42 protein-coding genes and 2 pseudogenes (1 of these 44 only partly in view) are annotated in these 42,254 nt (G+C 42.2%); 22 read left to right on the top strand and 22 right to left on the bottom strand.

The window, feature by feature from the left end; translation table 11 throughout:
- From D9A03_RS08430 to D9A03_RS08400, 7 genes are all read right to left on the bottom strand, one after another.
- A partial coding sequence (locus D9A03_RS08430) for a twin-arginine translocation signal domain-containing protein (protein ID WP_120496746.1) occupies positions 1–282 on the bottom strand: 282 nt, incomplete at its 3' end.
- 307 nt (positions 283–589) lie between these two features.
- Positions 590–1,315: an arginyltransferase gene (locus D9A03_RS08425; RefSeq protein ID WP_120496774.1), complete on the bottom strand. Its 726-nt coding sequence runs from the start codon at positions 1,313–1,315 to the stop codon at positions 590–592.
- Positions 1,316–1,425: 110 nt separating this feature from the next.
- Entirely contained in the window at positions 1,426–2,208 is a 783-nt protein-coding gene (locus D9A03_RS08420) for a phosphatase PAP2 family protein (protein ID WP_120496745.1), read from the bottom strand.
- A gap of 173 nt (positions 2,209–2,381) precedes the next feature.
- Positions 2,382–2,933, bottom strand: coding sequence for an RDD family protein (locus tag D9A03_RS08415; protein ID WP_120496744.1), 552 nt, complete (start codon positions 2,931–2,933; stop codon positions 2,382–2,384).
- A gap of 37 nt (positions 2,934–2,970) precedes the next feature.
- Positions 2,971–3,936, bottom strand: coding sequence for a flagellar motor protein MotB (gene motB / locus D9A03_RS08410; RefSeq protein ID WP_120496743.1), 966 nt, complete (start codon positions 3,934–3,936; stop codon positions 2,971–2,973).
- 77 nt (positions 3,937–4,013) lie between these two features.
- A complete protein-coding gene (gene motA, locus D9A03_RS08405) occupies positions 4,014–4,877 on the bottom strand; it encodes a flagellar motor stator protein MotA (RefSeq protein WP_120496742.1) in 864 nt (287 codons plus the stop codon).
- A 124-nt stretch (positions 4,878–5,001) separates the two neighbouring features.
- Entirely contained in the window at positions 5,002–5,949 is a 948-nt protein-coding gene (locus tag D9A03_RS08400; RefSeq protein ID WP_216825417.1) for a DMT family transporter, read from the bottom strand.
- Positions 5,950–6,197: 248 nt separating this feature from the next.
- On the opposite strand from D9A03_RS08400, the gene D9A03_RS08395 reads away from it, so the two are divergent.
- Positions 6,198–6,677: a flavin reductase family protein gene (locus D9A03_RS08395; protein ID WP_120496740.1), complete on the top strand. Its 480-nt coding sequence runs from the start codon at positions 6,198–6,200 to the stop codon at positions 6,675–6,677.
- Positions 6,678–6,713: 36 nt separating this feature from the next.
- On the opposite strand, the gene D9A03_RS08390 is transcribed toward D9A03_RS08395, so the two are convergent.
- The 4 genes from D9A03_RS08390 to D9A03_RS08375 form a co-directional block, all read right to left on the bottom strand.
- Positions 6,714–7,898 carry a PLP-dependent aspartate aminotransferase family protein gene (locus D9A03_RS08390; protein ID WP_120496739.1) on the bottom strand — a complete coding sequence of 395 codons (1,185 nt, stop codon included), beginning with the start codon at positions 7,896–7,898 and terminating at the stop codon, positions 6,714–6,716.
- 18 nt (positions 7,899–7,916) lie between these two features.
- Positions 7,917–8,216, bottom strand: a complete 300-nt coding sequence (locus D9A03_RS08385) for an HdeA/HdeB family chaperone (RefSeq protein WP_120496738.1) — start codon at positions 8,214–8,216, stop codon at positions 7,917–7,919.
- Positions 8,217–8,319: 103 nt separating this feature from the next.
- A complete protein-coding gene (locus D9A03_RS08380) occupies positions 8,320–9,540 on the bottom strand; it encodes a threonine ammonia-lyase (RefSeq protein ID WP_120496737.1) in 1,221 nt (406 codons plus the stop codon).
- 25 nt (positions 9,541–9,565) lie between these two features.
- A complete protein-coding gene (locus D9A03_RS08375) occupies positions 9,566–11,842 on the bottom strand; it encodes a penicillin acylase family protein (protein ID WP_216825416.1) in 2,277 nt (758 codons plus the stop codon).
- Between the two features lie 309 nt (positions 11,843–12,151).
- Here D9A03_RS08375 and D9A03_RS08370 point away from each other — a divergent pair.
- Together D9A03_RS08370 and D9A03_RS08365 are read left to right on the top strand one after the other, a co-directional pair.
- Positions 12,152–13,092 (top strand): annotated as a pseudogene (locus D9A03_RS08370) (cation diffusion facilitator family transporter).
- A gap of 197 nt (positions 13,093–13,289) precedes the next feature.
- Positions 13,290–14,756, top strand: a complete 1,467-nt coding sequence (locus tag D9A03_RS08365; protein WP_120496735.1) for a malonyl-CoA decarboxylase — start codon at positions 13,290–13,292, stop codon at positions 14,754–14,756.
- A 38-nt stretch (positions 14,757–14,794) separates the two neighbouring features.
- Here the strand turns inward: D9A03_RS08365 and D9A03_RS20265 are convergent.
- From D9A03_RS20265 to D9A03_RS08350, 3 genes and pseudogenes are all read right to left on the bottom strand, one after another.
- Positions 14,795–14,899 (bottom strand): annotated as a pseudogene (locus tag D9A03_RS20265) (hypothetical protein); the annotation flags it as partial.
- A 58-nt stretch (positions 14,900–14,957) separates the two neighbouring features.
- Positions 14,958–15,137 (bottom strand): hypothetical protein, encoded by a 180-nt coding sequence (locus D9A03_RS08355; RefSeq protein ID WP_120496734.1) that lies wholly within the window; start codon positions 15,135–15,137, stop codon positions 14,958–14,960.
- Positions 15,137–15,727 carry a TetR/AcrR family transcriptional regulator gene (locus D9A03_RS08350; protein WP_120496733.1) on the bottom strand — a complete coding sequence of 197 codons (591 nt, stop codon included), beginning with the start codon at positions 15,725–15,727 and terminating at the stop codon, positions 15,137–15,139. Before D9A03_RS08350 ends, D9A03_RS08355 begins: the two co-directional genes overlap by 1 nt.
- A gap of 237 nt (positions 15,728–15,964) precedes the next feature.
- On the opposite strand from D9A03_RS08350, the gene D9A03_RS08345 reads away from it, so the two are divergent.
- Entirely contained in the window at positions 15,965–16,480 is a 516-nt protein-coding gene (locus D9A03_RS08345) for a DUF805 domain-containing protein (protein WP_120496732.1), read from the top strand.
- A 52-nt stretch (positions 16,481–16,532) separates the two neighbouring features.
- Here the strand turns inward: D9A03_RS08345 and D9A03_RS08340 are convergent, their stop codons facing one another.
- On the bottom strand, positions 16,533–17,168 hold the full coding sequence (locus D9A03_RS08340; RefSeq protein ID WP_120496773.1) for a peroxiredoxin: 636 nt from the start codon (positions 17,166–17,168) through the stop codon (positions 16,533–16,535).
- Positions 17,169–17,416: 248 nt separating this feature from the next.
- The gene (gene hemB / locus D9A03_RS08335) at positions 17,417–18,409 is read right to left on the bottom strand and encodes a porphobilinogen synthase (RefSeq protein ID WP_120496731.1); all 993 of its coding nucleotides are present in this window, start codon (positions 18,407–18,409) and stop codon (positions 17,417–17,419) included.
- A gap of 585 nt (positions 18,410–18,994) precedes the next feature.
- On the opposite strand from hemB, the gene D9A03_RS08330 reads away from it, so the two are divergent.
- Positions 18,995–20,014, top strand: a complete 1,020-nt coding sequence (locus D9A03_RS08330; RefSeq protein ID WP_120496730.1) for an adenosine deaminase — start codon at positions 18,995–18,997, stop codon at positions 20,012–20,014.
- A gap of 42 nt (positions 20,015–20,056) precedes the next feature.
- Positions 20,057–20,866 carry an inositol monophosphatase gene (locus D9A03_RS08325; RefSeq protein WP_120496729.1) on the top strand — a complete coding sequence of 270 codons (810 nt, stop codon included), beginning with the start codon at positions 20,057–20,059 and terminating at the stop codon, positions 20,864–20,866.
- Positions 20,867–20,875: 9 nt separating this feature from the next.
- Here the strand turns inward: D9A03_RS08325 and D9A03_RS08320 are convergent, their stop codons facing one another.
- The gene (locus tag D9A03_RS08320; RefSeq protein ID WP_120496728.1) at positions 20,876–21,559 is read right to left on the bottom strand and encodes an HAD family hydrolase; all 684 of its coding nucleotides are present in this window, start codon (positions 21,557–21,559) and stop codon (positions 20,876–20,878) included.
- Positions 21,560–21,707: 148 nt separating this feature from the next.
- Here D9A03_RS08320 and D9A03_RS08315 point away from each other — a divergent pair, with 148 nt between their 5' ends.
- From D9A03_RS08315 to D9A03_RS08290, 6 genes are all read left to right on the top strand, one after another.
- Positions 21,708–22,037, top strand: a complete 330-nt coding sequence (locus D9A03_RS08315) for an NIPSNAP family protein (protein WP_120496727.1) — start codon at positions 21,708–21,710, stop codon at positions 22,035–22,037.
- Positions 22,034–22,378 carry an antibiotic biosynthesis monooxygenase gene (locus D9A03_RS08310; RefSeq protein ID WP_120496726.1) on the top strand — a complete coding sequence of 115 codons (345 nt, stop codon included), beginning with the start codon at positions 22,034–22,036 and terminating at the stop codon, positions 22,376–22,378. Before D9A03_RS08315 ends, D9A03_RS08310 begins: the two co-directional genes overlap by 4 nt.
- A 108-nt stretch (positions 22,379–22,486) precedes the next feature.
- Positions 22,487–23,368, top strand: coding sequence for an AEC family transporter (locus tag D9A03_RS08305; RefSeq protein ID WP_120496725.1), 882 nt, complete (start codon positions 22,487–22,489; stop codon positions 23,366–23,368).
- Positions 23,369–23,883: 515 nt separating this feature from the next.
- On the top strand, positions 23,884–24,378 hold the full coding sequence (locus tag D9A03_RS08300; protein WP_162938038.1) for a DUF4402 domain-containing protein: 495 nt from the start codon (positions 23,884–23,886) through the stop codon (positions 24,376–24,378).
- Positions 24,379–24,442: 64 nt separating this feature from the next.
- The gene (locus D9A03_RS08295; RefSeq protein ID WP_120496723.1) at positions 24,443–25,303 is read left to right on the top strand and encodes a molecular chaperone; all 861 of its coding nucleotides are present in this window, start codon (positions 24,443–24,445) and stop codon (positions 25,301–25,303) included.
- A gap of 79 nt (positions 25,304–25,382) precedes the next feature.
- Positions 25,383–28,067 (top strand): hypothetical protein, encoded by a 2,685-nt coding sequence (locus D9A03_RS08290; protein WP_162938037.1) that lies wholly within the window; start codon positions 25,383–25,385, stop codon positions 28,065–28,067.
- 23 nt (positions 28,068–28,090) lie between these two features.
- Here D9A03_RS08290 and mazG read toward each other — a convergent pair whose 3' ends face one another.
- Positions 28,091–28,918, bottom strand: coding sequence for a nucleoside triphosphate pyrophosphohydrolase (gene mazG / locus D9A03_RS08285; protein ID WP_174233641.1), 828 nt, complete (start codon positions 28,916–28,918; stop codon positions 28,091–28,093).
- A gap of 402 nt (positions 28,919–29,320) precedes the next feature.
- Between mazG and D9A03_RS08280 the strand changes: the two genes are divergently transcribed.
- The 7 genes from D9A03_RS08280 to D9A03_RS08250 all read left to right on the top strand — a co-directional run bounded on the left by D9A03_RS08280 (position 29,321) and on the right by D9A03_RS08250 (position 36,193).
- Positions 29,321–30,685, top strand: coding sequence for a substrate-binding protein (locus tag D9A03_RS08280; RefSeq protein ID WP_120496721.1), 1,365 nt, complete (start codon positions 29,321–29,323; stop codon positions 30,683–30,685).
- A 141-nt stretch (positions 30,686–30,826) separates the two neighbouring features.
- Positions 30,827–31,843 carry a branched-chain amino acid ABC transporter permease gene (locus tag D9A03_RS08275; RefSeq protein WP_120496720.1) on the top strand — a complete coding sequence of 339 codons (1,017 nt, stop codon included), beginning with the start codon at positions 30,827–30,829 and terminating at the stop codon, positions 31,841–31,843.
- A gap of 4 nt (positions 31,844–31,847) precedes the next feature.
- On the top strand, positions 31,848–33,002 hold the full coding sequence (locus D9A03_RS08270) for a branched-chain amino acid ABC transporter permease (protein ID WP_120496719.1): 1,155 nt from the start codon (positions 31,848–31,850) through the stop codon (positions 33,000–33,002).
- 12 nt (positions 33,003–33,014) lie between these two features.
- Positions 33,015–33,770, top strand: coding sequence for an ABC transporter ATP-binding protein (locus D9A03_RS08265; RefSeq protein WP_120496718.1), 756 nt, complete (start codon positions 33,015–33,017; stop codon positions 33,768–33,770).
- Positions 33,767–34,510, top strand: a complete 744-nt coding sequence (locus D9A03_RS08260; RefSeq protein WP_120496717.1) for an ABC transporter ATP-binding protein — start codon at positions 33,767–33,769, stop codon at positions 34,508–34,510. The genes D9A03_RS08265 and D9A03_RS08260 overlap by 4 nt, the downstream gene beginning before the upstream one ends.
- A gap of 189 nt (positions 34,511–34,699) precedes the next feature.
- Entirely contained in the window at positions 34,700–35,332 is a 633-nt protein-coding gene (locus tag D9A03_RS08255; RefSeq protein ID WP_120496771.1) for a LysE family translocator, read from the top strand.
- Positions 35,333–35,416: 84 nt separating this feature from the next.
- The gene (locus D9A03_RS08250) at positions 35,417–36,193 is read left to right on the top strand and encodes a TIGR02281 family clan AA aspartic protease (RefSeq protein WP_120496716.1); all 777 of its coding nucleotides are present in this window, start codon (positions 35,417–35,419) and stop codon (positions 36,191–36,193) included.
- Positions 36,194–36,219: 26 nt separating this feature from the next.
- Here D9A03_RS08250 and D9A03_RS08245 read toward each other — a convergent pair whose 3' ends face one another.
- Positions 36,220–36,795, bottom strand: coding sequence for a DUF2493 domain-containing protein (locus D9A03_RS08245; protein WP_120496715.1), 576 nt, complete (start codon positions 36,793–36,795; stop codon positions 36,220–36,222).
- A 292-nt stretch (positions 36,796–37,087) separates the two neighbouring features.
- Between D9A03_RS08245 and D9A03_RS08240 the strand changes: the two genes are divergently transcribed.
- A complete protein-coding gene (locus tag D9A03_RS08240; protein ID WP_162938036.1) occupies positions 37,088–37,861 on the top strand; it encodes an ABC transporter substrate-binding protein in 774 nt (257 codons plus the stop codon).
- A gap of 199 nt (positions 37,862–38,060) precedes the next feature.
- Complete coding sequence (locus tag D9A03_RS08235; RefSeq protein WP_120496713.1) at positions 38,061–38,465, top strand: GFA family protein; 405 nt, start codon at positions 38,061–38,063, stop codon at positions 38,463–38,465.
- 78 nt (positions 38,466–38,543) lie between these two features.
- Here D9A03_RS08235 and D9A03_RS08230 read toward each other — a convergent pair whose 3' ends face one another.
- Entirely contained in the window at positions 38,544–39,164 is a 621-nt protein-coding gene (locus tag D9A03_RS08230) for a TetR/AcrR family transcriptional regulator (protein ID WP_120496712.1), read from the bottom strand.
- 69 nt (positions 39,165–39,233) lie between these two features.
- Between D9A03_RS08230 and D9A03_RS08225 the strand changes: the two genes are divergently transcribed.
- Positions 39,234–39,656, top strand: coding sequence for a VOC family protein (locus D9A03_RS08225; protein WP_120496711.1), 423 nt, complete (start codon positions 39,234–39,236; stop codon positions 39,654–39,656).
- A 260-nt stretch (positions 39,657–39,916) separates the two neighbouring features.
- On the opposite strand, the gene D9A03_RS08220 is transcribed toward D9A03_RS08225, so the two are convergent.
- Positions 39,917–41,125, bottom strand: coding sequence for a PLP-dependent aminotransferase family protein (locus tag D9A03_RS08220; RefSeq protein WP_120496710.1), 1,209 nt, complete (start codon positions 41,123–41,125; stop codon positions 39,917–39,919).
- A gap of 300 nt (positions 41,126–41,425) precedes the next feature.
- Positions 41,426–42,254, bottom strand: partial view of an ABC transporter ATP-binding protein gene (locus D9A03_RS08215; RefSeq protein WP_120496709.1) — the 3' portion only. It continues 296 nt past the right edge of the window; the window shows 829 of its 1,125 coding nt (coding positions 297–1,125); its start codon lies beyond the right edge, outside the window; the stop codon is at positions 41,426–41,428.

Here is a 42,254-nt window from a genome sequence, read left to right as displayed (position 1 = left end):
CATATCCGCTGTACCGTTGGAAACGGCATCAAAGGATTCAAAAGGTGGCACCAGCTCACCCGCAGCATATAGTTTTACGTTCAACTTGCCGCCGGAAGCAGCCGTGATACGATCGGCAACACGCTGGGCACCGGTTCCCAGACCGGGGAAGTTCTTTGGCCAGGTGGTTACCATTTTCAGGTCGCGTTTGCCCTGTGCAATCGCTGGTGCGCTCAGTGTGGCCGCTGCAGCACCTGCTGCTACACCCGTAGCTGCACCCGTTAGAAACTTTCTACGATTCATTAAAATTGTCTCCCTGCTGAGATATTTCCAATTTAGGAATATTATGGATTAGTAACAAAGAAGTGAGGCACAGAATAAGCAAGTTAGTTCGCGAGTGCAATAAATCCCGACATTTTAACAGATAGTATTATTGCATAATGGTACTGAAATTTATGCATAACCTATATATAACAAACAGATACCTGGTATTTGTCATCATATTAACCCCAGAGGATCTATTCCTGCTCTCGTTTGGAATTAGTCTGAGATTAACTTTAGAGCTAATAAATGGTCAGAAATTGAAATATTTATCGAGCCCTGAACACGATTAAAAATCAGGAGAAAGTGATCCTTCTATCCAAACTCCACCTTGAAATGATTCGAGTGGGGTAAACTTGGATTTATATGACATTTTCTGCGATTCTTTAATCCAATACCCCAAATAGAGATAATGCAGTTTTCTTCGTTTAGCTTCATCCAAAAGCCATAGAATCATATAGCTACCAAGACCTTTATCTGATTGATGAATGTCAAAGAAACTATAAACCGCTGAAACACCGTCATTGACCCAGTCAACGAGACAAGCTGAAACAAGACTGTTATCTGTCGCTCTGAATTCTATGATCTCTGTATCAATAGGGCTGGTTTCAACCATGTCTTTATAATCATTCCAGGACATGTCGCTCATATCACCATCCCCGTGACGTTGCTGTACGTAAGAGCGGAAAAGACCAAACTGTTCTTCTGTTGCCACCGATTTATAGGCTTTGGCTTGTAATGCCTGATTTTTATTCCAAATTCGCCGTTGAGATTTTTTCATCCTGAAATCGTCAACGCGAACGCGTACAGACAGACAATAGTCAGGATTATTATAAAGGGGGCGGTAGAGATAGTTATGACTACGTCTGAAGCCAGCCTTTATAAGTAAGTTATACTGTTGAATGGCTTCATCAACTGAAAACTCGGTAACCAACTTGCGTTCTTCTTCGCCTTCTTTATAGGGACAAGGTGCTGGGGGAGTTGTGAAAAACAGTTGTGGTTTTGTGAACACCATATAGCAAATATTATAATTATTGACTGTGATTGACAAAGAATAAACAGGGCCGCTGCATATGGTCAACGGCCCTGTTATTTAACATTTCAAAAACCTGCGCCAGTTTTATCTTAAGTGAGTTTTTTAGCCAGCTTTACAAAGGGAAGAGTTAATGCATCTGGTAGATTCAAAACCAGAACATCTGCCAATGTATTCAAAAAACTTTCCGCCCAACGAATTGCCGGAATTGTGAAGGTCAAAGCCATAATGGGAAGAATATGTATCGCACCGCCGACAACCAGATCTGACAACCAGTGCGCCCCGGCAACAGCACGTGCTGTTCCCCCAAGAATAGCAATAGGCAAAGCAAGCCAGAAGTATTTACGGCCGATGGCAAAATAGAAAAAGAAACCATAAATTCCGGCGACAACAGCATGATTCCCGGGGAAACTGTCATCCGCACTAACTTTAGCTTTGAGCCAGGGAACCAGTTCATTCAGGTTATTGAATGTATCACTGTAAATCAGAGAAGGGCTGAGAGATTCGTAGGATCTAAAGGCATGTTTGGCAAAATAAACACCGACAATAATGCCAATGCCCATCACCAACATGTGGCTTAAGCGCAGGCTAAGCGGTCTGCTGCGATCACCAATAACATACCAAAGGCAGGGGATGGCCATAATAAGCCCGTTCAACTTGTCAAATACCGGGGTATTCGTCGCTGCCCAAAAGATCTGCCAGGGCTCTCCCCAGGTCAAGGTACTATTAACAGCCCAGAAAAAATCAACACTTACAGCATGCCAAAGCTCACTTGTTGATGTCCAGATATACGAAAGTCCGATGAGAACAGCTAGAGCAGTTAAAAACGTAAGTTTTTTTACCTGCCACTCTGTTCCAAGAAGTTCACGCTGCATTTTTGTTTTTCTCAATAGATAATCTAATACAAATTCTACACCTTTATTACCGAGAAAAACTCAATAAGACCAGATGAAAAAGTGACAGATTTATTAAGCACTAATAAGGCTAAATTATGGAGAAACAGGAACCAGATGGGCTTTGTCGATGATAGATGATAAACAAATCCAAATCATCTTAGTATCTCATCAATTGTTGCTTCTGGAATTTCGTCGTTCACAACAATTGTATTCGTCAAAAGATCGTGCAGCGTTCTTTTTTCATCGTTGAAAAATACAACAAGCAAAATAAGAAAGCTTGTTGCTGGCACTGTCAGATAAAAAATAACTGTGGTCAACAAAGCATGAACCAGCGTGACGGGCTTTCCATCCATGGTTACCATCTTGATTCCCATGGCATTCATGCCCGGTGTGGCCCCTTGCTGAGATAGGAAATAACTGTGATAGAGAAGGGGTAAAAATGATAGCAAAGCCAATAAAGGAGAAAGAATTCCAAACGAAAGAATTGTCAGGACAAATGCGATAAAACCTGCAATAAGGCCTAAAACAGCCAAGATAATAAAATCAATGATATAGGCCAAGCTTCTATCAAAAGGAACGCCTCTTGTATCAGAAGGGCGAATGCCAAATCTTAACTTTTGTGCTACTCTGTTAAAGCCAACAGCTTGTGTATCAGTCATATCATAAAGATAAGAAGGATAAAGGCATAATTCAAGATTTCTCAACAGGATTACCTTTGTAAAACCTTAGAAACACACCTTACTATGTAGGATCTGACGTGATGCTGTTAACATCAATAGACTTTCCCTGATCCATCTTTTCCTTCAAGACTTCATCATTATCCTTCAAAAGAATAATGGAAATTCGTCTGTTTATCTCTGCTGTAGGATTTTCTTTATCAAAAGGTTCGGTCGCAGCCAATCCTTCAACAGACGCAACTCGATCCGTTGCTAGTCCTGCGTTTATAAGGGCACGTCTGCTGGCATTTGCCCTTTCAGAAGAAAGTTCCCAGTTTGTATAACCATTTGCAGTTTTATAAGGCGTTGCATCCGTGTGCCCTTTAATTGCAATCTGTTGGTCAATATCCTTGATCGCATCTGCAACCAGTCCCAAAAGCTTTTCTGTATGATCAAGCATGTTTGAGGCGCCGCTTGGGAACATGGATGTACCATTCTGATCAACAAGTTGTATTCTGAGGCCGTCCGGAGTTCTGTCAATAAGCAAGTTTTCCTCTAATCCGGCAAGATCTGGATTATCGGCAATTGCTGTTTTTAAAGCGACAGCTGTTTCTTCAAACTGTTTTTGTTCTTGTTCGCGCCTGAATTCTTCCAGCTGTTCTTCGTCTGCTTTACCTTCACCCTTTAATGGATCTTTTTCAGCATTGGGGTCAACTTCGTCACTCTCTTCTTCTGGTGGCAACTGCATCTGTACACCAATACTCGAGAACTGAGAAACCAAAGCCCCATCAGCTGAAATTGATCGGCCGCCTAATAATCCATCAGAGCCACTTGTTGCTTTCGAAATGTTAGAGGAGGGGGCAAAATAATCAGCAATACCCAGTTTTTGCTCTTCAGTTGTTGCATTTAATAACCATAGAAGAAGAAAAAAGGCCATCATCGCAGTCACAAAGTCAGCATAGGCAACTTTCCAGGCACCACCGTGATGTCCGCCGTGGCCGCCTTTCTTGACCTTCTTTATTATGACTTCGCCTTGAGCTTCTTCAGCCATTCTTCTTTTCCAGGTTAACTAGATTTAAAACAGATACATGAATATTTAGGTGAAATTATGAACACGAAGCATAAAACTTAGCCCGGAGCAGGAAGTTCATTCGCAGCTTCTTCAACTTCGTAGAAGCTGGGCCTAACATGAGACATAAGTGTTTTTCGAGCATATTCCACAGAAACGGTTGGTGCGTTTCCTGCCATATGAGCAAGCAATCCAGCTTTTAGGCACTCATAGTATCTGGAATCTTCTTCCGCGACCTTATCAAAGGCAGAAGCCATAGGAGATACAAAACCATAAGCCGCGAGAATTCCCGAGAAAGTTCCGACAAGCGCAGCACCAATCAACTTACCCAAGACTTCTGGTGGTTCACTAATTGACCCCATTGTGTGAATAACCCCAAGAACAGCAGCCACAATACCCAGAGCCGGCAAACCATCCCCCAACCCGGCCAAAGCGCCACCAACGTTCGCGTCTTCCAGATGGTGAACTTCGAGTTCCTGATCCATCAAACCTTCAACTTCATGAGGGTTATCAGCACCCAAACTCATTAATCTGAGGTAGTCACAAACAAAAGAGACCGCATGATGGTCACCATGAAATTTAGGGAATTGAGAGAACAAAGCAGACTCATCAGGATTCTCTACATGCTGTTCCAGAGCCAACATTCCTTTGGTCTTTGCTAGTTTGAAAATTTGATACTGAAGGCATAAAAGTTCAAGAAAATCTTCTTTTTTGTATGCAGGCCCCTTGATCATACGGCCAAAAGCTGAACCTATTCCCTTAAGAGTAGCCTTGGAATTGGCACAGATTGTAGCACCAACACCCGCACCGAGAATGATAACAAATTCAAACGGCTGCCAGAGAACACCCATATGCCCCCCGGCGCCCATATAACCACCGACCACACAAGCTGCGACGATTATGAGACCAACAATAACTGTCATGACAGAAGTTCGATTCCTGTTTTAAATTCTATATTTCGCATCATCACGGAATAAGGTTAACAAGTCGTAATTATCTGTAAAAACTAGTTAAATAATCTTCAAATTTAATATGAATATTGTGGTTTTAACTAAACCGTCTGCGTTTTCGAATAAGAATTGGCAAAACTTCGACCATTAAAATAGCACTGAGGATAAGCGCACAGCCAATCATACTCGTCATTTCAAGTCTTTCACCAAGTATAACGGCCCCGGCAACGGCTGCAAAAACCGTCTCCATACTTAAAATCAAAGCTGCATCGGCTGGTTGTGTGTGTGCTTGGCCAACGACCTGAAGCGTAAAAGCTATTCCCACAGATAAAACACCTGCATAGGCAATAAACCAAAAAGCCGCCTTAAGTATCTCTAACGTTAATGTTTCCATTGCAACAGCAAAAGCGGCCGCAATGATGGCTGAAATGGCAAACTGGATTGCGGCAAGGGTTAACGGCATTGATGTACGCGCAGCAACCAAACCAACCAAGAGAACATGTAGTCCCCAAAAAATGGTTGAAGTAAGAATAAGCGCATCGCCATACCCCAGTTGCAAGCTTGAATCAACGCCGCTTATCAGTGTTGTACCCGAAAAAGAACAAGCTATTGCAATCCATGTAATCCAATGGGGTTTTTTACGAAAAATGATAAGCCCCAATAAAGGAACCATTGGGACATAAAGAGCCGTCAAGAAACCGGCGTTGGTAACACTTGTATGGATAATACCGTACTGTTGAATGATGGTTGCTGTGAAGAGAATCACACCGATAACAATCATCAAACCGAGGTCTTTTTTTGCAATAACCTCATGAGTTTTTTCTTTAAGTGTCATTTTCTTTTTTTGCCATTCTCGTATAGCAAGCGGTAAAACAACCAGAAATCCCAGAAAAAATCGTGTCGAGGTAAAGCTCATTGGCCCAATAATATCCATCGACACATGTTGGACAACAAATGTTGATCCCCAAATTGCCGCAGCGACTAGTAATACCAGATTGGCTTGAATACGAGACATGGCCTTTGAACTCACGATACTTCTAAACACCTAAGGCCGTTCCCTTATCGTCTTTTGTAATGAGTTACAAGCAGGATGCTAAAAGGAAAGAATTTTGGCGAAAATTGAAAAGTTGCCACAGAAAATGAGGTCGTTTCCAGAATACTTTAGCATTTTTGTGGGAAATATTTGGTACTGCACAAAAATTCAGTTGTTTTCAGTGTTATTTTGTTTGTAGGGTGCCGTTGCGCCTATTGAGGTAATGAATACAGACTAATTTATGAATTGAGTACTGGGTAATGGCTTTTAATTCTAATGAGTTTCGCAAAGTTTTGGGGAATTTTGCTACAGGTGTGACTGTTGTCACAACCAGAGATAAATCAGGTACGCCCCATGGATTGACAGCCAACTCATTTTCTTCTGTTTCTTTAGAGCCCCCTTTGGTTTTGTTTTGTATTGATAAGCGATCAAACTGCCTGCCAGCTTTTAATGAAGCCGAAGCATTTGCCGTTAATATCTTAACTGACAAACAAAAAGATCTCTCGGATCGCTTTGCTTTTTCGGAAGAACGTTGGGAAGGCGTAAAAACACGCTTTCTTCAAACTGGCGTACCAGTTTTGGAAGGTTGTCTGGCTAATCTGGATTGTACTATGCATGCACAATACGATGCCGGAGATCACATTATTATTGTTGGTAAAGTCGAAGAGACACTAATCCAAAACGAGGGCGATCCTTTATTGTATTTTCGTGGAAAATACCGCGGCGTCCATATTGAATAAAGGTATAAAAATCACTTCATAAGATTTTGATTTAAATCAGTTAAGTGCGTAACTTAAATCGTTTTTCAAATCATCAACATCCTCAACACCTACAGATAATCGGATCAAATTATCGGTGATGCCAATTGCCTGTCTGTGATCAGGGGAAACTGCCGCGTGGGTCATAGTGGCAGGGTGTTCAACCAAGCTTTCGACGCCACCTAAGCTAACGGCGAGCGCAAAGAGTTCAACGCGTTCCAGAAAACGTTTACTCGCTTCCAGTCCACCTTTGAGCGTGAAAGTTACAATGCCCCCACCAGATTTCATTTGCTGCTTGCAAAGTTTATGTTGGGGATGACTTGATAATCCCGGATACCACACCTTCTCGATTTGATCCTGTTTTTCCAGGAAACTCGCAATTTCTTGCGCATTACTACAATGACGTTCCATCCTTAGTGCCAAGGTCTTTAAACCTCTTAGCGCGAGGAAAGAATCAAAAGGCCCCTGAATAGCCCCCAAGGCGTTTTGCAAATACTTTATCTTTTCACAAAGTCCTGGATTTTCCCCCACAACAAGGATACCCCCAATCATATCAGAGTGACCGTTAAGGTATTTGGTTGCAGAATGCATGACCATATCGATACCCAACTCTAATGGTCGCTGTACCCAAGGGGAGCAAAAGGTATTATCGCAAACGGTTATAATTCCGTGTTGTCTTGCTATAGACGCAATATCTTGAAGATCAACAAGTTGAAGAAGAGGGTTGGTCGGCGTCTCAATCCAGATCATTTTTGTTTCTGGTTTCAAGGCCGCTTTTAAAGCATCAGTTGAGGTTAAATCAACAAAATCAATATCCAATCCCGCTGAACGAGGGCGCACATCGCGAAACAAGCGATGTGTTCCCCCGTAGAGATCATGCATGGCAATAACATGAGAGCCACTATCTAATAAATCCAGTGCTGTACTTATGGCAGCCAAGCCAGATGCAAAAGCAAGACCCAGTTGACCACTTTCCAGATCAGCAATACAGCGTTCATAGGCCTGACGTGTCGGATTTTCCGTACGGCTATACATGTAGCCCTTATTAGCACCCAAACCATCCTGCACATAAGTTGATGTAGCATAAATTGGTTGCATGATAGCCCCTGTACTCGGATCAGGCTCTTGGCCAGCATGAATTGTACGGGTTGCAAAAGACAGTCTATTGGGGCGTTTTACAGATCTCTTGAGGCTATCAGACATGAGAGGTGCTTCATTCACTTATGATGATTTTAAATCGCTAACGACTTGAAACACTGCCTTTTCCGGATTGCTTTGACAAGACGTTACGGTTGCTTCCAGGAGTGGCTCAATTGCTTTCTGGTTAAAAATTGATTTTTTCTGTGTTCCTGTAATATAGCCATCCAACCAAAAGGCAAAAGTCATCAGATCATCTTCATCATCAAACATTGAACAGGGGACTTCTTTGAAACCCGGTTCGGAAGCAATAACTGGCCAACTGAAAAGAGGTACAGTTAAAAATAATGAGAATATGATCGCTTTGCTGATGTGAGTTTTCATAACGAATACCTTTCAAAAAATGAAAGAATATCGTGTGGTAACTGACAAGAGGCTGATAAAAAAGGGGCAAGAAGCCCCTTTCTATTTAGATGAAAAACATCACTTAATCTGTTGATCTGGAAGATAATATTCTGGTTGAAATTCTCATTTCCTGCAAACGTTCAACAATCTCGTCAACATGTTCACTATCGCGGGTCTCGATGATAAAATCAATTTCGACCATTTTTGCCGGCACATCATAAAAATGCCTTTGATGCATTACGTCGATAATATTTCCGCGTGCTTTGCCGATTTCGCTTGAGATTTTGGCGAGGAGACCGGGTTGATCAACCATTTCGGTCCTGATACGAACCAGACGACCATCCCGCATAAGGCCACGCATCAACAAGCCAGACAACATACGGGCATCAATATTGCCACCACAGATAACAGTCGCAATTTTTTTGCCCCTAAACTTTTCAGGATTATTCAAGATTGCGGCAACACCTGTAGCGCCAGCTCCTTCAGAGACAACTTTCTGTTCTTCAACAAGCGTAAGAATAGCTGTTTCAATTTGGCTTTCATCTACAAGAAAGATTTCTTCAACAAGTTGATCAATGATTTCGCGGGTAATGATACCAGGTTCTTTTACTGCAATACCATCAGCCATTGTTGATCCACCAGATGTAGCAGGCTGGTGTTTTATAGCCTGAGACATAGAGGGGAAGAGGTTGGCTTCAACACCATAGAGCTTTATGTCTGGATTAATTGCATTTGCTGCCAGGGAAATACCTGACAAAATACCGCCTCCGCCAATAGGAACGATAATGGCGTCCAGATCAGGTTGCTCCTCCAGCATCTCAAGGCCAATTGTTCCCTGACCAGCAATAACATGCTCGTCATCATAAGGATGAACAAAGGTCAAACCGTCTTTTGCAACGATTTCATCAACCACTTTGCGAGAATCGTCCAAAGTTTCACCAGACAGGATAACCTTGGCACCTAAAGCACGAGTACGCTCTATTTTACTGAAAGGAGCTGTTTCCGGCATAACAATTGTAGCTGGTATTCCCATGCGATTGGCATGCAAAGCAACGCCTTGCGCATGATTTCCTGCCGACATGGCAATCACACCTTTTTCTTTTTGCGCATCCGTCAGGTTTTTAATTCGATACAGTGCGCCACGATCTTTAAACGATCCGCTAAATTGCTGACTTTCCAATTTAAGGTAAAGTTCGCAACCAAGTATCTTAGAAAGTCGCTTTGCGTGGACAAAAGGTGTTCTAACCACTTCATCACGTATTTCATCCGCCGCTTGGCGAATATCTTCAATTGTTACTGTCACCCTATCGATCCTAATGTTTTTATATTTAGTTTATACTTTTAGCATTCAGCGTTAATCGCTGAACTTTCTCTTCTGTGCTTGTTCCATCCAGTTTCACATAGTTTCCATCGCGCCAACGTAATAGAAAGTTACCGTAAAACTTTGATAGTGGGTTACCCGATTGCCCTGTTGCGATTAAGAACCTTGAATTATCAAGATTATCTAGATCGTAGACAGCCCGATAAGAAGGTCCGTGAACATTCGGAAAACGCCATAAATCACCACGTTTCATAGATGGGCTTGCACGGTTTATTGTGTCATGCCCGCCCGGTGTCGCGATCTTTAGTTTTAATAGCTCACCTAAAATTGGAATTCTATCAAAAATTTGATGTTGGAAACTTGTTGAATGTAACTCTCCCCAAGAAATATCCTGTTCCAGTTGTTGATGATTAGAAGCAACTCTTCTCAGGCTTTCTGTCATCTGGGCGACACAGTTCTCTTCATTGACGAGTTTTTCGCCATATAGGCACCAGGAATCTGGATCTTCAGACAAACGCCTTTGAAGTCTCAGGATGTTTGGTGTTTGGAAAGAATTTGCATCAGTGGGAAGATTTCCAAAGGCTGCCCGGTTTAACCAATAAATCCAGTGGTAAAAAATAGCGGGCTCCGTAGAGTTTACGTCAAGCCGTCCATCCCACCGAGAAAGCTTTTGTTTTATAGCTTCGCTCTTTGGGTCAGTTACAGGCGTATCGAGTAATATTTCTAGAATTTCCAAAGCAGCAATAGATAAGGTATCCATTTGAATTGTCAGGTTATCCTCTACAGATAACCTATCATTTTCATCAAGAAGTTGATGTATTCGACGGGCGCGATAAGAATTGGGCCAATCCTTGGCGATCAAATAGGGATAATCATCACTGACCAGTTTATTATTCGCAGTAACCAGTTTTTGATCAGCGGGATTTAGTTTTTTGGGTAAATCCTGATGTGGAACGATACCAATCCAATCGTTCGCACCCGTCCAACCAGCAACAAGATAACGGCCATCCCCTCGATTACGAATTGGAACGCGTCCCGGTGCCATTAACTGAATATTACCAAAGTGATCTGCCATCACTAATGTCTGTTGCGGTGAATGAAAGTTCTCTACGGCACGCGCAAAGTCATCTGACTGTTTTGCATAGTTAATATCGTATAGTGCCTGAGCCGTGAGATCGTCTTCTCGTAACGCAGTCCACGCGAGTGCTAAAAGATGCCCATCTTCTTTATTAGCCGTGCCGTTCAAAACAGGCGAAAGAATGGGGCCATGACGTGTTTTGCGAACCGTAAATTCTTGCGATGTTTGACCCTTGACGAAGATTTTCTCGGTAACTTCTTCAAAATCTTCATACCCTTCTGGCGTTAGGTATTGGTTGGGGTTATCCGGGTTCAGCTTTTCAATAAACAAATCCTGTGTGTCACTGTGCGTTGTTGTAAAGCCCCAGGCAATATGACTGTTGTGCCCCAGCACTAGAAAGGGCACTCCAGGGGATGTTGCACCAGCCCAAGTGTAATCCGGCGTTTCAATTCTCACCAAATACCAAGGACCCGGGGCATCCAAAGCAAGATGAGGATCATTAGCCAGAATTGGTTTTCCTGTACTTGTTTTATCGCCAGAAACTACCCACGCATTCGATGCATCTTTTGGGGCCAAGGGCCAAGGCAGGGGATGTGTGCCAGCAAAGATTTCTTTTTGAATATTATTTGATAAGTCAAATTGAGGGATAATAGCCGGGTCGTTGTTATCTCTGGGCCAAAAACCATCGACCTCTTTTGCAGAGAGATGCTTCAAAAGTCTTTGACGCAAGAGTTCGCGGTTAAAATTATCTGAAAGTTGCAAGGCCATAAGACGTCCCCATAACAGGGAGTCTGTTGGCTTCCATTCTTCCGGTTGATAATTTAACAGATGAAATTCGGGTGAAAGTGTTGACGAATGATTATTTATATACTCATTGACACCCGTGCTATAGGCAACGAAGGCATTTTGCACGTGGGAAGGTAGTTTTTCGTAGTTTGCTGCGACCAGATTGCGAAAGCCCAGAGTTCGCATGAAGCGGTCGATGCCGAGTGTCGCTTCCCCTACGACTTCAGACAATCGCCCAGAACCAGCTCTTCGCATAAAATCCATTTGCCAAAGTCTGTCTTGTGCATGAACAAAACCAAGTGCTTTATAAGCATCTGGCACATTTTGTGCCTTAATCGTCACCAGTCCGTTTTCATCGCGGATAACATCGACCTTTTCCTGTAAGCTTTCCATCTGGATGTTGCCTGCTAGTTGTGGCAAAGATCCACGTATCCAGAAAAACAATCCTGTTGCAGACAGAAATACACAAAGGGACACGCCAACAAGACAGAAAAAAAGAAGTTTAATTTTACGTTTAATGTGACCAGGCATCATAATTCGCATAAAAAAGAAATCGCAGAAACCAGATAGTAAAAGCCAGATAATAACAGAAGATGATTGAACCTTCTCATATGTTGCTTATTATGTCGCATCTTATTTGATTTCTATTTCAATAAACGATCCAAGTCAGATCACTGGGCAGGTTCTTACAACAGGCCATGAACTTGACCATTATTAAGGGGAACAGACATGGCCGGAAATTCTTCCAAAGTGGTCATTTTTGCTGCAATGGCCGGAAATGGTCTAATTGCAATAACCAAAGCGGTCGCTGCTGCTTATACTGGCAGTTCTGCCATGTTTAGTGAAGCAATTCATTCTGCAGTTGATACTGGCAATCAAGGCCTGTTACTTTACGGATTACATCGTGCGAAACGTTCCCCCGATGACCGACACCCCTATGGCTTGGCCGAGAGTTATATTTTTGGGCTTTTGTTGTGGCTTTACTGGTTTTTGCCATAGGTTCTGGCGTATCCATATACGAAGGTATTCATAAAATAATGGAGCCAGAGCCAATACAAAACCCAATGGTCAACTTCGTTGTTCTCGGTGCTGCCTTGATATTTGAAGGCGCGGCCTGGTATATCGCTTTCAAAGAATTCAAAACATCGGTGAAGGGGCGAAATTACTTTGCAGCTGTTGCCGCAAGCAAAGATCCTTCGATTTTTGCGGTCCTGCTTGAAGATTCAGCGGCTATGTTAGGACTTTTGATCGCCTTGATCGGATTAAGTCTCGGTCTGTGGCTAGATATTCCAGAACTTGATGGTGTTGCATCTGTTGTTATTGGTATTTTGCTCGCAGCAATCGCATGGGTTTTGGCTTATGAGACCAAAGGATTGCTAATCGGTGAGGGGGCTGATCCCGAGGTTGAGAAATCAATCCGTCGTATTATTGCCAAGCATTCCGAAGTTCTCAGAACCAATGAAATTCTGTCTCTTCAAAATGGCCCAATGGATATTCTGGTTACTCTATCTCTGGATTTTAAGGATAATATTTCATCACAGGATCTGGAAAGTGTTATTTCCAAAATGGAACGACAGATCAGAACGACCCACGCAGACGTCAGAAAAGTCTTTATAGAGGCACAGAGTTGGCGGGCCCACAACAGAGCTGCAAAAGAAATTAAACCTTAATATTGGTAATTAAATTACCGAAAAAAAATATGATCCAGATATTATTCAGGAAAATATGGTAAAGGGTGTCCTCCAAAAAGTTGCATCATAATTTCGTCACTGATTAGATAGTATCTTGTTAACAGCTGATCTTGAATTAATCAGGATCAGCATCACGTGTGATTAAGAGCATTCTGATCTTTAAAGGTACTTAATTAATGGCGAAAGAAAATCTGGAAACTGTAAGTACATTATCTCAGCTATCAGGTGCATGGCGGGATATAGCACAAACAGCAGCCCGAAGTGTTGGGCTTTCGAGGTCTGATACATCTGTCAGTACAAAAAACCTTAAAAAGATGATGGATGAATGTTTGAACGGGCCGGGTGGTGATGTATCAGCCAGAATGCGAACAGCGGACCTCGGTCGGACATACCTAGACCTTGATTCGGACGGAAAGCGTGTTTTTCTGAAAACTCTTGCCGAAGATTTTTGCGCTAATAATGACCTTATCAAAGAGTCCATTAATGAATACGAAGCGGCAAAAAATGAATCTGAACGTATTGTCGCAGCATATCATTTAAGACAGTCATCTTTACCAGATAGATTGAAATTACTAACCCAATTCAATGCTTTGCCAAATGGTGTTAAGTTTTTAGTAGATATTCGGGATGATCTTTTAAAGATAAAAGATAAAGACCCTTATCTGAACGCCCTTGATCGTGACCTGCAACAACTTCTCAATTCATGGTTTGATACCGGGTTTCTTGATCTAGTTGAAATGACCTGGAATACCTCTGCCGCGCTTTTGGAGAAGCTTATTGCTTATGAGGCCGTGCATGAAATCGATTCTTGGGACGATTTACGCAATCGGTTAGATTCTGACCGGCGTTGCTATGCGCTCTTTCACCCAAGAATGCCGGATGAACCCCTCGCTTTTGTCGAGGTTGCTTTGGTAAAAGGCGTGGCAAAGAATGTTCAAGCTCTACTTGATGTCGAAGCTCCCCTTGGAAACCCCAAAAATGCAGACACAGCAATTTTTTACTCTATAACCAACACGCAAACCGGATTACGTGGTATATCCTTTGGTGAGCACCTGATTAAACAGGTTGTCCAGCATCTATCCCATGAAATGCCCTGGATAAAGACCTATGCGACTTTGTCTCCTGTTCCCGGATTCAGATCATGGCTGGCAGATCTGGATGCAAGTTTTTATGAAGATGCAGTAACATCTGATGAAATGGAACGCTTAAAGACCAAAACGGGCGCAGATGTTGCCAAAACAGCAGTTTTCCTCTGTTTTCAAGACAAGGACTGGTTCGAAAATAAAGAATTAAGCGAGCTTCTGCGCGGCCCTCTTAGTCGCTTGTGTGTCGCTTATTTCCACGAAAAAGATCATAAAGGGCGCGCATTGGATCCCGTTGCACGGTTTCACCTTAAAAATGGCGCTCAGTTAAATCAAATTAACTGGTTGGGTGATACTTCTGAAAAGGGGATTTCACAGGCAAGTGGTATCATGGTCAATTATCGCTATGACCTTGCGGATATTGAAAAGAACCACGAAAGATTTATGAACGACGGATCTGTTGTTATGAGTTCACAGGTCCGGAGTTATTTAAAACAGCTAAGTGGTGAATTAGGTGCAGAGAGTACCTTTGCAAAGTTAAAACGTACAATTGCGGGATAAAGTAAGAGATAAAGCATTTTTCTGAAAGAGGAGACCGTTTATTTAAATACAGCTTCAATAGCACGTTTTGCCCAGCTATTTAATTCATCTATATCATCAAGAACCTCTGCAGGAACTTTGTAATATTTTTTGACCTGTACGCGTCCTTTTTTTGTTAAACAACTAAAAGACTCTGATTTCTAATCCAGATATTCAGAAAGACTATCGGTACTGACCCTGAAGTAGAGCCTGTTTTTCATCAACATGCAGAACTGTTTGTTCCTGTATTTTTATAGATTTTCCATCAAAGAAGCGCCCAATTTTCAGCTCTCCCAATGGTTCTCGTTGTTCAAATATATATCGAGCAAAGTCATTTTTGTATTTTTCAGGCTCTTCCAACATCAAAACTCTCTCCTTAGGATCAAATCAATTTCATCGTCGATGATTTGTTCAATTTCTTTACGCCGTAACCCAGCCCGAACAAGGACAAGAATTCCCTGATAAAAAACAAGTAGCCGAATAGCAGCTTGTTGCGCAGAAGAGTGCTTGGCAATTTGACCTTTTTCGGTGCAGCGAATGATCTGCCTTTTGAACGCGGCCTCTAAAAGAGAAAATCCGGTATCAAGTTCTTGCGTGGTATGTCGACGCCTGTTGTTAAACTCAACAGCGGTGTTCGTTAACAAACATCCATTTTCCTGACCATCAGGTTCATTGAGTAATGAACGGAAAAGGTCTTTCATTCCAGAAAGCGGATCCTCAACTTGATCCAAAAAAGTACTGATCCGATTTCGTACAACGTTATTGTTGTAAAAACTAATCGCGATATCAAAAAGAGCTTCTTTCCCGCCAAACGAATTATAAAGGCTTCCCGATGTTAAACCTGTCGCTTTTTCAAGGTCTTTAACCGTTGTTGCTTCATATCCTTTTTCGCGGAAAATATTTACGACTTTCGCAAGCGTCTCTTTTTCATCAAATGATAGATTTCGACCCATAAAATCCTCATAAAATTTTAGATTGTTTATTTTAAAATAAATATTATAAAATTATTCAAATTACAAGAAGACAATATTTATGTTGTTTATCAATAATTAAGGAAATTACATATTTGGGCATATGAAAAATTTCAACTTTAAACAAAGAAATAAAAAGTTACAATTTTAACTATAATTTATTTCTGATTCATCCCTGATTGGTAGAATTTTCCTGAAAAAAACAAATTGAGTCTTCCAATGATAGGGATTTTTGCGATCTGTTCTGTAATCTTTTTACTGCCGACAATTATTTACGTGAGCAGTGATGAGAAAGTTCTTGGCCGCCTAACTTATGTTTTCAGGATGTTGTTTTTATCTCTCTTTCTCTGGGCATTTTTAGTCATGAGCCTTACACATGTTATTCCTGCCGAAGAAATTTTGAAGGTTCTCAAAAATCCAACGGGTGAAATCCAAATCGAAGGTGGTTGGACTGTACTCTCTGTTGTACTGATCGCTCTCTGTACGCAAATATGTTGGATGGTACATAGGTTAAACCATATCGGATGGCCGAAGTGGCTAGCACTCTTAATTACAGTTCCAGCAGTAAACCTTATCTTCAGTTTCTTACTCACCGCAATGCCCGGGAAAAGAACAAGAAAACTCCCCTCTAATTTTTCAGAAAATTCCGAGGATACTGAACCTTGTTTCTCTTATGAGTACTCTTCCTCTGGTTTTTCTATGCAACGCGTTAGTGATAAAAATTTAGACGAATAAAAAAAGCCCGGAAAAATCCGGGCTTTCTCATCAAACATATAAAATTATTCATTTATTTGTTTGGCTGCGGTGTAACACGCAAATAAGGCTTGTGGGCAACCCAACCTTTCGGGAAACGGTCCTTGGCATCTTCATCGCTCAGGGCAGGAACGATAATTACATCATCACCATCTTTCCAGTTAACTGGCGTTGCTACTTTATAACCATCGGTTAATTGCAGTGAGTCGATAACGCGCAGGATTTCATCAAAGTTACGTCCAGTACTTGCTGGATAGGTAATGATCAGGCGTACTTTTTTAGCTGGATCGATGATGAAAACAGAACGAACAGTCAGTGTATCGTTCGCATTTGGGTGGATCATGTCGTAGAGATTAGAAACTTTACGATCAGCATCAGCAAGAAGCGGGAAGTTAAACTGATGCCCTTGAGTTTCCTCGATATCACCAACCCATTGTGTATGATCGGATAGAGGATCAACACTCAATCCCAGAACCTTTACGTTACGTTTTTCAAACTCTGGCTTGAGCTTCCCAACATAGCCTAGTTCTGTTGTGCAAACAGGGGTGAAATCTTTTGGGTGAGAGAAAAGAACAGCCCAGCTGTCACCAACAAAATCATAAAAATCGATTGTACCTTCGGTAGAATCCTGTGTGAAATTAGGTGCTGTGTCGCCGAGACGTAAAGTCATTGCAGCCTCCATTGAGGTGTCATAAGGAACGGAAGGAAATCCGCTAACGAAAAAAAGTCGAAAACTTGAAAAAGTTCTCTGAAAAGAAAGCGTGATGTTACTCTTAAAAGATAGGAATTGATAGTAAATATCCAAGCTATCACAATACAATAATTTTCTATTGTTAGCTTTTGGTTCTATTTGCGGGCAAAAATAGAAAAAGGCCTGAAAATTCATTCAGGCCTTTCATTAAATTATAACTTGATCAGCTATTTAAGTAATCGCGCAGCATCCAGTGCAAAATAAGAGAGGACCGCATCAGTTCCTGCCCGTTTAAAAGCCATAAGGCTCTCCATCATTACCGTATCATGATCCAACCAACCGTTGGCAGACGCTGCCTTGATCATCGAATACTCACCACTGACCTGATAGGCCATGGTCGGAACACCAAAGGTATCTTTAATACGTCGAATGATATCCAGATAGGCAATGCCGGGTTTTACCATAACCATGTCTGCCCCTTGCTGAAGATCATTTTCGACTAGGCGCAGAGCTTCTTCGCTGTTCGCCGGGTCCATTTGATAGGTTTTTTTGTCCCCTTTCAAAACACCTTTTGCACCCACAGCATCACGGAAAGGACCGTAAAAACCACTAGCATACTTTGCGCTGTAAGATATGATCTTTGTATAGGTATAGCCAGCTTCATCCAAGGTATCTCGAATTGCCCCAATTCGTCCATCCATCATGTCCGAAGGACCGACATAATCACATCCGGCTTCGGCCTGGACCAATGCTTGGCGACAAAGGATTTCGACGGACTCATCGTTTAGAATAATCCCGTTTTTGACAATGCCATCATGCCCTAATGAATTATAAGGATCCAAGGCAACATCACCAATCAGGGCAATTTCTTTGTAATGCTTTCGGATTGATCTTGTCGCCTGACAGATCAGGTTGTCAGGATTATAGGCCTCACGGCAATCTTCTGTTTTGGTTTCAGAATTATTATAGGGGAAGAGCGCAATAGCCGGAATACCGAGTTCGACAGCTTCAGCAATAGCGTCTATCAAACAATCGGGGCCGTATCTTTTGACGCCAGGCATTGAAGGAACATCACTGGTGCCGTTGTCTTCCTGTAGAAATACAGGCCAAATAAAGTCATCAACAGACAGGCGATTTTCAGCAACCATCCGGCGCGTCCAGTCATCCGTACGAATACGACGCGGCCTGACAACAAGATCCTGTCTAAAGGTTGTATTCAATTATTTTCTCCTGATGAGATTCGTTTTTTGCTACTTTCTACCCAAGCTCCTGAAATTGCAAGTGTTGGGCATTGAAAGTCTGTGGGGCAGATCGTCGCAAAATTTATGGTTTAATACAGCTGTTTTTAGAGAAAAAGGGCGATGTAAAAGAGAGCATATTTGAAAAAAGTTAACCCCATTATTATGCGGAATTATTTGTATCTCTTTATTTATCTCCGTAAATTTTGGGGGATTTATAGTCATAGAGTGATAATTTTTATATCCTGGAAATATCCTAGGGTTCTGGACTAATGGACATCATAATAATGCCGGGTTTTTGAATCCAAAGGAATCATATCTGCTTTATCAAATAGCAAAGCAACATTAAAAGTTGGGGTCCTTTGCTATCGCCTTTCAATTGGTTCTTTATTGGGTTGAGCATTTTTCTCGTCCGATACAGATTGTGGTTTGGTTGCTATCACTGATCTCGTCTTTAAGGAAGAAGGAGATGTTGACCTTGATCTGGAAAACTCACTCGTTCTATTTTCAAGAGGATGATAAGGCGCTAGAGTCTGAGCAATATTTCAAATTAACCGGAAGAGATGTATGAGCGATCTTAGCAGTTTTATCAACGCTTTACCAAAGGCAGAATTACACCTGCACCTTGAAGGGTCTTTAGAGCCAGAAATGATGATGCAGTTGGCAAAGAGGAATAATATTGAACTACCGTATCAATCTGTTGAGGAAATAAAGGACGCCTATAATTTTTCAAATCTTCAGGATTTTCTGGATATTTATTATCAGGGCATGAACGTTCTTCTGACAGAGCAGGATTTTTATGACCTGACAATGGCCTATCTTCGGAAAGTAGCTTCTGAAGGGGTTGTTCATGTCGAAGTCTTCTACGATCCCCAAGGGCACACAAGTCGTGGTGTTTCATTCTCAACTGTTACAAACGGTATTCTGCGTGCATTGGATGATGGTCAGGAAAAGTTGGGCGTTAGCTCTGAACTTATAATGTCTTTCTTACGTCATTTGAGCGAAGAAGAAGCCTTTGCAACACTTGAAGAGGCTAAGCCGTGGTTTGATGGGCGCATTGTTGGTGTCGGGCTTGATTCAAGTGAGATGGGGCACCCTCCATCTAAGTTTGAGCGAGTTTTTAATGCAGCTCGAGATCTGGGGCTCAAACTAGTGGCACATGCTGGAGAAGAGGGGCCAGCAGAGTACGTGCGTGAGGCTATTGAGCTTTTAAAGATTGATCGTTTGGATCACGGTAACAGAACAATTGAAGATACTGATTTAACTCAGAAGTTAGCTGAATTAGGGATTGCTTTTACAGTTTGCCCACTTTCAAATCTCAAACTTTGTGGCGTGACGGATATGAAAGAACATCCGCTTCGAAAAATGATGGAGGCTGGTTTAAAGGTTACGGTAAACTCTGATGACCCGGCCTATTTTGGCGGTTATATGACGGCGAACTTTTTGTCCGTTACCGAAGCTTTAGAGTTGAGTAAAGACGATATTGCGATGCTATGCCGTAACTCTATTGAAGGATCCTTTTTAACAGACGAGGAAAAAAAACCGCATCTGGATCGTATTGATAATATTGTATCTAATCACTGCTGATATGCTCTTTTCCTTTTCAAAAATCAGCCTGTTAGGCACCTAATGTTTTCAAATCTGGATAAGGTGGCGGAACTTCTGAATGAAGTTGCTGAACAGACAATTCTACCAAGGTTTCAAAATTTATCTGAAGGTGAAGTCTCATATAAAAAAGGCGGAGAGACTGTTACAATTGCGGATACTGAAGCTGAATCTCTGCTTGAAAAACGGTTAACGGATTTATTTCCCGGTAGTCAGGTTATTGGGGAAGAGAAAATCGCAGATACACCTGACTTGCTAGAAAATCTGGATGAGCGAGAGCTTACATGGATAATTGATCCGATTGATGGTACGAACAACTTCGCTCGGGGTCGTGATATTTTTAAAACAATGTTAGCTTTGGTTTATCAGGGCGAGACAGTAGCTGGCTGGATTTTAGATCCCGTCCATAAAAGCATGCTAGAGGCTCGACGGGAAGAAGGCGCTTTTCTGGATGGGCAGCGGTTGAATATCGCTGGATCTAATAAAGTCTTGCATCAGAGTGTTGGAACAATTCATGGTTCAGAAAATCAGGATCCAATAATCAAAAAATCATTGGACAAGAACCGGTCAAAGCTTAATACAGTTAATACACTGCGTTGTGCCGGGGCTGATTATGAACGCTTGGCGGCGTCTAAGACCCAATTTGCTCTTTTTACCCGGTTAATGCCTTGGGATCATCTGCCCGGTGAACTTATTCATAAAGAAGCAGGCGGATATGGGGCCTGTCTTGATCGAACAGCCTATAATTACAGTGCATATAACAAACAGGGTTTATTATTGGCTCCAAATGAAGAGTGGTGGGATGAAATTCATCGTAAATTGTTTCTCGACTAAAGTTGGATGTTAGTAAGTTTTCCCAAGCGAACTTATTATCTGGGATAATTCAATAAACTCTTCAAAGGTGGCTGATGTTATTGATTTATCTGGAAGAGGAAAAAGGTTGTTTTTCTTCCAAACTGTTTTCATACCTACTTTGTTCGCGCCAAAAATATCGGCATATGGGTTGTCGCCAATGAACGCACAGGATTGATTTACCAACCCCAAATTACTTAAAGCTGTCTCAAATATATGTGGATCAGGTTTTTTTATCTTTTCTGTTTCAGATATGAGAACAACATCCATAATATTGTGTAGATGGCAGTTTTTTATCACAGCAGACTGTAGATCTTTTCTGCCATTGGTAATGATCCCTAACTTTACCTGATTTCTCTTAAAGCTATTTAGGGTTTCTATGACATCTGGGAACAAGATTGCATGATCGGAAAAATTGGTTATATAGCTTTTTTCCAATAAGTCGGGTGAAATGTGATCAATGGAAAGGTCATTGAGAAGTTTATCGTAAACGTCTTTTTTCCATAATTTACCATTATCATCCAAGGTCGTGAATTTTTCTTGAAAAATATTGAATGGCATGGCCTGCAAAGGAGTACATTCGTGCCATTGCCAAGTCAGGAATTTTTGTAAACTTTGGCTTCTATCAACAAGGGTTTGATCGAGATCAAACAATATGCCTTTGATTGTATTCATTTTATTTAATGATATCTCTTCTAAAGAATATAACTAATTTGGAATTATCTGAAGAGAGAGCTTGAAATGCTCATACTTCGTTCAGTGGCGAAACATATTGGTGTCTGAGGATGATAATACTCTCTTGTCTAAAAGATAAGAGGTTAAAATGATTACGTGTATTATTACCTACCAAATTGATCCCTATAAAAAAGATCTGTTTAATACCTATGCCAAGAATTGGGGACAGACTATTCCTGAGTGTGGAGCTGATCTCGTTGGTTATTTTTCTCCGCACGAAGGCTCTACGACAACAGCCTACGGTATTTATAATATTGAGAGTATGGCTGCGTACGAAGCTTATCGACAAAGACTAATGGCTCACCCGCTTGGAAAAGCAAATTATGAATTTGCTCAAAAGGAGAAATTCATTCTTAAAGAAGATCGCCTTTTCTTAAAGAATGCTTCTTTGCCTCATGCTGATCTCGTTGCTCTATGATCGCTGTGATTTTTGAGGTGATCCCTGCTGCAGGACAAAAAGATCATTACTTGTCTTTGGCAGCTGATTTGAAAGATAAACTTATGGATGTTGATGGGTTTATTTCTATTGAGCGTTTTCAATCTCTTGTTGATGAACAGAAAATTCTTTCGCTATCTTTCTGGCGGGATGAAGCTGCGGTTAAGGCATGGCGCAGTTCTTTTGATCATCGACAAACCCAAATGAAGGGGCGAGAAGAGGTTTTATTTGACTATCGGTTGCGTGTTGCCACTGTCGACCGGGATTATGGTATGCATAAAAGGGCTGAGGCACCAGAAGATTCAAAAGCTGTGTTTTCATGAATTGATACTGTGACTCAAGAAAAGCCGGATTTTATATCCGGCTTTTCTTTGACATGGTCTCGTTTAGTTGAAATTGTGTAACTCCATTCAAGAATACGATTTCGAAAAATGATTGCTGAAATTCTAGGGATTATCTCTCCCGTATTAATTTGTATTGCCATTGGTTTTATCTGGGCCAAAGCTGGACGTAAGTTTGATACACCAATGGTGACTTTTTTGGTGACCTATTTCAGTACGCCAGCTCTGGTGTTTTACACTTTGGCTACCGTCGACCTTTCAATGGACGCGCTTGTAGCCATGGGCGGGGCGGCAACACTTGCAAATATTATTTTTGCGATTACCGGTGGCCTCTTTCTAATGTTGCTAGGTTTATCGCAACGGACTTTTTTACAGTCTTTGACTTGGCCAAATGTGGGTAATATTGGTTTGCCCCTTTGCCTTCTTGCTTTTGGAGAAGAAGGTCTGGCTTTGGCGATTGGTTTTTTCGCGGTTTACGTCGTTATCCAACTGACTATTGGTGTTGCGTTTGTTTCCGGGCAATTTTCTGCAAAATCACTGGTTAGCATGCCGATAATTCCTGCAACACTTATCGCGACAATCGTTCTGATTGCTGACTTGGCTGTTCCCGAGTGGATTTTAAATACAACAAAGCTAATTGGTGATTTAACCATACCTTTGATGCTTATTACCCTTGGTGTGTCTCTGGCCAGTTTGAAAGTTGTCAATCTTGGGCGAAGTTTTGGGTTGGCGATTTTCAGATTGGTAGGTGGTTTCCTTGTTGGTTTGGGCATTGTATGGTTTCTGGGGCTTGAAGGCCCTGCAGCAGGTGTTGTTATTTTGCAATGCGCACTACCTGTTGCTGTTTTCTGTTATCTCTTTGCTCAACTATATGAAAGAGAACCGGAAGAAGTTGCGAGCCTTGTCGTTATTTCAACAACACTCTCAATTGTTACCTTACCAATTTTAATGTGGTTTGTTTTACGTGCCTGACAAGAAACGTAATATTCTCGCTCGAGAGATAATTAGCGTTTCACATCATTTCAACACTTAAAAACTCTCGAACGTGTTCCAAAAATAAGGATAAAATATTGTTTTATTTATCGAGGCAGCAATCTAAAGGTGCTTTGCTTTGTAAAAATACACTTAATAGTTTGTGATTTTATGATAAATGACATTTTTATTACTACAAATTCTTCAAGTCAACTTACATAACTTTAAAAATTAATCAAATAGGAAAAAATCTAGAAAAAGATAATAAAGTCAAAATCCTGGTAGAATTGACCTTATCTAATATCCACTATAGGTTTCCTGTTATGGTAGCTTCTTGTTTGTAGGAAATAAATACTTAAAGTTGAATCTCGAAGCATAAGTAATAAACGCTGTTAATCTTTAATTAATACGAAACTTCTAACAATCTTTGCAGATTTTACAAGTAAATGTAGATCTAAAATAAAATACAATTTTGAAAACATAAAAATGTATGGTTGTTTTTAAGGAGTAGTGTGTTGAAAGTACTTAATAAAGTTATCACGTTTGGTGCTGTTAGTTTAGCATTTGCATCTTCATCTTCTGTATCATTATCGGCTGATGTGACAGGTAATGCGACTGCACAAATTCAAACTGCAGTTTCAGTCATAGAGAATACAACAATGAATTTTGGTAATACAGCTGTGGATGCATCTGGTGGTACGGTTACCATGACCTCTTCAGGGGCTGTTTCAGGACCTGCTGGTTATAGTTTTTCCGGTTCACCGACAGCTGGTGCCTTTACGGTTACAGCTGATGCAAGTACTGCCGTAACGATCAGTTTTACGGACGGTACATTAACTGGGCCAGGTACAGCGATGGCTTTGAATAATTTTACTCACAATGCGGGGGGAACACCAACAACAGATGGATCAGGTTCTCTTGTCTTTAATGTTGGTGGAGATATGGTTGTGAATGCCACACAGGCAAGTGGCGCCTATTCCGGCACTTATACAGTCACAGTCAATTATTAAAAATATCTGTTCAGGAGGTAGTAATCCTAGGGGTTGCTACCTCCTTTTCTTTGGGGGTGGTACAATGACAGATAATGTAAAGTTTAGTTTTTTTTCAAATCTATTTATTAAAATTTTAATCAAATTTGTTCTTTTGTTTTCGCTGTTTATGGGAATTAATTTTCCTCACACGGCTATGGCTGCTGGTGGCATTGTCATATCGCCTCAGTTGGTAGAACTTGATAACAAAAACAGAAACACTGTCCTGACACTTGCTAATAGAGGGCAAAAAGCAGAAACCTATCGTATCTCGGTTATTAATTACCGGATGAATGAACAGGGTAACCTTTTTGAAATAGATAAACCTGTTGGTGAGGATGCCTTTGCAAATGGTTTGTTCAGATTTGCACCACGTCAAGTGACTTTGAAGCCAGGTAAACCTCAAACTGTACGAGTTTTGTATCGCCGTCCTTCTGGCTTAGAAGATGGTGAATATCGCTCACATTTACTTTTCCAGCAAGTACCTGAAACTGCAGCTGTGAATTCAGATGTAGCTAGTCGTGCCGGTATTTCTGTCGAGATCAAAACAATTTTTGGCATCTCAATCCCAATAATTGTTCGCCATGGAAATCTTTCTGGTAATGGAGAAATTACCGAACTGAAACCCGCAAAGAAAGAGAATGGTTCTGATGCGATTTCACTACGGATAAACCGTACAGGAAATCAGTCTCTTAGGGGCGATGTTGTTTTGTCATCTGAAGGAAAAGAAGTTGGGCGCCTGAATAATGTTGCAGTATACCTTTCTACACCTTATCGAGAGGTCGTTGTCCCTCTCCTGGAAGAAAAGTTACAGGCTCTTTCCGGAAAAACGATCAGTGTTGACTATCTCCCGCGTAAAGGAAGACAGGGGCCTGTAATTGCCTCTAATAACATAACAATCCAATAGATCTGCCTGGTCCTGATTAAACAGATCACGCAAAATGGTTTGCCAGATCAAGATATTGATCCGAGGGCTTCTTGTTCTATTGAGCCTAGGACTTGGAATCCCCGAAGCTAAAGCTGACAACGATGTTGGTCAATTCTCGAATTGGGATGAAAGACCTGATGACGAGATCTACGTCTTCGGGCTTGAGTTGGATGGCTATATCCTATCGGAAGGTTTCATTCTTTTTTATGATGGAAAAGAAGCTTTCCTTCCGTTGGGTGCGTTGGCTGATGCGTTGGAATTCCCGATTGAAATAAACACTGGGGAAGGAATAGCTCAAGGGTGGTTCCTAAATGATGATAGAACCTTTGATTTAAATTTAAAAGCCGGCAATGTAAAACTGAAAAAGAGATCTCTTCCAATCGAACCAGGGCAAGTAGAGCGACATCCTGATGATTTATATATCTCCTTTTCAGAGCTGGAAAAATGGTTCCCTTTTGTTTTAGAGCTTCGTTTTGAAGATCTCCAAATAGGTGTTCGTGCACTAGAACCTTTTCCTCTTCAGGAAAGAATCGCAAAAGAAGCTCGACGATCACAAATCAAACACGGAGAGAGCGAGGAAGGTTTAGAGCTAATTGTTCCAGAGAATGATTGGTTTGAATTACCATTTCTGGATATCAGTATTGACGCATCGGGGCGCAATACCGAGAACTCTATCGAAGGTCAGGTTCGACAAACTACAACTGTTGTCGGTATTGTTGGTGGACTGGATAGTGAAGCAACTTTGGTTGCCAATAGTGCGGAAGAATTTCCTAACATCAGATTGCATATGGGGCGGCAATCTCTTGATGGAGGTCTGTTGGGCCCTTTGGATGCCAGGGAATTTTCTCTAGGAGATGTGACGACCCCGGATCTGGCTTTAATAGCCGATAACACGGTAGGCCGTGGATTTTCTGTTTCTTCTTTTGACTTAAATAGATTAGAGCAAACCAACAAAGTAACGTTACGCGGGGAGCTTGCAGTTGGTTGGGAAGTCGAAATTTATAGAAATGGTGAACTTATTGACTTTCAAACTGATACAGATGTGGGGGATGGGCGTTATGAATTTACGAACGTTGCTACTGTCTCTGGCTTGAACGAATTTCGTTTGGTTTTTTATGGTCCTCAAGGGCAAAGGCGAGAAAAATTTGAACGCTATTTTGTGACGGCTGAATTGGCTGAATCTCAAAAAGGATCTTTTCGTATTGCTGCTAACCAGACCAACCGAGATTTAATTTCTTTTCAAAAGCAAATAAATCCGCGTGAAGATGACGGTGAAAACCGAATTGTTGCCCAAGCTGAATATGGCATAACCGATGTTCTGTCTATCAATGGCGGCGTTGCATCTCTTTCATATGACGGTACTCGACGAAATTACGCGAAGGTAGGGGCACAAACAACTTTCCTTGGTGCTTTGGGAAATATGGATATTGCTGTTGATGATGCTGGAAGAACAGCTGTTGGTGCCCGGGCACAAACTCAACTTGGATCTTGGTCGTTAGCAGTTGAGCAAAACTGGTTTCAAAATTTTCATTCCGAACAATCAGATAATAGTTCTGTCGATGGGCATTTACGAAGTAAAACGATTGCTCGTGTTAACGGCCATATTCCAGATTATGGCTTGGGTAATCAGCCCTTCACAGCCTCTGTTGCACACGAAATTTCTGAAGATAAAGAGCGGGAAACACAGATATTTGGGCGGGTTTCTTCTGTTGTAAGGCCCTTTAATTTAGCTTTGTCTTCTACGGCTCGCATCAGAAGTGATCAAAAAAGCGATAGTGATGCCAGAATGTTGATAAGTACTCTCATGGGGGATTTCAGGCTGCGTGGGGAGGTTGGCTATAAAATAACTCCTGTCGCTGAACTTGATAAAGTATCTCTAAGTGCTGATTGGCGGATAAATGAAGACTTTGGCACGCGCTTTGGTCTCTCTCATTCTGGAGGAAATCAATCCTTAAACGTTGCTTCAGCAGGTTTAAATCACCAGTTCGATAATTTTGCATTGGGAGTCAATTTAGAAGCGGATAGCGACGGTAATTATAATGCTCGCATGGGACTATCATTTAGTTTGGGACACGATCCAAATACTGGCGGTGTTGAGATGAAAAGTCAGGCTTTTGCACGTCGGAGCGCAATTAGTGCACAGGTTTTTCTTGATAAAGATAATGATGGAGTCTACGGACCTGATGACAGCTTGATTGAAAATGCTGGTTTTAGTGGCGGGGCATTGTCGCGGGATATCAAGACATCTGCAGATGGAACGGCCTTTATTGTTGGTTTAGAACCTTACCGAGAAATTGAAATTGGCCTTAATAATGGCACTCTTGTCGATCCTTTCTGGGTATCAGCAACAAAAAACAGAAAGTTAATTTTACGACCTGGTACAACCACGACATTGCAATTTCCCGTTATTGAAACTGGTGAAGTCGATGGCCTTGTAATTCTTGAAGACATTTCACTAACGACTAATGGTGCAGTAGAAATTACAGAAAAAAATAGCGCAGGATTAAGGGTGATACTTCTTGATAGTAATGGTCGAAAAATATCAGAAACAATGAGTGCTTATGATGGCTATTTCTTCTTTAATCATATTCCTTATGGAGAATACAAGATAACACTGGATACAGCTCAATTAACAGAGGCGGGTTATAAGAGTCAGGTCGGATCAAAAAGCTTTGTCATTGATCAGGCAGAGCCATTTATATCAGCGCAGGATTTATTTATCCAAACAGGGGATAAAATATAAAAAATCCACAGTGAATTCTATTCTCATCTCTTACATGAATTCCAAATATTTTCCATATATTCCAACGATGTATCGTTTATATTTAACCCATTATATTTAATTGTTTTTTCAACAACACGAAAGCGTTTTTCAAATTTTTGATTGGTACGCCGAAGCGCTTGTTCCGGGTCAATATCCAGGTGCCTTGCCAGATTTACAACCGAAAACAATACGTCGCCGAGTTCATCTTCGGCCCGATCGTGAAGATCTGAAGTATTGATTTGTTGATCGGGGTGTAAAACATCTTTCAGTTCATCAATTTCCTCGTGAATTTTCTCAATAACAGGAGAAAGACTGGGCCAATCAAAACCAACCTTGGCCGCTCGTTTTTGAAGTTTTATAGCACGTGTGGCAGCTGGTAACCCAACTGTAATTCCATCCAGCACACTATCTTCTTCTTTTCCTTGCTTCTTCTCACGCTCTTTTGCTTTCAACTCCTCCCACGCGAGTTTTTGTTCTTCAATATTGTTGTGAGAGATATTCCCGTATACATGCGGATGCCGGTTTATCATTTTCTCAGTAATTGCCTGGGCAATGTCTTCAAAATCAAAAAGGTTTTCATCTTTTGCTATCTGGGCATGATAAACGACCTGTAACAAAAGATCTCCAAGTTCATCCTTAAGTGAAACGAGGTCATTTTTTTCTATCGCTTCAGCAACTTCGTAGGCTTCTTCAATAGTGTAAGGCGCAATTGTACGAAAGTTTTGCTCTATATCCCAAGGGCATCCGCCATCCGGATCTCTAAGATCTTTCATAAGATCAATAAGGCGGGAAATACCTTGTTTGGTTACATCAGGAATTTGTTTACTCATAAAACACCATAAGAATTTAAGATAGCCCCTGAATTTGTTGTTACTTTAAGTTTTGCATCTTCTCTATTCTGAGAGAGTAATCAAATATTACGTTGCTGTATAATGATTTATTATTGGGACGTTTTGTGCGTGACTGTTTGAGGCAGATGATTAAACCTATAGTTTTATCACGAGATTTTCTCTTGTTTTCAATTTTTACAAAGAAAATAAAAAAAGAGTAAAAAAAATAACAAACGTTTGAGTTGTTTTTAAAGTTCTGTTGTTCGAATTACGAAACAAGACGATGATTTTAGGCATAACGGCGAAATAAAATTAACAAGCCGAAAAGTAATGAAAAGTTAATCAGTGCGATCCAGCACAAATGAACAGCATGAGTATACTTCTTGGGAGACGAATACTGTCATGACGAATACAACGAATAAATTTAAACTTTCCCGTCGCAAACTATTAACCAGTGCTGCAGCAGCAGGTGCGGGTGCTGCTGTTTTTAGTGGTGCGACACCATACTCTTTCGTGAAAGGCGCTTATGCTGCGGATTTCCGAAATGATCCAGGTAGCCAGTCTTTTGTAAAGCTAGGCTTTAACGTTCCGCAAACAGGTGCTTACGCTGATGAAGGTGCCGATGAACTCCGCGCTTTCCAACTCGCAGTAAAGCACCTGAACGGCGAAGGCGATGGTGGGATGCTCAACACCTTGAAACCAAGCTCTCTTAAGGGTAATGGTATTCTCGGCAAAAAGGTAGAGTATGTTACCGGTGATACACAGACAAAGTCTGATGCTGCACGTGCTTCTGCCAAGCGTATGATCGAAAAAGAAGGTGTCACCATGTTCTCTGGTGGTTCTTCTTCTGGTGTGGCGATTGCCGTACAGTCTCTTGCTCAGGAAATGGGCATCATCTTTATGTGTGGTCTGACACACTCTAACGATACGACTGGTAAAGACCGTCGTCGCTATGGATTCCGCCATTTCTTCAATGCTTATCAATCTGGTGCCGCTCTTGGTCCTGTGTTGAAGGATGAAATGGGCACAGAGCGTCGTGCTTACCATCTGACAGCTGACTATACGTGGGGCTGGAGCCAGGAAGAATCCATCAAAAACACCACTGAAGGTCTTGGTTGGGAAACTGTAAATACTGTGAAAACACCTGTGGGTGCTGGTGATTTCTCTCAGTATATCACACCCGTTCTTAATAGTGGTGCCGACGTACTTATCCTGAACCATTACGGTAAGGATATGGTCAACTCCTTGACACAGGCGGTTCAATTCGGTCTGCGTGACAAGCAGGTTAACGGTAAGAATTTTGAGATTATCGTTCCACTGTTCTCACGTCTAATGGCGCAGGGTGCTGGCGAAAATATCAAAGGTATTCTGGGTTCTACTAACTGGAACTGGACATTGCAGGATGCCGGTTCTCAGGCTTTTGTTAAGTCCTTTGGTCAAGAATACGGCTTCCCACCGTCACAGGCTGCTCATACTTGTTATGTTCAGACATTGCTCTATGCAAATGCTTGTGAAATGGCTGGTACTTTCTATCCACCTGAAGTTATCAAAGCGCTTGAAGACTTCGAGTTCGACGGCATGGGTAACGGCCCAACCCTTTATCGCGGTGAAGATCACCAGTGCTTTAAAGATGTTCTGGTTGTACGTGGTAATGCAAACCCATCTACACAGTTCGATCTTCTTGAGATCGTTCAGCAGGTTCCGCGTTCTCAGGTTGAATATGATGCTTCCATCTTTGGTGGTGAGCTCGGCCCATACGAGGTTTAATTACCCCGTTTTATGCTGGTCGCCCTTCAAAGGGCGGCCAGTTCTTTAAGGACCGTACTTCTGGTATTAAGCCAGAAAGAGTATTCTCTGAGGCCTTTCATGAAGCGCCCCAGAAAATAAAACAGCAGCGAAATTAGAACAATGGATGCATTTGTACTGCAAATCCTGAACGGCTTGGATAAAGGGGGATCATACGCCCTTATCGCCTTGGGATTAACACTCATCTTCGGCACACTCGGCGTCGTAAACTTTGCTCACGGAGCATTGTTTATGCTTGGTGCTTTTTGTGCCGTTACCCTTAAAAAAATTCTTACTATTTCCAAGCAGGTTAAAGATGAAAATATTACTTTCTTCGATGCCTACAAAGAAGTCCCTTACCTGGAACTATGGTGGGGTGAAACGGGTACGACGATAATTGATTTTGCGGTACCGCTATCAATTCTTCTGGCCATTCCCGTCATGCTTCTTGTTGGCTTGGCAATGGAACGTGGTCTAATTCGCTTTTTCTACAAACGGACACATGCCGAACAGATCCTGGTGACTTTTGGTCTGGCAATTGTGTTACAGGAAATTGTAAAAGCCTTCTTCGGCGCCAACCCCGTACCAATGCCGCCACCTGAGCTTCTGACAGGTTCTGCGGATGTTGGATCTTTCCTCGGTCTTGGTGATTCCGTTATCTACCCTTGGTGGCGTTTGGCTTACTTGGTATTCGCGGGGATCATTATTGCTGCTGTCTTCTGCTTCCTCCGGTTTACCACCTTCGGGATGGTGGTGCGTGCCGGTATGCAAGACCGCGAAACAGTTGGCCTTTTGGGTATTAATATCGAGCGTCGCTTTACCATCGTATTTGGTATCGCCGCAGTGGTGTCTGGCTTGGCCGGTGTTATGTATACACCGATTGTACCGCCTGATTACCATCTTGGTATGGACTTTCTGGTTCTTTCCTTCGTCGTTGTAGTCGTTGGTGGTATGGGATCTCTCGGTGGTGCTGTAACAGCTGGCTTCCTACTGGGAATTCTTCAGTCCTTTGCTTCTATGAACGAAGTGAAAGAAATTCTTCCAGGTATCGATCAAATTATTATTTTCCTTGTTGCGGTTGTCATTCTCTTGGTTCGTCCAAGAGGTTTGATGGGACGCAAAGGCGTGATGGAGTCCTAAAACAATGATTACTGCTACGCCTCGTAAAGACTTAATACTGATGGCTATTTTTACCATCGCAGTTCTAACAATGCCGATCTGGTTAGCACCAATTGGGGCAAGCTATCCTGATCTACTACAACGCTTTGCAATCTTTGGTATATTTGCCATCGGATTTAACATTCTTTTTGGCCTAACTGGCTATTTGTCCTTTGGTCATGCCGCCTTCTTGGGTGTGGGTTCTTACACAGCAGTTTGGTCCTTTAAACTTCTCAGTATGAGTGTGGTGCCTGCGATCATCTTTGGAGTGATTACCTCTGGTTTGTTTGCCGTTGTTATTGGTTACATCAGTTTGCGTCGTTCCGGGATTTACTTCTCAATCCTGACGCTTGCATTTGCGCAGATGTCTTACAATCTAGCCTATTCAGTTCTGACCCCAATTACCAATGGGGAAACCGGCCTGCAACTGGCCTTGGACGATCCCAGATCTCTGGATAACCTTGTCGGCGTCGCTGCAACAGAGGGTATTCCACCGACGAACTTTTTTGGAATAGAGATGAGTGGTTATTCCGGCTTCTACTTCTGCGCCGTTCTGATGATCATCGGTTTCTATATCTCTATGCGTATTTTTCGCTCGCCTTTCGGCATGATGCTAAAAGCAGTGAAATCAAACTCAAACCGCATGAGCTATACTGGTCTGAATATGCGGCCATATACGCTTACAGCCTTTGTTATCTCTGGCATGTATGCAGGGCTCGCAGGGTCTCTTATGGCTGTAACTGATCCACTGGCAGGTGCTGAGCGTATGCAATGGACTGCTTCTGGTGAGGTAGTGTTAATGACCATTCTTGGTGGTGTCGGTACCCTAATCGGCCCTGTAATCGGTGCTGGTGTGATCAAGTATTTTGAGAACATCTTCTCAGCGATTAACGAAAACGTTCTGCAAGGTATATTCAGCTTCTTGCCTGAGTTCCTTCAAGACGGTGTGGTTGCTGTTCTTGGTCTGTTTGTCGGCGAAGGCTGGCACCTGACCTTGGGCTTACTCTTTATGCTGATCGTGATCTTCCTGCCGGGTGGCTTGGTCGAAGGCTTTAGCAGGATTATTGACCGCATTAAAAACAGATCCAAAAATGGCGAAGCCGACCCAGTTGGTTCAGCCAAAGTTCAACCTGGTGAATAGAGAGATAAGATTATGGGTATTCTTGAAGTTCGCGATGTGAACAAGAGCTTTGGCGGTCTAAAGGCCCTCAATAAAGTCGAACTGGATGTGGAAGAAGGCTCCGTTCATGCCATTATTGGTCCAAATGGAGCGGGGAAATCCACTTTCCTTAACTGCTTGGTTGGTTTGCTTATTCCCGATAGCGGCAGCGTTAATTTTGACGGCAGTTCTCTTCTGGGGATCAAGCCGCACGAAATTAACCAGGCCGGTGTTTCCAGGGTGTTCCAGACCCCAGAGATTTTTGGCGATCTGACCCTGTTGGATAACGTGGTTATTCCTACCCTGGCTTCACGTGATGGCGCCTTTAAATTCAACGGTTGGAAGCGTGCAGATCAGGATAGCGAGATCATTGGTCGTGCAGAGCACATGCTCGAAGACGTTGGCTTGATCGATAAACGAAATATGACTGCTGGAAGCCTTTCACGTGGGGATAAACGCCGCCTCGAGTTGGCTATGTGCCTAGTCCAAAATCCCAAACTTCTTCTTTTGGATGAACCGACAGCGGGAATGTCCCGTGCGGACACCAACAATACGATTGATCTGCTCAAGCGTATTGGAGAACGTGGTATTACCAAGGTGATCATTGAGCACGACATGCACGTGGTCTTCTCTCTCGCAAATAAGGTGAGTGTGATGGCGCAAGGTACTGTTATTGCCGAAGGAACGCCGGAAGGGATCAAAGGTGATCCGCGCGTTCAGGAAGCTTATTTGGGAGGGGCGCATCTATGAGCCGCATGCAACCAATTAAAAGTGAAGGTACAGCGCCAGCTTACTTCTCTGCTTACGATCTCCACGCCTATTATGGTGAGAGTTATATCGTTCAGGGCGTTAGCTTTGATATTCGCGAAGGGGAGATCCTGGCACTACTCGGTCGTAATGGTGCGGGTAAAACCTCTACTCTTCGGGCAATCGCCCGGGCTGTTGACCCTGTTTTAACTCAAGGCGAAGTATGGTTAGACCATAAACCACTTCATCGCATGAAAGATTTTGAAGCCGCTCAAAACGGTGTTGCGCTTGTTCCGGAAGATCGTCGGATTATTCCGGGACTGACTGTTGAAGAAAATCTTCAACTTGCCCAGATTGCGGAACCTGTTGGCTGGTCGATTGAGCGACTTTATCAACATTTCCCTCGTTTGGCAGAGCGTCGTGACCAAGAAGGCATAACGATGTCCGGGGGTGAACAACAAATGTTGGCTGTGGCGCGCGCTCTTGCCCGGGATGTAAAGTTGTTACTGCTTGATGAACCCTATGAAGGTTTGGCTCCTGTGATCGTTCATGAGATTGAATCAATTCTGCAGGAAATCAAGACGCACGGTATTACAACAATTATTGTGGAACAGAATGCTATCGCAGCACTGCATCTGGCGGATAGGGCTATTATCCTGGATATGGGGCAGGTCGTTTTTGACGGCACTGCACAGGAAGTTCTGGATAATGAAGAGCTGCGTCAAGAATACTTGGCTATCTAATATCCGACCATCTAAGCGACTTGAAGAAGCGTAAGATTCATATAACTTAGAGGACAGCATTTTTAGCTGTCCTTTTTTATGATTGATTTTTGTGATCGGAAGGATCACGAATATTTATTCGTGCGTATGATCATTTTTAAGGTACAAGGTAAAATGAATTTATAGAAGTAATCGTTTCAGGAGATGGATGTGAACGAGCTGTTGGCCATTGCAAGTATTGTTGGGGTGATCATTATCGGAGCAATGACACCGGGACCAAGTTTTCTTGTCGTTGCCCAAATCTCTCTGGCCAATTCACGCTCTCATGGAATAGCGGCTTCTATCGGTATGGGGCTCGGGGCTTTGGTCTTTGCAGGTTTGGCTTTGCTTGGGTTACACCTTGTTTTCACGCAGGTTGTTTGGCTCTACGCAGCGTTTAAAATTTTTGGCGGTCTTTACTTGCTTTACCTCGGTATAAAGATTTGGCGGGGAGCCAAAAACAAGCTGATTACTAAAGAAGAGGGAGCAACACCGCAGGCCGTACAAAGCCTGACACGTTCCTTTTATATTGCCTTTATGACGCAGATTAGTAATCCCAAAGCTGCTCTTATTTATAGTGGAGTTTTTGCGGTGTTCATGCCGGCAGAAACTTCGATTTGGTTTCCCGCACTTTTATTGCCAGCCTTACTTTTTGTAGAGACTGGATGGTACGTTCTGGTGGCTTGTGCTCTTTCTGCCAAGGCATCGCGTCAGGTCTATCTTAAATCCAAAAGCTGGATTGATCGCATTGCCGGCGGCTTGATGGGCGCGTTGGGAATAAAGCTTCTGACATCAAATGCTTGAAGAAATACTTTAAAGCTTTTACGAAAATTCCTATTTGTGAAATGTTAGGCTTTAAGTGCAGATTGATACAGGGCGAAAAGAGACATGGTTGAGCGAAAACCTAACCCGTTTGACAAGAATTCAAATAATGGGGAAGGGGGTAAATCTTTAAGAGGTGGTATTTCAGGGTTTTGGCTTTTTGTCATTCTCATCGTTCTGACTGGCTTGGGGGTGTTTTTCTTGGCAGATCGCTTCCCCGGATCACTTAGCAGTGATGATGACCAGATAGATCTTGTTCGAAGTCTTGCTATTTTACTCCTTATTATGTCTTCGATACTTGGTATCGGGCGACTTCAAAAGTCTGATTTACCAAGACATTTGCGGGATATCGGACTCTGGGTGGTCATATTCATCGTTTTGTTTGTTGGCTATAGCTATCGCGATGTTTTCGAAAATGTCTGGAACCGTGTTTCGAACAATCTCGTTCCCGGCCAAGCTTATACAAATCAGGCTGGTGATCTTGAATTTACCCGCGCCAGCGATGGACATTTTTATATCGAGGCCTTTGTTGATAATAAACGTGTTAAATTTCTTGTTGATACAGGTGCAACTTCAATTGTTTTAAGTCCGGCAGATGCACAACGTCTGGGATTTGATTTTGATAAACTGACTTTTAACCGGATTTTTGAGACGGCAAACGGCACCGGGAGAGGGGCCTCGGCTCAGGTTTATCGGATGACATTGGGCGAGCGAGAGTTCCTAGACCTGCGCGTTTCTATTAATCAGGCCGAAATGTCCACATCATTATTAGGTATGGCGTTTCTGGAACGGTTCCCCAGTTTTGAATTCCGCGGGGACAAGCTTATTCTTCGCTCGCAATAAGACAGTTCAATATTTATCAGTTCGTTTTAAGCAAATTTACTATGGTAATCTTCCCGTACTGGTTTTAGCACTGTAATGGTGTCTTCTTCCAGAAAGCCTTGTTCGATTAGTCCGGTGATGGCTTCTTGCGGGATAACAGGGGCTTCAGTTTCAACAGTTTCCCATTCCCAGTGACTATGTTGGAAAACCAGACGGCCTTTACCGGACCAATAGTAATCCAGAATGGCTTTTTCTGCCTGTTCCATTTCTTTCCAATCAAAACCATATATCTGGTGATGAATTTTGATGCCGGATTTTGCTGATTCTCTTAGCATACAGCTGGCACCGGGGCTTTTTCCATCCCATAAAAGGATCAGTCCATCGGCATAGTTTGCCATTTCCCGATTTCTAAGTTCACCAGCTTCCCGACCATATTTAACCCAGTCGGCGTGAAGTACTTTTTTGGGAATGCCTTTCTTTTCAGCCCATTGTTCACCCAATGTATCGACCCCGCGACAGCCACCGGATACAATTTCTTCAATAGGCCAATCAACGCTCTCTACAAAACGTTCAAGAGCATCATAATCGTTAATGGTGCGCGACCCGGCAATAATAACTTTCATAATGAAACCTTTATCTGAAGAAGAGGGAGGCTAAGGCAGCAATTTTACCGATTAAAGCTATAAAATAAATGTGGAAAAATGCCGCAGATTTCGGGTGTAAATTTTAAGCGTAGCGTTGTTGGTGTACTGCAAAGCATAGATTATAAATAATAAGTGTAATTTGCTTTATGGGTTTTGCTTATTACGATAAAATTTCATTAATATCTATTACCTAATATACAGATGTGGTTACGTTTTCTGATACCATTTAAACAAGCATCTTATTAGTGGAGTGCATCGAATAAGAAGTCTATTGCCCGGTATCATCTGTATTTTTTTGTTTTGTCATACTTTTGCAGAGGCTTTTGCTGCAGATGAGAGATCTTCCCTGTCTGGAAAATATGTTTTTGCCATCGGTGCCGAAGACTATCCGCCCTATGAATATATCGAAGATGGTGAGTTAACAGGGTTCCATATTGAGCTTATTCAGGCTATTGCCGAGAAAAATAATCTGGCAATTACCTTTGAACGTTATCCTTTTAAGCGTGCACAACAGATGCTTAAAACCGGTAAAGTTGATGCCTTTACTTACTATGGGTGGACGGCTGAGCGCGAGAAGGATACCCGCTATTTAGAAGGAAATATCCTTCACAGAGCAAAAATTGTTTATGTCGTCCAGAAATCACGAGTAGATGAAATCGTTTTTAATGGTGATCTCGAATTGCTGAGGGATTATCGTATCGTGACTCAAGCGGGTTTTTCCTATGGATATGAATTTGATAATGCTGATTACCTCAAAAAGTACGCTGCACCGACACTTGAAAGATTAAAAGACCTGTTATTGGCTGGTCGTGGTGACCTCGGCATTGTTTATCTAAGTGATTTTTATTCTGCCTATAAAGACACAGAAATCCTGAATAAATTTACCATCATTGATCCGCCAGTATTGGAACGCCCGATGTACATCGGATTTTCGAAAAAAGCCGAGAAAGATAACATCAGCACTTTTTTTGCAAAAAAAATGGAAGAGTATAAAGCCACAGAAGAATACAAAACTTTGTACGTGAAATATTTCTCTGAAGAATGATGACCTAGTTTCTAAGTTTTATCTGGTTTCATGGTTTCACAACAACATCAATAATTTTCCATAATATAGATTATGCGAATTGTTGGTGTAGATAATTATTACTGATGCCCTATCAAATTTGAGTCTAATTTTTCTATCAAATAAATTTTGTTCATGCTATGTTCTGATTTCTTGTTGGATTTATAAGAAAGCAAATCAGATGATTAAAGGAAGCTGTCTCTGTGGTGCTGTGAAATTTGAAATTTCCGGAGAACCTTCGTCGTTAAGCTATTGTCATTGTTCCCGATGCCGTAAGGCTGCGGGAATTTTTTCTGCTGTGTTAATTGGTAAGGCGGATGATTTAAAAGTAGTTGCTGGGCAAGAAAAAATTGCAAAGGTCCCAACTGGCCCAGAATGGAAACTGGAACGGTGCTTTTGCAAAGAATGTGGAACTTCATTGGGGGATATGGTTGCTGGCGACATATATGTTGTTGCGGCCTCTGCTTTGGATGATGACCCTGGAATACGGCCAACGGTTCATATACATACCGGATCAAAGCCTGACTGGTATCAGATCGATGATAAGTTGCAGAAATTTGTTGGCGATTACGTTTCCGAAGAATGAAATAATATTGCGTAAGGTGAACTTAGATCATGTTCAGTCTATTTTCTCTTTTATGGAAGAGCCGGATAAGTGCAAGCTCTAGCCTTGGTTGTCTTCATCTGACGTGAGAAGCAAGCCAGACAATAGTCCTAAGATTAGCTTTGTGTGATATTTGTATTGGTCACTGCTCCCACCCAAGGAAATAGCAAGAGCGCCACGGTCAAACATTGCGGAGAACAGATCAGCAAGAATTGTGATATCAACGTCAGGATTTTTGTCGCCAAATAGATGTTCAAGTCCCTGCCTAAGTTCCTCTCCCCCTGTTTCTTGTCCTATCTCTCTTATCTCGTCAAAACCCAGTGCTGCTGGTCCGTCAATCAGCAACATCTTGGCGCGTCCGGGAACTGAGATTGCATCAAAGTAAGCGTCTGAACCAGCAGAGAGCGCGCCCATGGGCTCCATGTCAGTTGAGGTCCTCATTTCAATTTCTTCTGCGACAGCAAGGGCCTCCTTGTATAGCACAGCACGGAATAACTCTGCTTTATCTTTGTAGTGATGATAGAGCGCTCCGCGTGTAACACCTGCCTCATTCACAATGTCGGGCGTGCTTGTTGCCGCATAGCCATGCCTTATAAAAAGCTGCCTAGCAGCAGTTATTAGAGCCTGCTGGGTATCTTTAGTTCTATCGGCATTCGATTTTCGTTTATTTTTAACTTGCATACATACAGCCTGTTTGTTAATTAATACATACATACAAATTGTATGTGAAAGTTGTACGGAGATAAACCCATGAAATGCACTCAATTCTATCCAGTGATTATGACCGACAAAGTTGCCGAAACAGCTACATTCTATCAAACGTACTTTAAATTCGCCTCCAAATTTGAAAGTGACTGGTATATTCACCTACAATCTACGGAAGATGAGAAGGTAAATATTGCTGTCCTGCAAGGTGATCATGAAACGGTTCCTGAACCAGCAAGAGGTAAAATCAGTGGCCTTCTTTTGAATTTTGAGGTCGATGATGTGGACGCTGAATATGAGCGCGCTCAAAAGAACGGTCTATCCATTCACCTACCGATCAAAAATGAAGCATTCGGGCAACGCCACTTTATTACGTCTGATCCAAATGGAGTTCTCATCGACGTAATCAAAATCATACCGCCAAGCGAAGAGTTCCTTAAACAATATGTCGATGGCGCGCTCGCGTGATTTAAATTGTATTATCTTGGCTGCTGAGTAAAGTTCAGCAGCCAAGATAATTTGAACTTATTGAAGGTCATATATGTAATGGCAAAGAAATGTACACGTAAAATTCACGTAACCGTAAATCAGAGAGGCCGCCGATCTGCCTTGCCATCAAAACGGATAATCATGTTCTATTGCAAGAGAAGCACCACCTTTAATTCTCTTCTTTGAAAAGAGTGTGGTGTCAGATCAAGTCAGAACTAATTCATAATAGCGATTTTACGTCATGCAGACTTCAACAAAAGGCCCAATCTGCGAATACCTTCATTGATTGTTTCTTCGTTGGCTTGAGAGAAGCTTAACCGCATTGTGTTACGATTTGATCCATCTGCATAAAATGCATGCCCGGGAACAAAGGCAACCCGCTGTGTTTCTATCGATTTTGCCAAGAGATCGGCCCCATCCAGATGTTTGGGGAGCGTCAACCAGATAAACATGCCGCCTTCGGGCTTTGTCCAACTTACACCCTCTGGCATGTGCTCTTCCAGTGCCGCAAGCATACAGTCGCGTCTGGTCGAATAAGCAGTGAAGATTTTGGCAACCTGTTTGTCAAAACCTTTGGAGGCAACTTCGTGAATAGCGATCTGGTTGATGGTTGAGCTATGTAGATCTGCCGCCTGTTTCATTAAAACAAGCTTGCTAATAACTGATTGAGCGGCGCAAACCCACCCTACTCTTAAGCCCGGAGCAAGTGTTTTAGAGAAACTGCCACAATAGAGTGTCCGGGTTTTGTCAATATGTCCCTTGCGTTGAATATCAAGTGCCAGGATCGGTGGAATTGCTTCGCCATCATAGCGAAGTGATTGATAGGCTGCATCTTCGATAACTGGAATATTAAGTTCTTCAGCCAGATCCAGCAATTTTTCACGACCGGGACGGTCAAGGGTTTCTCCGGTTGGATTTGCGAAATCTACAGACATATAGGCGAATTTTACTTCGCTGTTCTTTTCTGCGGCGGCTTCCCGGTACTCTTTTGCAGAACGGTTACCATTTGCAATCAAACGGTCGTAATTGGGCTCATAAGCATTAAAAGCCCCGAGAGCCCCCATATAGGTTGGCCAGGTTACAAGGGCTGTATCATTTGGAGATAGTAATAGCTTGCCCAAATAATCCAGAGCCTGTTGAGACCCGGATGTGATCAGAATGTTATCTATGCTACAGGGAATACCCAGACCTTCCATCTGTTTGGCAATCCACTGACGCAGAGGGGCATAGCCTTCGCTTACGGAATACTGCAATGCAGTGGTCTGTTTATCCCCTGTCAGGGTATTGGCAAAGGCCTGTTGGAATTCTTGTGTCGGGAAAAGTGCGGGATCAGGAATGCCGCCAGCAAATGATATAATATCCGGTTGATCCAAAAGCTTGAGCAGTTCTCGAATTTCGGATGCCTTCATCCGCGAAGACCGCGTGGCAAATACTCTTTCCCAATCCATATACCGTCACTCCTGTAGAATAAGAAGTTACCAGTACTTCAGTAAACTTGATCATGTCAATAATGATAAATTACTTATAGCTTGTTCCTGTGATATGAAATCATAAACAAAGCCTGGAAACAAAGGTAATGATAATACCAGATAGGATAGGACCTGATTTCGCGATAGAAAGTTTCACTGCAATTAGGCTGTAAAAAATTCAGATTACCCCAAATTCAATTTACAAGAATAATTTGATGCCTCTAATCATCGCGTTATACATTCAATCATTCCTGTTGTGATCATTGTTTACCTTTGGTTTTAATTAATTCGTTCTTCTGTTTGAGGATCAAAAATTACTACTCGATCCATATTGAGAGCAAAAACAGCTTTTTCACCTGGTGTCACTATTACATCGGCCCGCATTCGGGCCACGGCTTCCTGACCACCAAGACGGCTGATAACATATGTATCAGAGCCTGCAGGTTCAGTCACCTCAACAGTATTATCAATTAGTTCAATAATTTGTGCAGCTTTATCAGCACCATCAGGATCTGTGATAGCCTCTGGACGGATACCTAGCAGTACTTTCCTGTCTTTGAAGTTTTGAAGGTTAATTCTTGTGCCGGGAGCAAATTTCAACACTTTTGTTTCTGCACCCGCACCGATTGAAATTTCTACACCAACAAGATTGCTTTCAATTTCTCTGATAATTGCAGGAAATATGTTCATGGAAGGCGATCCCATAAAACTGGCAACAAATATGTTTGCAGGATTATCGTATATTTCTTTGGGTGTTCCCAATTGCTGGATATGCCCGCCATTCATTACCGCAATCCTGGTAGATAGTGTCATGGCTTCTATCTGATCATGAGTTACATAAACAATAGTAGAGCCTAAATCCTGATGTAACTTTTTAATTTCAGTACGCATATCTACCCGGAGTTTTGCGTCCAGATTTGAAAGTGGTTCATCAAATAAAAAGACATCAGGGTTTCTAACAAGGGCACGCCCCATGGCTACTCTCTGACGTTGCCCCCCCGACAACTGCGAAGGTTTTCGATCCAGAAGTGGTTCAATTTGCAACATTCCGGAAACATCTTGCACAGCCTTTAAACGTTCGGCCTTGGGTACTCCGTGCATTTCCAGT

It is taken from the genome of Kiloniella sp. EL199 (assembly GCF_900313065.1).
GTDB lineage: Bacteria > Pseudomonadota > Alphaproteobacteria > Kiloniellales > Kiloniellaceae > Kiloniella.
This window is presented reverse-complemented; position numbering and strand designations above follow the sequence as displayed.

What these genes read in the sequence shown, in the direction of transcription:
- D9A03_RS08320 (WP_120496728.1), bottom strand. Translation starts at nt 21,559, where the DNA reads ATGAATACAATCAAAGGCATATTGTTTGATCTCGATCAAACCCTTGTT.
- D9A03_RS08305 (WP_120496725.1), top strand. Translation starts at nt 22,487, where the DNA reads ATGATTGCTGAAATTCTAGGGATTATCTCTCCCGTATTAATTTGTATT.
- D9A03_RS08385 (WP_120496738.1), bottom strand. Translation starts at nt 8,216, where the DNA reads ATGAAAACTCACATCAGCAAAGCGATCATATTCTCATTATTTTTAACT.
- D9A03_RS08270 (WP_120496719.1), top strand. Translation starts at nt 31,848, where the DNA reads ATGATTACTGCTACGCCTCGTAAAGACTTAATACTGATGGCTATTTTT.
- D9A03_RS08275 (WP_120496720.1), top strand. Translation starts at nt 30,827, where the DNA reads ATGGATGCATTTGTACTGCAAATCCTGAACGGCTTGGATAAAGGGGGA.
- D9A03_RS08265 (WP_120496718.1), top strand. Translation starts at nt 33,015, where the DNA reads ATGGGTATTCTTGAAGTTCGCGATGTGAACAAGAGCTTTGGCGGTCTA.
- D9A03_RS08325 (WP_120496729.1), top strand. Translation starts at nt 20,057, where the DNA reads ATGTTTTCAAATCTGGATAAGGTGGCGGAACTTCTGAATGAAGTTGCT.
- D9A03_RS08225 (WP_120496711.1), top strand. Translation starts at nt 39,234, where the DNA reads ATGAAATGCACTCAATTCTATCCAGTGATTATGACCGACAAAGTTGCC.
- D9A03_RS08245 (WP_120496715.1), bottom strand. Translation starts at nt 36,795, where the DNA reads ATGAAAGTTATTATTGCCGGGTCGCGCACCATTAACGATTATGATGCT.
- D9A03_RS08250 (WP_120496716.1), top strand. Translation starts at nt 35,417, where the DNA reads ATGGTTGAGCGAAAACCTAACCCGTTTGACAAGAATTCAAATAATGGG.
- D9A03_RS08235 (WP_120496713.1), top strand. Translation starts at nt 38,061, where the DNA reads ATGATTAAAGGAAGCTGTCTCTGTGGTGCTGTGAAATTTGAAATTTCC.
- D9A03_RS08260 (WP_120496717.1), top strand. Translation starts at nt 33,767, where the DNA reads ATGAGCCGCATGCAACCAATTAAAAGTGAAGGTACAGCGCCAGCTTAC.
- D9A03_RS08365 (WP_120496735.1), top strand. Translation starts at nt 13,290, where the DNA reads ATGGCGAAAGAAAATCTGGAAACTGTAAGTACATTATCTCAGCTATCA.
- D9A03_RS08420 (WP_120496745.1), bottom strand. Translation starts at nt 2,208, where the DNA reads ATGCAGCGTGAACTTCTTGGAACAGAGTGGCAGGTAAAAAAACTTACG.
- motB (WP_120496743.1), bottom strand. Translation starts at nt 3,936, where the DNA reads ATGGCTGAAGAAGCTCAAGGCGAAGTCATAATAAAGAAGGTCAAGAAA.
- D9A03_RS08350 (WP_120496733.1), bottom strand. Translation starts at nt 15,727, where the DNA reads ATGGGTCGAAATCTATCATTTGATGAAAAAGAGACGCTTGCGAAAGTC.
- D9A03_RS08230 (WP_120496712.1), bottom strand. Translation starts at nt 39,164, where the DNA reads ATGCAAGTTAAAAATAAACGAAAATCGAATGCCGATAGAACTAAAGAT.
- D9A03_RS08220 (WP_120496710.1), bottom strand. Translation starts at nt 41,125, where the DNA reads ATGGATTGGGAAAGAGTATTTGCCACGCGGTCTTCGCGGATGAAGGCA.
- D9A03_RS08355 (WP_120496734.1), bottom strand. Translation starts at nt 15,137, where the DNA reads ATGTTGGAAGAGCCTGAAAAATACAAAAATGACTTTGCTCGATATATA.
- D9A03_RS08390 (WP_120496739.1), bottom strand. Translation starts at nt 7,898, where the DNA reads ATGTCTGATAGCCTCAAGAGATCTGTAAAACGCCCCAATAGACTGTCT.
- D9A03_RS08330 (WP_120496730.1), top strand. Translation starts at nt 18,995, where the DNA reads ATGAGCGATCTTAGCAGTTTTATCAACGCTTTACCAAAGGCAGAATTA.
- D9A03_RS08425 (WP_120496774.1), bottom strand. Translation starts at nt 1,315, where the DNA reads ATGGTGTTCACAAAACCACAACTGTTTTTCACAACTCCCCCAGCACCT.
- mazG (WP_174233641.1), bottom strand. Translation starts at nt 28,918, where the DNA reads ATGAGTAAACAAATTCCTGATGTAACCAAACAAGGTATTTCCCGCCTT.
- D9A03_RS08280 (WP_120496721.1), top strand. Translation starts at nt 29,321, where the DNA reads ATGACGAATACAACGAATAAATTTAAACTTTCCCGTCGCAAACTATTA.
- D9A03_RS08295 (WP_120496723.1), top strand. Translation starts at nt 24,443, where the DNA reads ATGACAGATAATGTAAAGTTTAGTTTTTTTTCAAATCTATTTATTAAA.
- motA (WP_120496742.1), bottom strand. Translation starts at nt 4,877, where the DNA reads ATGACAGTTATTGTTGGTCTCATAATCGTCGCAGCTTGTGTGGTCGGT.
- D9A03_RS08340 (WP_120496773.1), bottom strand. Translation starts at nt 17,168, where the DNA reads ATGACTTTACGTCTCGGCGACACAGCACCTAATTTCACACAGGATTCT.
- D9A03_RS08315 (WP_120496727.1), top strand. Translation starts at nt 21,708, where the DNA reads ATGATTACGTGTATTATTACCTACCAAATTGATCCCTATAAAAAAGAT.
- D9A03_RS08395 (WP_120496740.1), top strand. Translation starts at nt 6,198, where the DNA reads ATGGCTTTTAATTCTAATGAGTTTCGCAAAGTTTTGGGGAATTTTGCT.
- D9A03_RS08310 (WP_120496726.1), top strand. Translation starts at nt 22,034, where the DNA reads ATGATCGCTGTGATTTTTGAGGTGATCCCTGCTGCAGGACAAAAAGAT.
- D9A03_RS08345 (WP_120496732.1), top strand. Translation starts at nt 15,965, where the DNA reads ATGATAGGGATTTTTGCGATCTGTTCTGTAATCTTTTTACTGCCGACA.